Consider the following 57671-nt stretch of genomic DNA (forward strand, 5'->3'; position numbering starts at 1 on the left):
TCGCGATGACGAAGTACGCCCAGCGACGCTCCGAGCGCACGGAGACGGCATGACCGCTGTCTGGAGAATGGGAAGGTTGGGTCGACATGATCAGTGAATGACGCCGCGCGGCAGGAACACGAGAAAGTAGAAGCCGATCCATATCGCGAGGACGACCACGGCGGCGACGCCCGCGACCGCGATCGCGCCGTTCGGTCCTTGCGCGACGATGCGTTCGACTTCGTCGTCCGAAGCGTTGCCGTAGTGGTCGCCGGAGTGATCGTTAGGGTCCATCTGCGAAGTCTCCGAGGACAGGATTGGTGTCAGTGAAGCGGGATCAGCGCAGCGGCGCCTTGCGCAATTCGTTGACCTGTTTCGCCGTCACGGGCTGGCCGTGATTGCCCCAGGCCGTGCGGATGTAGGTGACGACAGCGGCGGCGTCGGCGTCGTTCAGTTCCTGCGCGAACGGCGGCATGCCGTAGGGCTCCGGGTTGCGTCGCGTGCCCGGCGGGAAGCCGCCGTTGAGCACGATGCGGATCGGATTGACGGCCGAATCCATTTCGATCGACTGGTTGCGGGCGAGCGGCGGGTAATGCTGGAGCTTGCCTTCGCCGTTGTCGCCGTGGCACATCGCGCACTTCGTCATGTAGATGTGCTGGCCGGATTCGAACACGGCGGGCTTGACCGTCGCCGATGGGCCCGTCTTGCGGCCCGGGTCGTTGTCGGGCAGCGTCTTCAGATAGACGGCCATCGCCTTCACGTCGTCGTCGGTCATGTATTGCAGGCTGTGGTACGTCACTTCCGCCATCGGGCCATAGACCGCGCCGCGATCGGAGATGCCAGCCTGCAGCAGATCGACGATGTCCTTGATGCTCCAGTCGCCGAGTCCGCCGTCCTTGTCGGACGTGAGCGACGGCGCGTACCAGTTCTGCACCGGGATCAGGCCGCCCGCGAACTGCTCGCTCTTCGACGAGCCGCCGAGCAGATTGATCTTCGTATGGCACATCGTGCAATGGCCGAGTCCTTCGACCAGATAAGCGCCGCGATTCCATTCGACGGAGCGCGTCGGGTTCGGCTGGAACACGCCTTCGCGGAAGTACAGCGAACGCCAGCCGATCAGCAGCTCGCGCTGGTTGAACGGGAAGCGCAGCTCATGCTTGCGGTTCGCCTGATGCACGGGCTCGACCGACTTCAGGTACGCGAAGATCGCATCGGAGTCTTCGCGCGTGACCTTCGTGTATTGCGCGATCGGCATCGCAGGATAGATCAGCTTGCCGTCCGGGCTCTTGCCCGTGCGCATCATCTTGAAGAAATCGTCGGCCGTCCAGTTGCCGATGCCGTACTCGCTGTCGGGGCTGATGTTCGGCGTGAAGAGCGTGCCGAACGGCGTTTCCATCGGGAGGCCACCGCCGAACGTCTTGCCGCGCGGCGCCGTATGACACGCGACGCAATCGCCCGCTCGCGCAAGATACTCGCCGCGCACGACCTGTTCGGGACGCGCTTCGGCGGCTGCGGGCGCGGCTGCACCCGCCGCATATGCAGCGGTGACGAATGGAGATTGCGCAGCGATGGCGGCGAGCGCAAGCGCGGTGCGTGCCAGCAATGACATCGTCGCGCGGCGCGTGAGGCTGGCGGCGCGTTGCATGCGATTCACGGAGCGAGAGGAGAGAGTCTTCATTCCGGTTGGCTCCCACATGCCAATGGCAGCTTGCCGGGCAGTCGCGGCACGGGACGCGGATCGGCGGGCCGTGGCTGGCGCGCGAGCCAGCTCGATACGGCAGTGATGTCCTTGTCGTTCAGTTTGACGGCGATCGAGTGCATGCAGTCGGGCGCGAGCGCGTGGCGCGTGCCTGAGCGCCACGTGCCCATCTGCCCCGCGATATAGCTCGCATGCAGACCGAGCAGTCCGGGGATGCCGGGCTGCTGTCCCGTCAGGCGTTCGCCGTGACACGCGGCGCACGCGGGAATGCCGCGCTTCGCGTCGCCTTGCATGACGAGTTGCTTGCCGTAGTCGAGCGTCGCTTGCGGCAGCGGATTGGTATCGGGATTCGGATACGGCGGCTGGCGATCGGCAAAGTACTGGCTGACCTTGCGCAGATAGTCGTCGGGCAGGAACGCGAGCAGATAGCCCATCGGCGGATACGTGCGGCCGCCGTCGCGGAATGCAGTGAGCTGGTTAAACAGATAGTCCGCAGGCTTGCCGGCGATGCGGGGGAAGTAATCGTTGTTGCGTCCCTGGCCCTGCACGCCGTGACAGGTCGTGCAGGCATGCATTTTTTCGTCCATGGTCGACGGCGGTGGTACGTCGTTCGAGGCCGCAATCGAAGGCCGCGCACTCAACGTGCAAATGGCGCAAATCAGCAACAGGATCGACGAGCCGACGGTTCTGCGATGCACGAGTGGCCTCGTAGGGAAATGGGTTTCTAGATTCGTTGTATGAACACCCTTTGAAGAGGCGGGTCGCTCTCTTCAATACTGCCTGGTCGCCTTGGTCACGTATGTGATCTATGTCAATCGAATGGCTGCTGCTCTTGTTCGTCCGACGCGCGGCGCCGACAGTGTATTCAGGTTCGCAAAAAGTCGCAGAATAGGGGGGCGGCTTTGCCAGGTTTTATGATGTTTTACTAAACGCTGCCTCGCGCGGTGTGAAGCGGCGTTCTCCGCGCATGAACAGGCTTGCCGCAGAACCGACACGCTAGAGCATCACGATGACGCTGACATTGCAACCATCATAGGAGGCAATCCGCGTGCTTTCAACGAATGCCTGAAAGAATGCCGCATGAAATGCGGTCATTGTCCCGATTGCAGACACGACCGTTGCGTTCATGCAAGCAGCCGTGTGAACGCTGCGCGCGCGTTGGCGACCAGTGCGCTCTCGCCGGGGCGCGCCGGCAACAGATGGAATTCGACTGAAGGCAGCGGAGGCAGGCCGATGGTCGCCGGGCACGGCACCATGCCCGAGCCGATCGACGATTCATTCAGACACGAGATGCCGAGACCTGCCTTCAGCGCGAGTTGAAGCCCGGCCATGCCCGACGCCGAATGCGAAACGAGGTAAGGCACGTTGCGTTCGTCGAGCAACCTGACGACGAAGCGCTGCAACTGGCATGTCGCGGGCAGCAGCACCAGATGAAAGGGGGCCGCGAGATGCTGTGGATCGGCATCGGCCGACATCGCCCACAGGAGTTTCTCGCGCCGCACGACGGTGCTCGACGCGCGCGCGTTACCACCCGTGGCGCGCTTCGCACCCGGCGCCATGATGCGCAGCGACAGGCCGATGTCGAACGTAGTGTCGTCTTCGATGCTGCTGTCGATCACCGCGCTCGGCAGCACAGTCACATGCAGACGCAATCGCGGATGCTGTTCGGAGAACATCTTCAGCACGCGCGCGACGTCGTGCGGGCGATAGTAGTCGGTGATCGCGATGCGCAATTCGCCGTCGAGCGAACGGCCCTGCAGGTCTTCGAACGCCGCTTCGCTCATCGCCAGAATGCGGCGTGCGTGGTCGAGCAGTTTCGCGCCCGCCGGCGTCGCGGTGACGCCTTGCTTGCCGCGCAGGAAGAGCGGCTGGCCGGTGCGCTCTTCGAGCTTCTTCAATTGCTCGCTCACTGACGATTGCGACAGGAACACGCGCTCTGCACCCGCCGAGACGCTGCCCGCCTCCGCCACGGCGACGAAGGTACGCAACTGCGCGAGGTCGAATGCACGTTGATTCATGTTTCGGATTCTCCGATGGAAGGCATCTTATTTTCCCGCTTTTCCGATTGGTCGTCCAATCCTACGATGGCCGTCAATGGAACTGATGCGGAGGCAATCGTGGGGCAAGTAGTCGATGCAACGGGGAGTTCAGGCGGCGCGCGCGCCAATCACCGATGGAAGGTGCTCGGCGTCGGCTTTGCGGCGAACGCGAGTTTTTCGGCTGCGTTCTCGGGCATTCCGACGACGGCGATTTTTCTGCGCCACGGCTATCACATCGGCAACGGCGGACTGGGTCTCGTGCTCGGCATGCTGGGTCTTGGGATCGCGGTCAGCGAACTGCCGTGGGGGCTGCTCACCGATCGCTGGGGCGACCGGCGCGTGTTGCTGCTCGGCCTGTTGACGACGGCGGCGGCGCTCGCCGCGATGGCGGGCTTCGTCGTGCCGCGCGGCGCCGATGCACCGGGCATCGTGCCGCTCGCGCTCGGACTGCTCGCCGTCGGGTTGCTCGGCGGAAGCGTCAACGGGTCGAGCGGACGCGCGGTGATGGCGTGGTTTCGCGAAGGCGAGCGCGGACTCGCGATGAGCATCCGGCAAACGGCCGTGCCCACAGGCGGGGGACTCGGCGCGATGATGCTGCCGTCGCTCGCTGCGCACGTTGGATTCGTCGCTGTGTATGGGGTGCTTGCTGCGTTGTGCGCCGTGACGGCGTGGTTCGCATGGCGGTGGCTGCATGAGCCTCCCGTCGCGGTCGCGCGCGCAGCGCATCAAGCGGCCATCGGCGATGAAGGCGCGGCTTCGCGGCCGCAGCCTGTTTCGCCGCTGCGCGACATCGGCGTGTGGCGCGTGGCGTTGGGGATCGGCGTGCTGTGCGTGCCGCAACTCGCCGTCGTCACCTTCGCGACGGTCTTTCTGCACGACTTCGGCCATGCCGGCGTGTTCGCGATAAGCGCGACGATGGCCGCCGTGCAGACGGGTGCGGCTGTCGCGCGCGTCTGGAGCGGCCGATGGACCGACCGGCACGGCAACCGGCGCCAGTACATGCGCGCTTGCAGTGTGCTGACCGCGCTGCTCTTCGCATCGCTTGCGCTGCTCGCAGCGGCTGTGGACGGCAGGCACGGATGGATGACCGTCGCGCTCGCGGTGATGATCGTGCTCGGTGGCGTGAGCGCCTCTGCCTGGCATGGCGTGGCCTATACCGAACTCGCGACGCTCGCGGGGACGCGCCGCGCGGGCACCGCTCTCGCGATGGGCAACACCTGCGCGTTCATGACGCTGTTCGTCACGCCGCTCGCGATTCCTCCGCTGCTCGCGGCGACCTCGTGGCCAGCCGTGTGGGCGATCGCGAGCGTTTGCGCATTGCTTGCGTTGCCGGTGTTTCCGCGCCCCTCGCGTGCTGCGCGATATGGTTCACGTGTCAGGGCATGATCGTCGGATCGCGTTTCTCGGATTTTGTTTTAGGCGTTCAGCCGCGTGCTGAACGCTTTTTTTGTTTTTGCGATTATCGGCTTTTGCGAGATCGATCGAATTAATCTGGTGACTGAAATCCCTTCCGTTGAGTCTGAATTGTCTGTCATGGAAGTCAGATTTATTTTAGAAGTTGGTTTTTATCATTCGCGCTTCTAGGGTCATTTCTCTTTCGGGCGTATATTTGGCGACCGTGAAGACGCGAGTTGCCTATTTTTGAATGTCGGATCCAAGGGCGCCTAGGCGGGACGTTATGAAAGAGGCGCACTAGGCCTTACGGCTCAGTGCGTTAGCTGTGTTCATGCTGCCACTTCCTAACTCCTGTTTTGAAATTTCGGAAAAGGTGCGCTGAAAAAGGATAAACGTAATCGACACGAAATCGTTTGAAGGCGGTAATTCTCAACGAAATTTTCAAAATATCTTTGAATCAGACATTGATTCGGAACTCTCTGATATTCCATTTTTCCAGCGGATGTTTTGATTCTGTTGGTCGGAACATGATTCGTTATATGTCGCAAACGTTGCCGTGAAGCGAGCCCGTTTCGACGTTACTTTGAAAGGGCGTTTCGGCGCTGACAGATATAAACCAATAACAAGGCAAGGCGGCAACAGTGAACCTTCGAATCATGCTGGCAGACGATCACCCGTTTGTTCTGCTCGGTATCCGGGCCACCCTGATGGCGCAAGGAGGCTTCACTGTCGTCGGTGAGGCGACGAGTCCTTCGTCACTCGTGCAATTGATGGAGAAGACGCCATGCGACGTGCTGGTAACGGACCTGACTATGCCCGATTCATCGGGCGAGTCCGACGACGGGCTGCGGCTCATTCGGCGCATTCGCACGCGCTGGCCGGAAGTGCGCATCGTCGTGCTGACGAGCCTGACCAACGCCGCCATCCTCCGCTCGATCATGTCGGACGGCGTGATCGGCATGCTCAACAAGAGCGAATCGATGGACGAACTCGCGTCGGCCATCCGCTCAGCCGGCATGAGTCGCTCGTACGTCAGCCGGTCGATCCTTCAAACCCTCGCGGATGCGAGCGGCGAGCCGCTCGGCATGTCGCCCATGCGCCATCTGTCGCCGCGTCAGGCGGAAGTCATTCGGATGTTCGTGCGCGGCAAGTCGATTTCGGAGATTGCTCGCGAACTCGGGCGCGATGTCAGGACGGTCAGCCGGCAGAAGCGCGACGCGATGGCGAAGCTCGGCGTCAGCAACGACCCTGGACTCTTCGCATTCGTACGTGCATACGGTCTTGTGCAGAGACGTATGACGGATTGCTAACTAATCATCCGGTTCGTCACTTTCAGAGAACGTCTGCGTGCAGTTGAATGTCTGATTCTCGCGGGCATAGCGCCCACCACATCGATACCAAGCCAGAGTACAGGAGGGACCCACGTCGTGAATATCAGAAAGGACGTGACACTGCCGATCCGCACCATCATCGCCGACGATCATCCGCTGGTCTTGCTCGCGATGGAGAACCTGATGTCGGGCTTTCCGAACATCGAGCTGGTTGGCAGAGCAACAGACTCATCCGAACTGTTCGCCGAGGCGCAGCGGGTCGAATGTGATCTCGTCGTCATGGATCTGTATATGCCGGGCGGCACGCATGGCGATGGTGTCGAAATGGTCCGTCAGTTCACGGAGCGTCATCCCGATGTGGTCGTCGTCGTGTTGACCATGGAGGTCGCGGCCGAGGTGCTGCAAAAAGTGATCGGGCTCGGCGTGGGTGCAGTGGTCAGCAAGCGCGATCGTATCGATCTCATTCATGTGGCGATCGTTACAGCGCTGGCGCGCGAATGCTACGTCGGTCCGGCGATTCGTGCGCTGCTGGCCGAAGCCACGCTGTCGCGCCGCATCGACTATGTACGACAGGTTCTATCGAGACGTGAACTCGAAGTGCTGACCCACTACGCGTCGGGACGCGGCGTCACTGAGATCGCGTTGAGGCTCGGGCGGAGCGTCAAGACAATCAGCGCGCAGAAATGCACGGCGATGCGCAAGCTGTCGCTGCAAAGCGATGCTGATCTGTTCAGGTTCGCAGTCGAGCATGGTCTCGTGCCTGGCGACCAGTCAGGCGCTGAAAGACGGATGGCCGCAAGAGCCTGACGCACTGGCATTGCGAACGTGGCAAAGCGACCGTCCGAGGGGAAGCGCGATATGCGACGGCGGTCGACTAACAAGAACACAAAAAGATGGAAGACAAGATTCGCGTCATCGTGGCCGATGACCACGCCTGTGTGCGCGATGGCATCCGGTTTTTGCTCAATCAGATTACGCATGTGTCGATCGTCGGCGAAGCGTCCGATACACAAGGACTCGCTGATTTGCTCGGTTCGCGCGCGTGTGACGTCGTCGTATCGGATATCGGCATGCCGGGTATCGATGGCGAGAGCAATGCGATCCAGTTTCTGAGGCGTCTGTTGTGTCACGCGCCGCAGTTGCCGGTCGTGGTGCTCACCATGATCCATCAGGCGTCTATCCTGGTGGGCTTGCTGCAGCATGGCGTTGCGGCCGTCGTCGACAAGCGCGACATCACATCGTCGCTCGTTCATGCAATCGATGCTGCACTGACTGGGCAGGGCTATCTGTCCGATCACGCCCGCACCGCGATCGCGCAGGCGGGCCCGCCTCAGCCCAGGGTGGGTGTCATAAGTGCGCGTGAGTGGAAAGTGTTCACGATGTACGTAAGCGGCATGACCATCGGCCAGATTGCCGTCAGGCTCAACCGAAGCGCCAAGACAATCAGCACGCAAAAGCGCAACGCGATGCGCAAGTTGGGGCTGGAGACGGAAGCCGACGTCATCGATTACGCCTGCCAAATCGGGCTCACGTGAGCGCATTTCGCGAGCCTTAGGCGGCCTTTGTGTGTTCCACAGATTTTCGGAGTTGTCTGATTCCGCCTTTTTCCGGCTAAGCAAACAATTCTCTGTTGTCCCCGATTCACGGGGGCGTTGCGCCATGCCATTGATTCGCCATGCAAATCAATCGACACCGAGCGCATCAATGAGACTAGCCCGTGCACTTATCGGGTGGCGCAGTTACGGGAGGATGCATGTCAGGGCTGGGGAAGCGGTTGATCGTCGAGGGTGCCGGAACGGCGTGGCTTGTATTCGTGGGTTGCGGCACGGCGGTGCTCAATGCGGGCGCGCAAGGCAGCAGCATGCTGGTCGTGCCGCTGGCATTTGGATTTGCGCTGGCTACGGCGACCTACGTGTTCGGGCGTTTTTCAGGCGCCCACTTCAATCCCGCCGTCACTGTCGGCTTCGTGACGGCCCAGCGTTTTCCCGTTCGCGATCTCGCCCCGTATATTGCCGCGCAGGTTCTCGGCGCGATCGCTGGCGCCGCGTTGCTCGCCTATATCGCGGGCGGCCGGCCCGGCTTCGCGCTTGCGGCTAGCGAGTTTGGCGCCAACGGATACGGCGATCATTCTCCCGCCGACTTTCAATTCCACTCCGCTTTGGCCGTCGAGCTGGCGATGTCTTTCGCGTTCGTCATGGCGCGCATGCTGACGTCAGACGGCAGGGCGGCGAGATTGCTTGGTCCGCTGGTAACAGGCCTGTGGCTGGCCTTGAGCTACATCGTCGCGACACCTGTGACCAACGCGTCGCTCAATCCCGCGCGCTCGACGGGGCCGGCGCTCTTCGTCGGCGATTGGGCGCTCGACCAGTTGTGGCTCTTTTGGGCGGCACCGCTCGCGGGCGGCGTACTCGCAGGCCTGCTGCACTCGTATCTGCTCCGCCATTCGCACGATACACTTGCGCCTTCTTCGCGCGGGGACCGGCACGGCGAGTCGGCGTGAGTGCGCGATCATGCTTTCGTCGTGCGTTTCCATCCGTTCGCTTCCCGGCATCGTATTCGGCGCAACGCTGATCCGTATCTGCCGAGCGCTTCTGAGCAGCCTCGCGTTGTTGTCGATGCTGTGCGGCCAACCGGCGTACGCGGCACCCGGACGCGATCCGCTTGCGTTCCCATCGATGCTGGTTGTCGGCGTGCTCGCAAACGGCTGGTCGCCATTCGAGATGTTTCAGGACGGCAAGCTCACCGGCCTGAGCGTCGACTATCTGAACGCGGTTGTCGGATCGGACACGAAGATCGAGACGAAGGCCTTTTCGGACATGGAGCAATTGCTCGCAGCGGCATGTTCGAACCGGGTCGACGTGGTGATGAGCATCGCTCGCACACCAGAGCGTGAGCATTGCCTGTCGTTCTCGGTGCCTTACTTTCGCGGTTCGACTTCCGCTGTGACGCTAGCCAGCAATGCGCTGGTGCTGTCCGGCCAGACACAGGTCCAAAACGCGCGTGTCGCCGTTGAACGCGGCTTTGCACTCAGCTCGGTGTTGCGTGAGCGATATCCGCACGCCCGGATCGATTCCTTCGCGGACACGTCATCGGCATTACGGGCGATCAAACAGGGCGGCGACGATGTCTACTTCGGCTTTACTCCCGCCGTGCGGCACTACCTTGCCGATCCTGAATTTCGCAGCCTGAGCGTTGCATTCGAGGAAACCGGCCAGTTCAGCGAGATGCGCTTCGCGGTGCCTGTCGCGAGGAGCGGTCTGAGAGACAAGCTGGACAGTGGACTGGCTGCGATGCAACCCGAAGACGAAGCCGCCATTCGGGCGCGCTGGCTCGGCGGCGGCTTCGACGCGCGGCCCGCCTCAACGGTGTCCAATCTCGTACTGAGCCGCGAAGAGCAGGTCTGGCTTCAGGCGCTGCCGCCGTTGTCGGTTGGCTTCGACGGCGACTGGGCCCCATTCAGCACGCTCGACGAAACGGGCAGACCGTCCGGCGTCGCCGCCGACTACCTCGACTATCTGGGCCGCGCGCTTGGCGTCACCTTTCATCGCGCGCCTGCGAAGGACTGGTTCGCGACACTTGCAGACTTCGGCCGCGGCAACGTCGCCGTGCTTGCCACCGCCACGCGCAACGATCCGCGGCTGTCGCGAGCGTCCTTTAGTCAGGCATACGAAACCTATCCGCTCGTCATCGTGGCGCGCGAAAACGAGCCGGCCGCGCGCAGTCTCAGCGATTTCTCGTCGCGCCGTGTGATCGTGTCGGCGCATACCCAGGGTTCGGTGCCGTTTCATCTGTACGGCGTGTCCGCGGCGCGCGTGACCGTTACTGCGAGGCTGGACGAGGCCTTGAAGGCGATTGCCTCAGGCCGCGCCGATGCGCTGGTCGGCAATGTCGCCGAAGTCGATGCCGCGCTCACGCAGCAATACGCTGGCGTGCTGAAGATCGTCGGCACGGTGCGCGAACCGGACGCGGTGGGCTTCGCAGTCCGTCCGGACCTCGCGCCGCTGGCCGGCCTGATAGACCGGGCATTGCTCGCGATGCCCGCCTCGGAACGGCAGCGTATCCGTCAGAAGTGGGTGACGGGCGACGTCCATGCGCAGGGTGCCTGGAGCGTGACTGCGCTGCGACTGTTGCCGGTGCTGATCGGTATCGGCGTCGTGCTGCTGGTGACGCTGCGGGCGTACGTAATGCTGCAGCGTGAAGTCACGCGGCGCGAACGCACGGAGCATGAACTCGAGTCGCAACTGAACTTCCAGCAAACGATGATGGAGATGATGCCGTATCCGTTTGTCGCGAAGGACTTGCGTGGGCGCTACATCGCCGTCAACCGTGCATACGAGGAAGCGACCGGGCTCGGACGCAACGCGGTGATGGCCCGCACGAGCGCCGATGTCCGCGCGTGGGGCGAGGACAACAGCGTGCGTCTCGAACAGCTGACGCATGACGCGCTGGCGAGTGGGATTCCCACGCAGATCGAACTCGAATTCGAAGACCCGGACGGCGATACGCGGCACGGCCTGTTCTGCGTGCGCGTCTGCAACGGAGCCGACGGTACGCCTTCCTGTGTGCTGGGCACGGTCGTCGACATCACCGACATTCGCCGCGCGGAAAGGCTTGCGAGCGAAACGCAGCGGCGTCTGGTCGACGTGACGGCGTCGCTGCCCGCCGTCGTGTTCCAGTTGCGTCGCGGGCTCGATGGCAAATACACGTTCCCCTATGTCGGCGGCGATACGAAGCATCTGCTCGGCTATGACAGCGTGGCCCTGATGCGCACGGGCGCACTCGATTTCGCCACCATCTGCGTGGACGACCGGCCGGTGGTCGTTTCCGAACTGGAACGCTCGGCCGAATTGTCGACGCCTGTGCACCTGGAATTCCGGATCGACGGGCCAACCGAGCAGCGCTGGGTCCGCGCTGAACTCGTGCCGCGCTTCGAGCCATCGGGCGCGACCGTCTGGAGCGGCTATTGGGTGGACGCGAGCATCGAGCGATTGCGAGCCGACGAACTGGCGCACGCGCGCGATTTGGCCGAAGCCGCCTCGCGCGCGAAGGACGACTTCCTCGCGATGATGAGCCACGAAATCCGCACGCCGATGAACGGCGTGCTCGGGCTTGTCGAAGTGCTGGAGCGCACGCGGCTCGAAGCCGATCAGGGCGAAATGCTCCGCATGATTCACGAGTCGGCGGGCGCATTGCTGCAAATTCTCGATGACCTGCTCGACTACTCGAAGATCGAAGCGGGACGGCTGACGATCGAATCGGAGCCGATCGACTTGCGCGATCTCGTCGACACGGCGGTTGGCCTGCTGGCAGGACGCGCGCATGAGAAGGGCCTGAAAGTGCGTGTCGACATCGAGCCTCAGGTGGCGGCGACGCTGCGCGGCGACAGCGTACGTCTGCGACAAATCCTGTTCAATCTGCTCGGGAACGCGATCAAATTCACGCCTCAAGGCGAGGTCGACGTGCGCGTTGTCGTGGCCGAGCAGAGCGAGGCAGGGCAAACAGTCGAGATCACTGTCGACGATACGGGTATCGGCATCGCGCCCGAGGTGCAGGCGCGGCTATTCGAGCCGTTCGTGCAGGCGGAGTCGTCGACGACGCGGCGCTTCGGCGGCACGGGTCTCGGCCTGACCATCTGCCGGAAACTGGTTGCGTTGATGGGCGGCACGCTCACGTTGTCCAGTACGCAGGGCAAAGGCACGCGCATGAAGCTGCGGCTGCTGATGCCGCTCGAAACGGAGCACTACACGGCGGGCGGGTTGCGCGGCAAGCGCGGGATCGTCGCGACTGCCGACGCGGGCGTCGAGCAGGCGCTGATCCACTTCGGCGCGGCGCTCGGTATCGATTTGCGTTGCGCAGATCCGGAGCGCGAGCAACTGAGCGATCCGCGAGCCCTGCAAGACGTGGATCTGATTTTCGTCGACGTTGGCGTCGAAGTGCCCGCAGCCGTCGAGCAGTCGGGCGCGAAGGTCGTCGTCTTGACTGAGAAGCCCAAGCCGACGGGGTATCGGATCGTCGACAACGCAGTGCGCGTGAGCATCAATCCGATCTCGTGGCGCGGCCTGAGCGCGGCGTGCGCCGCCGCGCTGACGGGGCTGTCGCCCGCGCCGGCGCGTGAGCCCGGCGATGCAGAGGCGGGCGTCGTTGCGCCGCCCGATCGGGAAAGCGCGATCGCAAGCGGCCGGCTTGTGCTCGTCGCTGAAGATCATCCCGTGAACCAGGAATTGATCCGCCATCAACTGGCGCTGCTCGGCTTTGCCTGCGATGTCGTCAACGATGGTGCCGAAGCCGTCGAAGCGCTCGGTTCGACACCGTACGGCTTTCTCATTACCGACTGTCACATGCCGCGGATGTCGGGCTACGAACTGGCACGGGCGGTTCGTGAGAAAGAGGCGCTGACGGGCGCGCGGATGCCGATTCTCGGTATCACCGCAAACACCGCGCCGGAAGATCTGCAGGCGTGCCGCGACGCCGGTATGGACGATTGCCTCATCAAGCCGACTCGTCTTGCCACGTTGCGCGACTATCTGAGCCGTTGGTTCGGCGCGGACAACGCGCGTACCGGCGCGCCCAGCGAGACGTCAGGCGTTCCGGTTGCCGACTCGCAACCTGAGAATGCCGACAGCATGACGTTTGTCCCCGTCGATCTCAGCCAGCTGACCCAGGTCTGGGGCAGCGAATCGACGGTGAAGTCGTTGCTCGATGCATTCGTGTCCGCGGTGCGCGACGACATGCGCGCGTTGCCGGCGCTGCTGCATGAGCCGGATGTCGCGAAACTGCGGCAATGGCATCATCGCGTCGCTGGCGCCGTTGGCGTGTTGCAGTATCCGCCGTTGCTTCGCGCGCTCGAACACTATCGTCGGCAGTTGACGATCGCGCCGCCCGAGACGCTGCGCAGCGAAGGCATCGCCCTCGCGCGGATGTGCAATGTGATACTCGACGGCATAGAAGTGCAGGCTGCGCTGCTCACATGACGTCTCATTTCCTCCCGCTTTGCAAGGCTCTACGCTGCAGCGTGTGAGTCATACGCGGTGCTCCGATTTGCACTAGTATGTGCTGGCGCTACGTGCGGCATCGGCGCATCGACAGCCACGCCGATGCGCCGATGCCGCGCGCAAAGACTCGGAGAAAACAATGACTGCAGTTCGAAAGCTGAGCTTGGTAGCTGTGCTGTTGGCGCTGGCGCCGGGGGTTGCGCTTGCGGATACGGTCGAATTGAAGGCTGACCTCGAACCGTCGAGCGAAGTGCCGCCGCGAGTGAGCCACGGCCACGGCGCACTGGACGCCACTTTCGATACGTCGACCAAGACGCTCAAATGGACGGCGACTTACGAGGGCTTGTCGGGTCCTGTGACGATGGCGCATTTCCATGGCCCTGCCCCAGTCGGTCAGAACGCGAAGGTGCAGGTGCCGATCGACAAGAGCGCGTTGGCCAGCCCGATCAAAGGTTCCACCACGCTGACCGAACAGCAGGTCACCGACCTCATGGCGGGCCAGTGGTATTTCAATGTCCACACCGCGCAGAATCCATCGGGTGAAATTCGCGGCCAGCTTCTGCCGGCGAACTGAGCGGACATATTTGCTGGAACCGTTCGCACGTTTCGGCATTCATGCTTTTCTCAAACGGCGCGCGCCCATTTGCGTCGCCCGATAGAACCCACGTCCGGGTTTCCTGCGACGGAAGCGACCCAAAAGCCACGTACCATGACGCTTAACCGTCGATGGAGACCATTCCGATGAGTTGGCAAAGCGCCTTGGCGTGCTGGTTTCTGCGCCGTCAGTTTCATCCACAGACGCGGCATTCGACGATCAGCGCCGAACGCGCGCGCAAGATGACAGCGAAGCGCGCCTATACGCCGCGCGTGCCGACCGGCTGGGCTCTGCACGAACGGTATCGCGAGCAGGACTGGCCTTTGCGCGGCGAATGGCTCACGCGCATCGGCGGGCAGCAGGCGGCGACGATCCTGTACCTGCATGGCGGCGGCTATTACTTCTGCTCGCCGCGGACGCATCGCGCCGCTTCCTTCGGTCTCGCCACGCGCAGCGACGCGCGCGTCTTCTCGCTCGACTACCGCCTCGCGCCGGAGCATCCGTTTCCCGCCGCGCTCGACGATGCGATCGCCGCCTATCGGCATCTGCTCGCAGAAGGGACGAAGCCGGAATCGATTGTGATTGCGGGCGATTCGGCGGGCGGCGGTCTCGCGCTCGCAACGCTGGTCGCGTTGCGCGATGCAGGCGATTCGCTGCCCGCTGGCGCGATCCTGTTTTCGCCGTGGACCGATCTGGCTGCGACAGGCGCGTCGCTGGAAGCCAACGACGGCATCGATCCAATGTTTCATGGTCCGTCCGTCGCGCGCGCAGCAACGCTTTATCTGGGCAGCACGCCCGCGACGCATCCGTACGCTTCGCCGCTCTACGCGGACCTGAGCGGCTTGCCGCCGCTCTTCATGCAGGTGAGCAGCACGGAAGTCCTGCTCGACGATTCACGCCGCGTCGCGGACAAGGCGCGCACGGCGGGCGTCGACGTCGACTTCGAGATCTGGCGCAAGATGCCGCACGTATGGCAGCTATGGGTGCCGTTCATCCCGGAGGCGGGCCGCTCGCTCGATCTCGCCGCCCGTTTCGTCCGGCGCGTGACGGCCGTGCCGGGCAACGTTCATCCGTCGAGCGAAACGTCGATTGCCTGATAGGCCGTCCGGACGGCATCCGGGCCGTACTGGCGCTCGAGCCTGCGCACGGTGAAGTGGCCGTGTGCCACCTGCTGGAAGTGGTCGATGAACACGGTGTTCACCATCGCGCCGAGCACCGCGCCGATCGCCGGAATCGACTTGGCCGCAATCTGTTCGCTGACCTGCACCGAGAAGCGCGACGCGATCGTGCTCATGAGGCGCAGCAGCGCCGCCGAGCCGTGCGTGGTGAATCCCTTCGTCGCGATTTCCGACGACGCCTTCGACACCGCCTGGGCCAGCGCGCCGCGCATGATGAAGTAGCCGTAGTCGGCGTCGTCGTCGGCTTTCGACGTGCCGCCCATGCCGAGCACCGTCAGACATTGCAACTGCGTATCGATCGACGTCAGATCCTCGCCCTCGCTGCGCGCGACATCGCAAATCGAGCGGAACATCAGCGTCGTCGTGACGGGCAGTTCGACAGGCAGCGCGAGCAGTCCGAATGCACCGCCCGCGGCACCCGTCGTCGCGACGGCGAACTTGTGCAGCAGATTGCTCGGCCGTTCGCTGACACCGAGCGGCGCGCCGCCGATCGGTCGCCCGAGCGTGCGCAGCGCGATTTGCAGACACTTGCGCAGTGCGAGTTGCGTCGCGTCGTTGACCTTGTCGCCGGCCATCGACGGCATGCGCGCGATCAGTTTTTCCAGCGGCGCCCCGACGATCCCCGCCAGTTTCATCGCCAGCGCGGGGCTTTCGAGTTCGTTCTTGGCGCGACGCAGAGCGGCGAGGTCGTCGGTGGAAAGCGGTGTGGCGGCAAGCGTGGCTGGATCCATGAATCTCCCTGACGTTGTCTTTGGCGATTTTTCTTGCGCATTCGGGCGGAAACGGCATGCCGGATGCACGCAGGATTAGAACCATTCGGCGTGGTATGATTCAGTATCGTTGACTCGTCAACAGTTGCACCATCAAAAATGGCCGTACACACTGCCGCCCACCATTCGAGCGGGCAAGTTTTACCGTTCCGGGAATCGCTGCTGGCGATGCTCGGCGTCTCTTTCGTGTCGATGCTCGTCGCGCTCGACCAGACCGTGGTCGGTACCGCGCTGCCAACGATCGTCGCCGATCTGAAAGGCTTCGAGCTTTATGCATGGGTCGCGACGTCCTATCTGCTGACGTCAGTGATCACCGTGCCGATTTTCGGCCGCCTCGGCGACTACTATGGGCGCAAGCCGTTCGTCATTGCGTCGATCGTCGTGTTCACGGCGGCCTCGGTGTTATGCGGCGCCGCGCACGACATGCTGTTCCTCGTGATCGCGCGTGGCCTGCAGGGCATCGGCGGTGGCATGCTGGTCGGCACGGCGTTCGCGTGCATTCCCGATCTGTTCCCCGATTCCGTGGTCCGCCTGCGCTGGCAGGTGCTGATGAGTTCGGCATTCGGCATCGCGAATGCCGTCGGCCCGTCGCTCGGCGGTTTTCTGACGCAGTACTACGGCTGGCGTTCGGTGTTCTATGTGAATCTACCCGTCGGCCTGCTGTCGCTGGTTTTCGTATGGCGGTATCTGCCGCATCTGCGGCACGTCGCGCATGAAGGCAAGATGCGGCTCGACTGGCCGGGTGCGCTGCTGATCGCGCTGTCGCTCGGCAGCTTGCAGCTTTTCGTCGAGCTTCTGCCGAAGCATGGCGTGACGGCTTCGGCCGTTGCGCTGCTGGCGGTCAGCGTCGCGAGCGCGATTGCGCTGTGGCAGTGGGAAAAGCGCTTCCCGCAAGCGATTCTTCCCATCGACATGTTCCGCAACCAGAGCCTTTCCGCGCTCTTCATTCTCGCGGTGCTGGGCGGCTTCGCGATGTTCTCGCTGCTGTTCTACGCGCCGCTGCTGTTTCAGGGCGGCTTCGGCATGATGCCGAACGAGGCGGGCCTCGTGATCACGCCGCTCGTCGTGTTCATCACGATTGGCAGCATCGCGAACGGGCGCGTCGTGTCGCGCATTCCCAATCCGAACGTGATGCTGTACATCGGCTTCGCGTTGTTCGCGGCGGCGTCGCTCGGCGTGGTGGTGGCCACGCGCTCGATGCCGCATTGGCTGCTGATGCTGTTCATGACGCTCGGCGGCCTCGGCCTCGGCTTCGTGCTGCCGAATCTTACGGTCTTCGCGCAGCAGACCGCGGGCCGCGAGCATCTCGGCATTGCGACGGCGCTGCTTCAATCGCTGCGGATGATCGGCGGCATGATCGGCACAGCGCTGACGGGCACGCTCGTCACGCATATGTACGCGAGCGGCGTGCGCAATGCACTCGATGCCGATCACGCGAGCCAGTGGTTCGCCAATCTCGGCGATCCACAGATTCTCGTCAATCGCGACGGACAGCACGCGCTTTTGAATGAACTTGCGCGCGCAGGGCACAATGGCGCGGTGCTGCTGGAGTCGGCGCGCGAATCGCTGGTCGGCGCGATCCATATGGGTCTGGCACTGGGCGCGCTGGTCGCCGTATTCGCGGTCTGGCAAAGCCGACGCGTTCCGCCCGTCAGGCTGCGCAAGAAGATCGAGCCGGTCGTCCACGTCGATTGACGGGTGTTTCAGCGCTTCGGAATCGTAGAAAGATCATGGAAGAACAGGACCGCGTCGCTATCCTTCAACAGTTCGGCCGCACGTATCGGGCGTTCATGTCCGCCTTCGAGACGCGCGTCGGCCATCCGCTGCCGCGCTGGCGCATTCTGCTCGCGCTGTACGAACAGGCGGGCGAATCGTCGCAGAAGAAGCTGGTCGAGCGCTTGCGCGTCGACCCGGGCGCGCTGACGCGTCAGTTGAAGTCGCTGGAAGCGATGGGCTGGATCGCGCGCAGCATGGACGAGCGCGATAACCGCATCACGAACGTCAAGCTCACCGATGAAGGCCGCGCCGCAATCGAAACGAGTCTGCCGAATCGCAATGCGTTCCTGCACGACACGATGGCCGCGTTGCCGGACGACGTACTGGCGGGATTGGGGAGCGCGCTGACGATGCTCGAAGCGCGCATCGGGGAAGTGGTGACGGCCGCGTCCGCTGATACGGAAGCCACGGCCGCGGGACGTTGAACGTTTGAACAGGAGCGGCGCGTGCCGCGACATGAAGCGAGTGTCGCGCGGCGCCGCTCCGCTCCAAGAAAAATCAGAAGAACGTTTCGATCACTTCCGTCACGCGATACGACGGATCGAGCACGAGCACCTGACGCCACTTGTCGAACGTCAGGCACGGATGCGAGATATCGAATGCGATCATGTCGCCGACCTTGAGATCGGCGCCTGCGGGAATCCGCAGATACGCGTGCTGATCCATCATGCCGAAAATTTCCCAGCCTTCGTCAGCGGTGATATCGCGCGGCGACTGCGTGCCCGGACGATAGTGCTTCGCGGGCTCCGGATAGCCGGCGTCGAATGCCGAGTCGCGCTTGCCGAGGCCGATGATCGCGCGGTCCGGTTCCGGAATCGACTGCACGTAGGCCCACAGATGCAGCGCGGGCAGCAAGCCTTCGCCCATGCGCTTCGCGACGGGATTACGTTTGAAGATGTCCGTCTGCGCCTTGCGATAGATGCCGACGTCGTGCGTCAGATAGCAGCCCGGACGCAGCACGATCTCGATGCGGTCCTTGCGTGAAGCCTTCGCGAACTCTTCCGCGACGACGTCGTACCACGCCGATCCGGCGCCCGACAGCACGGCCGGTGTGCGCGCAAAGCGGCCCTCATCGGATAGCGCGAGCGTGAGCTTGACGGCGCTGCGCAGAAAGTCGCGTACTTCCTGTTCTTCCTTCAGCACGCCTTCGTACAGTTCGACGCCCGCAAGCTTCAGCGAATCCGGATAACGCGCAATCGCGTCGAGCACCGCGTGGGCCTGCGCCTCGTCGCGCACGCCCGTGCGGCCGCCCGGCACGCCGAGTTCCACAAGCACCTGCAACTGCTTCTTCACCGAGCCGAAAAACTTGCCGAGCTGCTCGACGCCTTCGACGGAATCCACGAGACAGAAGAACTCGAAGTTGGGGTCGCTCAGCAACTCGGCGATCATCAGCATGTTGCGCTTGCCGACCAGCTGGTTCGCCATCAGCACACGCGAAATGCCGCCGTGATACGCAGCGCGCACCTGATGCGCGGTCGCGAGCGTGATGCCCCATGCGCCCGTTTCGATCTGGCGACGGAACAGTTGCGGCGCCATCGTTGTCTTGCCGTGCGGCGCGAGCTTCACGCCGTATTCGGCGACGAACTTCTGCATCCAGTTCAGGTTGTGCTCGATGCGGTCCGCGTACAGCACGGCGGCCGGCAGGCTCACGTCCTCGTCGAGCAGATTCCATTCGAGACGCGCCGCGTCGGCAAGCTGGATACTCGTGCCGGGCACATTGCCCAAGCCCTTGCTATAAGGATCGATCGTCGCTCCCTGATAGTTTGTAACTTTCATGTCACGCTGCTCCATCATCCAGTTAAATCGAACCGAAGTTGACTTTCATATGTTACCGAAAGTACGATGGCTGATGAAATGTTATTTAGTACCACGCATCCGGCAGCCGATGTTACCGGCGCGGCGTGGTGCGCGCGAGCCATGAATTCCACAGCCGAACCCGTTGCCTTCGACATCGTCGCGCGCATCGCCGAATGCGCGCCCGAGTTGCGCTCGGCGGAGCGCAAGGTGGCGGCGCTGATCCTCGACGATCTGACGGGCGCATCGCGCGCAAGCATCGGCGCGTTGGCCGAGCGGGCGGAAGTGAGCGTCGCGACGGTCACGCGTTTCGCGAAAGCGGTCGGCTGCCGGGACGTGCGCGAACTGAAGCTGCGGCTCGCGCAGGCGGCCGCCGTCGGCCAGCGCTTCCTGCAGCCGGGCGCGCAGGCGGACACGCCGGAGCCGCTCGCAACGCGCGTGTTCGACGAGTTGCAGACGGCGCTCGCGCACAACCATCACCTGCTGTGCCAGGCGCCCATTGCGCAAGCCGCTGCCGCGTTGCGCGAAGCGCGGATGATCTACGTGTTCGGCATGGGGGGCGGCTCGACGGCGCTTGCCGACGAAATGCGCTTTCGCCTCGTGCGTCTGGGCCGGCCGGTCGCGACGTATCAGGATGGCCTGTTGCAACGCATGGTGGCGTCGACGGTGTCGCGCGACACCGTCGTGATCGCGCTTTCGACGACGGGCCGCGTGCCTGAGATGGTCGACAGTTGCCGCATCGCGCGCAGCTACGGCGCGACGCTCGTCACAGTGACGGCGCCCGCGTCGCCGCTTGCGAAGCTCGCCGACTGGCTGATCCCCATCGTCGCGTTCGAAACCGATTTCATCTACAAGCCGTCGTCGTCGCGCTACGCGATGATGATGGCACTCGACGTGCTCGTCACCGAACTGGCCCTGAGTCTGGGCGACGAGAGCCGCGAACTGCTGCGCCGCATGAAGCATGCGCTCGATGCGCATCGCGGCGGCGGCGACCGACAACCGCTAGGAGACTGATCCATGCATTCGCACCCCGAAGCCGCCGATACGCTGATCGTCGGCGCGCAACTGTACGATGGCACGGGCGCGCCGCCTGTCGAGCGCGATGTGGCGACACGCAATGGGAAGGTCGTCGCGATCGGCAATCTGTCGAACTGGCTGGCCGAAGAAGTGATCGAGGCGAACGGCCGCGCGCTCGCGCCGGGTTTCATCGACGTTCACACGCACGACGACACGCATGTGATCCGCTCGCCGCAAATGCTGCCGAAGATCACGCAGGGCGTGACGACGGTTATCGTCGGCAACTGCGGGATCAGCGCGTCGCCCGTGTCGCTGAAGGGCGATCCGCCCGATCCGATGAACCTGCTCGGCGAGCGCGATGCGTTCCAGTATCCGACCTTCGCCGCATATGTCGACGCCGTCAACGCGGCGAAGCCGTCGGTGAACGTCAGCGCGCTGATCGGGCACACGGCGCTGCGCAACAATCATATGGACCGGCTCGATCGCGCGGCGACGCCGAAGGAAATCGACGGCATGCGCGCGCAGCTCGAAGAGGCGCTCGCGAACGGCGCGCTCGGCCTGAGCTCGGGGCTCGCGTATGGCTCCGCATTCGCCGCTCCGACTGAAGAAGTGATGGCGCTCGCCGAGCCGCTCGCGGCGTCGGGCGCGCTGTACACGACTCACATGCGCACCGAGTTCGACGCGATTCTCGATGCGATGGACGAGGCGTACCGGATCGGCAAGCACGCGCGCGTGCCCGTGGTCATTTCGCATCTGAAGTGCGCGGGGCCGTCGAACTGGGGGCGCAGCGTCGAGGTGCTCGGATCGCTCGAAGGCGCGCGCCGGTTGCATCCCGTCGGTTGCGACTGCTATCCGTACAATCGCAGTTCGTCGACGCTCGACCTCAAGCAGGTGACAGGCGATATCGACATCACGATCACGTGGTCGACGCCTCATCCCGAGATGGCGGGCAAGACCGTGAAGGACATCGCGGCCGAGTGGGGCGTGACGCAGCAGGAAGCCGCGAAGCGCTTGCAGCCCGCGGGCGCCGTGTATCACAACATGTCCGAGGACGATGTGCGGCGCATTCTTTCGCATCCGGCGACGATGGTCGGCTCCGATGGCTTGCCGAACGATCCGCTGCCGCATCCGCGTCTGTGGGGCGCGTTCCCGCGCGTGCTCGGACACTATGCGCGCGACCAGCAACTGATTCCGCTCGAAGAGGCGATCCGCAAGATGACGAGCCTGTCGGCGCGGCGTTTCGGCTTGCAGGATCGCGGTGAGGTGCATATCGGCTATCACGCCGATCTCGTGCTGTTCGATCCGGCGCGCGTGCGCGATGCGGCGACGTTCGACAAGCCGCAGCAGGCCGCCGATGGCATCGACGCCGTATGGGTGAATGGCGTGCTGTCGTATCTCGACGGCAAGCCGACGGGCGAGCGCGCGGGCAAGTTCGTCGCGCGTGGGGCGACAGCGGCATCGCGTGCCGCGTTGTCCGAAGCTTTTTGAATTTCGATCGATGCGTTCGCATTGGTGCGAGCGCGCTTACGACAGGAGTTGAACGATGAAGCGTTATGGCGTTGAAGGTGGCAAGGGCACGGGTGGTCAGGTGATGCCGTTTGCGCGTGCGGTCGAAGCGGATGGCTGGCTGTTCGTGTCGGGGCAGACGCCGATGGAGAACGGCGAAGTGATCAACGGTGGGATCGTCGAGCAGTCGCGCAAGGCGATTCAGAACGTGCTCGCCATTCTGACCGAGGCCGGGTATGGGCCTGAGCATGTGGTGCGTTGCGGTGTGTGGCTCGACGATGCGCGCGATTTTGCGTCCTTCAACAAGGTGTTCAAGGAATACTTTGGCGCGAATCCGCCCGCGCGTGCTTGTGTCGTTTCGTCGATGGTGATCGACTGCAAGGTCGAAGTCGATTGTGTTGCTTATAAGAAGCCTGCGGCTTGAGGGTTGGTTTTCTGCTGGATTGCTGGCCGTTTTCGCTGGCATCCTCGATTGCCTCGAACTTTTCAGCTTGCCGCTGGCATCCGCGATTGCGCCTCGCGGCGCGGGCGTTGCCACTGTGCGGGGCGGCACCTACTTTTCTTTGCCGCCGCAAAGAAAAGTAGGCAAAAGAAAGCGGGCTAACACCGCCCGCGCTTGACCTCTACCCACGGGCTCTCAGCGTCCCCATACTTCACGCGGCAATGCACCAGCTAATGTGCGTCGCTAACGCGCCGGCTAAACGCTTCACCCGCTTCAAGCACGCGTGGCATGGCTAAGGGCATCGAACGTTTCAGCGCCGCATGTCGGTAGTGAATGAGGTTGCTGTGTCGTACAGGGCAACGCCCTCGCTTGGGCGGCATCGCGTAGCGAGGGTGTCCTGTGCGGTGCGAATGCCTACACATAGTTAGCCGCAAATGGGCCGAGGGTATTCGATGTCGCGGGCCGCGACACGGGTGCATGAGCAGGTGAGGCGTTTGATCGGCGCGCTGGCAACGCGTATGAGATAGCACGCTGCCGCATGAAGCACGGGGACGTTGAGAGCCCGTGGGCATTGGCGGTGTGAGCCCGCTTTCTTTGCTTACTTTCTTTGCGGCGGCAAAGAAAGTGAGTGCCGCCCCGCACAGGGGCAACACCCGCGCCGCGAGGCGCATCGCGGATGCCAGCGGCACGCTAAAAAAACCACCAGCGTCGCAGACAAAAAAACTCACTGCCGCGCGGTGCGCAAATTATCCGGCATCGGCAGATTGAAGTTCGTGCGGAACGGATTGATATCCAGCCCGCCGCGCCGCGTATAGCGCGCGTACACGGCCAGTTTCACCGGCTGGCAAACCTTCAGCACATCGGTGAAGATCTTCTCGACGCACTGCTCGTGGAACCCCGTATGGTTCCGATAAGAAATGATGTACCGAAGCAGCGAAGCATGATCGATCTGCGGCCCGACGTAGTGAATCTGCACGGAGCCCCAATCGGGCTGACCCGTCACCGGGCAATTGGATTTCAGCAGATTGGAGAACAACGTTTCCTCGACAGGCGCTTCATCCAGCGCGGCCTTCAGCAAACTGGCATCCGGTTGATAAGTCTCGGCATCGAGATCGAGTCGGTCCAACGACGTCCCTTCGAACTCGTCGAGCCCGAGCTTCGCAAACTCCGCGGGCGGATAGAGATGCAACGACACGGAAGCGCCACACGCGGCGGACACATCGCGCTTGATGGCATCGCGCACGACGTCGATCGAATCGAATGAAGTCTGCGCAAAAGACCCCAGATACAGCTTGAACGACTTCGACTCGACGATATTCGGCGAATCCGCCGGGATATAGAACGTCGCGATCGCGATCTGCGGCTTGCCGCGCGCGTTGAGCCACGACAGCTCATACGCGTTCCAGATGTCCGTGCCGAAGAAAGGCAACGTCGCGCCGATGCCGATCTGGTCGCGCGCGTTTTTTCGCGCAATCGGGAAAAGCAGCGTTGCGTCGTACTGCTCGGTATAAGTGGCCGGCTTGCCCAGCGGAGATTGTTCGGGTGTCATGATGCGTTCACGATGCCACTCACGACATGCCCGATCGCTGTCACGTCACGGGCCGATTCGCAGTGGTGAATTTGGTCGTCGAAGAAAAAATCCGGCTCGAACTCGCGCAGAAAGGCGCTCTTGTCGAGCCCGCCAAGAAACATCGCTTCGTCGATTTCAATGTTCCAGGCCATCAGGGTGCGGATCGCCCGCTCGTGCGCGGGCGCCGAGCGCGCCGTCACCAGCGCCGTGCGAATGTGCATCGGCGCGGCTTCGTCGGCCAGCGTCTGCAAGCGATGCAGTGCTTGCAGCAAAGGCTTCAGCGGTCCGTCGGCGAGCGGCAAGTCCTTGTTGTCGATCTCATGACCGACGAATGCCCGCAAGCCATCGCTCTGAAACACGCGCTCCGCTTCGTCGGAAAAGAGCACGGCGTCGCCGTCGAACGCGATACGGATTTCGTCCGGATACTTGCTCGCCATTTTCGCCGATTCAGGCAAAACGCGCGCAGCGGGAAATCCTGCCGCCAGCGCATCGCGCACGTCGTTCTGATTCGCGGACAGAAACAGCGACGCGTTCAGCGGCTTCAGATACGCAAACGGCGCGCGGCCGCGCGTGAATACGCCGCGCTCGATCGCTAGCCCATGCTCGCGGCACGAACTGAACGCGCGCAAGCCGCTGATGGGATCGCTGCGCGACAGTATCACTACCTCCACGCGATGCGCGACTGCATTCAGCGCGAGCAACTTGCGAATCAGCGAAAACGCGACGCCGGGCTTGGCCGGCACGTTCAGCCGTTCGCGCTGCAGCCCTTCATAGGCGCACAGATCGCCGTCTTCATACACGCGATTCTCTTCCTCGAAATCGAACAGCGCGCGCGAGGAGATCGCCACCACCAGCTTGTCGTTCAGCGAAAAGGCCATGCGTTAAACATGCGTTAAAAGAAGTGCGTCAGGCGAGGAACAGTCGATACACCGGATTCGCCGTCTCTTCCCAGTACGGATAGCCGAGCGTCGCGAGGAAGCGCGCGAATTCCGTGTCTTCCGCCGACGGCACCTGAATGCCGACGAGGATCGAGCTATAGTCCGCGCCCTGGTTCCGGTAATGGAAGAGGCTGATGTTCCAGTTCGGCGCCATCGACGACAGGAACTTCATCAGCGCGCCCGGCCGCTCGGGAAACTCGAAGCGGAACAGGCGCTCGTCGTGCGCGAGCGGCGAGCGTCCGCCGACCATGTAGCGGATGTGCTGCTTCGACAATTCGTCGCCCGTCAGATCGACGGTCGCGAAGCCGTGCGCCTCGAATGCACCCGCGATCTGCGCCGATTCGCTGCGGTTGCGGATCTGCACGCCGACGAAGATATGGGCGGACTTCGCATCCGCAATACGGTAGTTGAATTCGGTGACGCTGCGCGTGCCCACCAGTTCGCAGAAGCGCTTGAAGCTGCCGCGCTCTTCGGGAATCGTCACGGCGAACACGGCCTCGCGCGCCTCGCCCACTTCCGCGCGTTCCGCGACGAAGCGCATGCGGTCGAAGTTCATGTTCGCGCCGGACGTGACGGCGATCAGCGTCTGGTTCTCGATGCCTTCGCGCTCCGCGTATTGCTTCGCGCCCGCGACGGCGAGCGAGCCCGCCGGCTCAAGCACGCTGCGCGTGTCCTGGAAGACGTCCTTGATTGCGGCGCACAGCGCGTCGGTGTTGACCGTCAGCACGTCGTCGAGATACGCCTGGCACAGGCGGAACGTCTCTTCGCCGACGAGTTTCACGGCCGTGCCGTCCGAGAACAGACCGACTTCGTTCAGCGTCACGCGCTCGCCCGCCTTCAGCGATTGCGCCATCGCGCACGAGTCGTCGGTCTGCACGCCGATCACCTTGATCTCCGGGCGCACCGATTTCACATACGCCGCGATTCCCGCCGCAAGACCGCCGCCGCCGATGGGAACGAAGATCGCGTGAATCGGCGCCTGATGCTGGCTCAGGATTTCCATCGCGACCGTGCCCTGGCCGGCAATCACGTACGGATCGTCGAACGGATGCACGAACGTCAGGCCATGCTGTTCCTGCAGTTTCACTGCATGCGCGTAGGCATCGCTATACGATTCGCCCGCCTGCACGACCTCGACGGTCGGTCCGCCGTGCGCGCGCACGGCATCGACCTTCACCTGCGGCGTCGTCACGGGCACGACGATGATCGCCTTCACGCCCATGCGGGCCGCCGACAGCGCGACGCCTTGCGCATGATTGCCCGCCGAAGCCGTGATCACGCCACGCGCGAGCGCGTCGGCGGGAATGTGCGCCATCTTGTTGTACGCGCCGCGCACCTTGAACGAGAAGACGGGCTGGTTGTCTTCGCGCTTCAGGTAAATCGGATTGCGCAGCCGTGCGGACAGATTCCGCGCATGTTCGAGTTCGGTCTCACGCGCGACGTCGTAGACGCGGGCGGTGAGGATTTTCTTCAGATAGTCGTGGGAAGCCATGCGGATCACGCGCGATGCGCTTTTACGGGACGGGAAAAGATCAATGATAGCGCCAACGGCCCGCCCCGACGCACCTGATCGGGCATTCGCCCGTGGGGTTTCGCCGTATGCATGCAGTCGGCCAGCCGACCGGACGGTCGGAAAATCAGGCGCGCTTCGATGCGGGCGACGACGCATTTCGGGCGCGTCGCCGTCTGGCAGTTTCGCGGCGAATTCTGGCAGGCTGACGCGCAAAGGCTTGTCGCGCGGACATCCGGGCGTCAACGCGCGCGAGGATGATGCGGTAGAATCGTGTTTTGGAAAAGGATCAGATGATGCATTGGCAGCCTCGGATCGCCCATTTGATGCCCGTCCCGCGTGAGGCTCGCCCCGCGGCGCAGCGGCATGTGCGGCATGCACGATCGTGTAGCTATATCTGAGCGCCGCGACGCGACCGGCCATCTACGTTCTCGCCATGTTCCCGGCGATCCCGGGCACAGGCCGCCGGTCGAGGCTTCGCACACTAGAAAGATTTCCAGCATTGCGCCCCACGCGCACCGTCAGCACGCCTTTTCGCCGAATGTTCGATGAGCGCGCGTCGCTGACCTACCGAGTCGTCCAAACATGAACGCACCTCAAGTTTTCGATCCGCACGGCGCCGCCGCTACCGTCGCCGCCGATACCGAACCGCGTCTGCGCGAAATCCCATACAACTACACGTCGTTCTCCGACCGCGAAATCGTCATTCGCCTGCTGGGCGACGAAGCCTGGGCCGCGCTCGACGAATTGCGAACGGAGCGCCGAACGGGCCGCTCGGCGCGCATGCTGTACGAAGTGCTCGGCGACATCTGGGTCGTGCGCCGCAATCCGTATCTGCAGGACGATCTGCTCGACAACCCGAAGCGCCGCACGCTGCTGATCGAGGCGCTGAATCACCGTCTCACTGAAATCGAAAAGCGCCGCCGCGCCGACCTGACCGAACATGGCGACGAAGCGGGCGTCGGTCGCGCCGCGCGTGTCGAAACGCTGGTCGCCGCCGCGCGCCGCGCCGTCGATGCGTTCGCTGGCGAGTTCGACAAGATGGCCGACCTGCGCCGCCGCGCGACGAAAGTGCTGGGCCGCCAGACGCAGAAGGACAACATCCGCTTCGACGGCCTCGCGCGGGTCTCGCATGTGACGGACGCGACCGACTGGCGCGTCGAATATCCGTTCGTCGTCCTCACGCCGGATACGGAAGCGGAGATTGCCGGCCTCATCAAGGCGTGCTTCGAACTCGGCTTGACGGTGATTCCGCGGGGCGGTGGCACCGGCTACACGGGCGGCGCGGTGCCGCTCACGCCGTTCTCCGCCGTTATCAACACCGAGAAGCTCGAACAACTCGGCGCCGTCGAACTGACGGAAATGCCCGGCGTCGCGCACAAGGTGCCGACCATTTTCTCCGGCGCAGGCGTCGTCACGCGCCGCGTGACGGAAGCGGCCGAGCAGGCGGGCTACGTGTTCGCCGTCGATCCGACTTCGCTCGACGCGTCATGCATCGGCGGCAACGTGGCGATGAACGCGGGCGGCAAGAAGGCCGTGCTGTGGGGCACGGCGCTCGACAATCTCGCGTGGTGGCGCATGGTCGACCCGGAAGGGAACTGGCTGGAAATCACGCGGCTCGACCACAACCTCGGCAAGATTCACGATATTCCCGTCGCGCGCTTCGAGCTGAAGTGGTTCGACGGCGAGCACGCGCCGGGCGAAAAGCTGTTGCGCACCGAACTGCTGGAGATCGAAGGACGGCGCTTTCGCAAGGAAGGGCTCGGCAAGGACGTCACCGATAAATTCCTCGCGGGTCTGCCGGGCATCCAGAAGGAAGGCTGCGATGGCCTGATCACGTCCGCGCGCTGGGTGCTGCACAAGATGCCCGCGCATACGCGCACCGTCTGCCTGGAGTTCTTCGGCCAGGCGCGCGAGGCGATTCCGAGCATCGTCGAAATCAAGGACTATCTGTTCGAAACGTCGAAGCAGGGCGGCGCGATTCTCGCGGGCCTCGAACACCTCGACGAGCGTTATCTGCGCGCCGTCGGCTACGCGACGAAGAGCAAGCGCAACGCGTTTCCGAAGATGGTGCTGATCGGCGATATCGTCGGTAATGATGCCGATGCCGTTGCTACCGCGACGTCGGAAGTGATCCGCATGGCCAACGGCAAGAGCGGCGAAGGCTTCGTCGCCGTGAGCGCCGAGGCCCGCAAGCGCTTCTGGCTCGACCGCAGCCGCACGGCCGCGATCGCGAAGCACACCAACGCGTTCAAGATCAACGAAGACGTCGTGATCCCGCTCAACCGGATGGGCGAGTACACGGACGGCATCGAGCGCATCAACATCGAGCTGTCGATCAAGAACAAGCTGCAACTGGTCGACGCGCTCGAAGTGTTCTTCAAGAGCGGCAAGCTGCCGCTCGGCAAGACCGACGATGCGAACGAAATCCCGAGCGCCGAATTGCTCGAAGACCGCGTGCATCAGGCGCTCGAACTGCTCGGCCGAGTGAAGAAGCGCTGGGAATTCCTGCGCGACAAGCTCGATCTGTCGTTGCGCGAGGCGCAGCACTATCTGGTGCAGCTCGGCTATGCGGGGCTGGCGGAAAAATTCGCGGATCGCGTCGACGACCAACCCGACGCAAACGTGTTTCACATCGTCCAGGACCGCACGGTGCGCGTGTCGTGGAAGCAGGAAATCCGCGCTGAGTTGCGGCAGATCTTCAACGGCGGCGAGTTCAAGCCGATCCTCGACGAAGCGCAGGCGATTCACAAGCAGGTGTTGCGCGGCCGCGTGTTCGTCGCGCTGCACATGCACGCGGGCGACGGCAACGTTCACACGAACATCCCCGTCAACTCCGATAACTACGAGATGCTGCAGGACGCGCACACTGCGGTGGCGCGCATCATGAAGCTTGCGCGTTCGCTCGATGGCGTGATCTCCGGCGAGCACGGCATCGGTATCACGAAGCTCGAATTCCTGACCGAAGACGAAATCGGCGAATTCCGCGCGTACAAGCAGCGCGTCGATCCGCAAGGGCGCTTCAACAAGGGCAAGCTGCTCGACGGCGCGGACCTGCGCAACGCGTACACGCCGTCGTTCGGGCTGATGGGCTACGAATCGCTGATCATGCAGCAGTCCGATATCGGCGCGATTGCCGATTCGGTGAAGGACTGCTTGCGCTGCGGCAAGTGCAAGCCCGTCTGTGCGACGCACGTGCCGCGCGCAAACTTGCTGTACAGCCCGCGCAACAAGATTCTCGCGACGTCGCTGCTGGTCGAGGCGTTCCTGTATGAAGAGCAGACGCGCCGCGGCGTGTCGATCAAGCATTGGGACGAGTTCAACGACGTCGCCGATCACTGCACCGTCTGCCACAAATGCGTGACGCCGTGCCCGGTGAAGATCGACTTCGGCGACGTATCGATGAACATGCGCAACCTGTTGCGCAAGATGGGCAAGAAGAAGTTCAACGCGGGCAACGCGGCGGGCATGTTCTTCCTGAACGCGACCAATCCGCAGACCATCAATCTCGCGCGCACCGCGATGATGGGCGTCGGCTACAAGGCGCAGCGCCTCGGCAACGAAGTGCTGAAGAAGATCGTCAGGAAGCAGACGGCCCGTCCGCCCGCGACGACTGGCAAGCCGCCTGTGGTGGAGCAGGTGATCCACTTCGTCAACAAGAAGATGCCGGGCAATCTGCCTAAGAAGACGGCGCGCGCGCTGCTCGACATCGAGGACAACAAGATCGTCCCGATCATCCGCAACCCGAAGACGACGTCCGTCGATTCGGAAGCGGTGTTCTACTTCCCCGGTTGCGGCTCGGAGCGTCTGTTCTCGCAGGTCGGTCTCGCGACTCAGGCGATGCTGTGGGAAGCGGGCGTGCAGACGGTGTTGCCGCCGGGCTATCTGTGCTGCGGCTATCCGCAGCGCGGCTCGGGCCAGTACGACAAGGCCGAGCAGATCGTCACCGACAACCGCGTGCTGTTCCATCGCGTCGCGAATACGCTGAACTATCTCGACATCAAGACGGTGGTCGTATCGTGCGGCACGTGCTACGACCAGCTTGCGGGCTACGAATTCGACAAGATTTTCCCGGGCTGCCGGATCATCGACATCCATGAGTTCCTGCTGGAGAAGGGCATCAAGCTCGACGGCGTGAAGGGCATGCGCTACATGTACCACGACCCGTGCCACACGCCGATCAAGACGATCGACCCGGTGAAGCTCGTCAACGAGCTGATGGGTTCGGAGAAGAACGACGGCTACCGGATCGAGAAGAACGATCGCTGCTGTGGCGAGTCGGGCACGCTGGCCGTCACGCGCCCGGATATTTCGACGCAGGTGCGCTTCCGCAAGGAAGAGGAAATCCGCAAGGGCGCGGCGAAGCTGCGCGGCATTCCCGTCGTGGCCGACGCGGGCGCGAACGCGATCAACATGGCGAACGCGGCGGCTGGCGCGGCTGGTGCTCAGCAAGGCTCGGTGCTGAAGGCGGGCGATGGTCCGCAGCCGAATGGCGCAACCGGTGCGAATGGCGCTGCGGACGTCAAGATTCTCACGAGCTGCCCGTCGTGCCTGCAAGGACTGTCGCGCTACAACGAGGACGCGAACATCGAAGCGGACTACATCGTTGTCGAAATCGCGCGGCACGTTCTCGGCGAGGACTGGATGGCCGACTACGTCCAGCGCGCGAACAATGGCGGAATCGAGCGCGTGCTGGTCTAATTGCACGATATGGCGTTTCGCTCGAGGTAGACGATGGACTGTATTTTCTGCCGTGAAGATGGCGGCGACGTGCTGTGGCAGGACGACGCGCTGCGTGTCGTCCTCGCCGACGAACACGACTATCCCGGCTTTTGCCGGGTGATCTGGAGCAGGCATGTCGCCGAATTCTCCGATCTCGGTCATGGGGAGCGCGACCACGTGATGCGTGTGGTCTACGCGGTCGAGCGCGCGATCCGGCGCATTCTGCAACCCGTCAAGGTGAATCTGGCGAGCCTCGGCAACCAGGTGCCGCATGTGCATTGGCACGTAATCCCGCGCTTCTCCAACGACGCGCATTTCCCGTTGCCCATCTGGGCGCCGCGCCAGCGGACGGTATCCGAAACGATGCTGTCGCAGCGCCGCGCACAGGCGACATTGCTGCGCGAAGCGGTACGCGGCGAAATCGAACAAGCTCTCGCCTGAGGTCATCATGAGTGGATTGAAATCCGATACGCCGGTGCCCACCGGCGTCGTCGTTCATGCCGTATCGCGGGTGCTCGAATTGCAATATGCGAACGGCAAGAGCTACCGCGTGCCGTTCGAGCTAATGCGCGTCTATTCGCCGTCGGCGGAAGTGCGCGGCCACGGCCCCGGCCAGGAGACGCTGCAGACGGGCAAGCGCGAAGTGACGATCACGGCGCTCGAAGGCGTCGGCAACTACGCGCTGCAGCCCACGTTCTCTGACGGCCACAACACGGGCATCTATTCGTGGGACCTGCTGTGGGACCTCGCGACCCGTCAGGACGAACTCTGGGCCGAGTATTTCGACAAACTTAAGGGCGCGGGTGTCGACCGGGACGCGCCGATGCCCGTATCCAGCCCAGCGCACGGCCACCGACACTGATACGATCCGCGGGGCGGCCGTCCGCGGTGCGGCGATCTGCTCTTCACGGCGCCGCCCGGACGCGGATGCGGCGAAACAATTTTCAGAACGAATACGCGAAAGGACGACGCGCGATGACCAATACCCACTTCGGCTATCAGACAGTCGATGAACAGGAAAAAGCGAGGAAAGTGGCGGGGGTGTTCCACTCGGTCGCTTCCAACTATGACCTGATGAACGATCTGATGTCGGGCGGGCTGCACCGCGCGTGGAAGGCGTTCACGATCGCGCAAGCCAATGTGCGGTCCGGCTACAAGGTGCTCGATATCGCGGGCGGCACGGGCGATCTGTCGAAAGCGTTCGCGAAGCAGGCGGGCGAGACGGGCGAAGTGTGGCATACCGACATCAACGAATCGATGTTGCGTGTCGGTCGCGATCGCCTGATCGACAAGGGCGTCATTACGCCCACGCTGCTATGCGACGCCGAAAAGATTCCGTTTCCGGACAACTACTTCGATGTCGTCACGGTGGCATTCGGCTTGCGTAACATGACGCACAAGGACGTGGCGCTCGCGGAAATGCGCCGTGTGCTGAAACCGGCCGGGCGGCTGCTCGTGCTGGAGTTCTCGAAAGTGTGGGACCCGCTGAAAAAGGCGTACGACGTCTATTCGTTCAAGGTGCTGCCGTGGCTCGGCGAGCGCTTCGCGAAGGACGCCGACAGCTACCGCTACCTGGCTGAATCGATCCGCATGCATCCGGACCAGGAAACTTTGAAGACGATGATGGAACAAGCTGGCCTCGACGCCGTCAAATATTACAATTTGTCAGCTGGCGTGGTAGCTTTACATATCGGGACCAAATACTAGCGTCCCTAACTTCTCGTTTTTAAAGGAAATTGCGAAAATGTCGGATTCGAATCTGTTATCTCGTTGTAATGTAAAGGGGTTGTGGGCGAGGAGAATCGGACTGATCGCAATGGTCGGTCTGATTACCGTCGGCACGCTGACTTCACTCGACGCCGAAGCGAAACGCATGGGCGGCAGCCGCAGTTTCGGGCGCCAGTCCAATATCACCCAGCCGCATCAGCAGACGGCGCCGTCGCCTTCTCCTTCGCAGTCACCAGGCGCGCCGGCGCAGGGGATGCAATCGCAGCGTCCGTCCACGCCGCCGCCCACGCCCGCGCCGCAGCCTAACCGCTCGCGCTGGCTGGGGCCGATCGCCGGTCTCGCGGCTGGTCTGGGCATCGCGGCGCTGCTGTCGCACTTCGGTCTTGGCGAAGCGTTCGCCGGCATGATGGCGAATCTGATCGTCGTCGCGCTGATCGCGTTCGTCGCGATCTGGCTGATCCGCAAGTTTTTCGGCCGCAAGCGCGATGCATCGGCGCCCGCTTATGCCGGCAATTCGCCGACGCTGAACGCAGGCGGCACGGGCTATTCACAGGAGCCGCGCTATACGGCGCCGCCGTCGGGCTCGTACCTCTCGCCGCAAGGCAACCCGCTGACGACGCCGGAAGTCGCCGCCGCGCCCGCCGTTCCTGCCGGCTTCGACGCCGAAGCGTTCCTGCGCAACGCGAAGGTCTACTTCGTGCGTCTGCAGGCAGCGTGGGACGCCGGCAACATGGACGACATCCGCGAGTTCACGACGCCCGAAATGTTCGCCGAAGTGAAGGTCGATCTGGCGTCGCGCGGCGCCGAAAAGAACCAGACGGACGTAGTGAAGCTGGACGCCGATCTGCTCGGCGTCGAAGATCGCGGCAGCGAATACTTCGCGAGCGTGCGCTTTTATGGCCTGATCCGCGAAACGATGGGCGGCACGGCCGAGCCGTTCGAGGAAATCTGGAACCTGTCGAAGTCGACCCGTACGGGCGAAGGCTGGCTGCTCGCGGGCATCCAGCAAGTGAATCATCACTGATATTGCGTCAAGGATTAGCCGTTCGGCAGAGCAAGGCGCGAAGCGAACGGACGTTACAATAGGAACCCGCGTCGGCAGTCGCCGGCGCGGGTTTTCTCTTTCCACTTCCGATGACCTTTGCCGCCAAGCCCTTCGCTGCTGCCGTCAACCATCTGCTCGCTCGCGAAACGTGGGCGCGCGAACGCCTCACCCCATATGCCGGGAAGACCGCGCGGCTCTCGTGTCCTCCCGTCACGCTGATCCTGCTGGTCCAGCCTGACGGCTATCTGAGCGCCGTCGACGAAAGCGAAGCGCACGCGTTCGACGTTACCGTTTCCGTGCCCGCCGACGCTGCGCCTGCGTTCCTGCAAGGTGGCCAGGCGGCCGTGATGAAGCACGTGAAAATCGAAGGCGATGCGGAGTTCGCGACGGTGATTGCCAAGCTCGCCGAGCATCTGCGCTGGGAGCCCGAAGAAGACCTGGCGAAGCTGATCGGCGACGGGCCCGCGTGGCGGATCGCGTCGGTGGCGCGCACGGTCGGCACTCACGCACTGCGCACGGGCCGCAACCTGCTCGAATCGGTGGCCGAATATCTGCTCGACGAGAACCCGCAGTTGGTGCGCCGCGCGGCGCTCGACGACTTCAACGCCGACCTGGCGCGCGCCCGCGATGCGCTCGCGCGCGTCGAGAAACGCATCGAGCGTCTCGAACAGAAGGTCGAAGTCCGCGGCGCCCATGCGCCGGGCGGCGCCGCCACGTCGCGCGGCACGCGCTAGTCATCGGGCCCAGTCATGCGTTTCCTGCGTTTCCTCAAGATATTCTTTACCGTCATCCGGTTCGGCCTCGACGAGATGATGCTGAGCCGCATCAACGACCGTCGCGTGCGATTGCTGCTGCGTATCACCACGATCGGCCGCAAGTTCGACCAGCCGCCCGGGCTGCGGCTGCGCCTCGCGCTCGAGAGCCTCGGGCCGATTTTCGTGAAGTTCGGCCAGGTGCTGTCGACGCGCCGCGATCTGCTGCGCCCCGACATCGCGAACGAACTCGCGAAGCTGCAAGACCAGGTGCCGCCGTTCGATTCGGACATCGCCATCGCGATCATCGAAAAGTCGCTGGGCGCGCCCGTCGATTCGATCTTCGACGACTTCGAGCGCGTGCCAGTGGCGAGCGCATCGATCGCGCAGGTTCACTTCGCGACCTTGAAGACGGGCGAGCACGCGGGCAAGCAGGTCGCCGTCAAGGTGCTGCGGCCGAACATGCTGCCCGTGATCGATTCCGACCTCGCGTTGCTGCGCGATCTCGCCGTGTGGGCCGAGCGCCTGTGGGCGGACGGCAAGCGCCTGAAGCCGCGCGAAGTGGTCGCGGAGTTCGACAAGTATCTGCACGACGAACTCGACCTGATGCGCGAGGCGGCGAACGGCAGCCAGTTGCGGCGCAATTTCGCGGGCCTCGATCTGCTGCTCGTGCCGGAGATGTACTGGGAATATTGCACGGCCAACGTGCTCGTGATGGAGCGCATGGTCGGCGTGCCGATCAGCCAGGTGGATACGCTGCGCGCGGCGGGCGTCGATATCCCGAAGCTCGCGCGTGAGGGCGTCGAGATCTTCTTCACGCAGGTTTTCCGCGACGGCTTCTTTCACGCGGACATGCACCCCGGCAACATTCAGGTGAGTCTCGATCCGGCGCATTTCGGCCGATATATCGCGCTGGATTTCGGCATCATCGGCGCGCTGTCGGACTTCGATAAGAACTATCTCGCGCAGAACTTTCTCGCGTTCTTCAAGCGCGACTATCACCGCGTAGCGACTCTGCACCTGGAATCCGGCTGGGTGCCGCCGACGACACGCGTCGAAGAACTGGAAAGCGCGATTCGCGCGGTCTGCGAGCCGTATTTCGACCGCGCGCTGAAGGACATCTCGCTCGGCCAGGTGCTGATGCGGCTCTTCTCCACGTCGCGTCGCTTCAACGTCGAAATCCAGCCGCAACTGGTGCTGTTGCAAAAGACGATGCTCAACGTCGAAGGGCTGGGCCGTTCACTCGACCCGGAACTCGACCTGTGGAAGACGGCGAAGCCGTATCTCGAGCGCTGGATGAACGAGCAGGTCGGCGTGCGCGGCTGGTACGAGCGGCTCAAGATCGAGGCGCCGCAATGGAGCAAGACGCTTCCGCAATTGCCGCGGCTGATTCATCACGTGCTGGCGCAGCGTCACGACGCGCAGCAGCGCGGCATCAACGACGAAACTATCCGCCAGATCCTGCTCGAGCAGAAGCGCACGAACCGCCTGCTGCAAGGGCTGTTGATGTTCGGCGTGGCCGTCGGTGTCGGTGCGGTGCTGGCTCGCGCGTGGCTCACCATCGCGTACGGCGGCTACTGAACTCCCCACTTCGAGGTGCGCTAATGAGCGACTCCAGGCCAACGGTTCCTTCCGGCACGCCGGATTTCGAAAACCGCGATCCGAATGCGCCCGGCTTCTGGGACGAGCGCTTCTCGCGCGGCTACACGCCGTGGGATCAGGCGGGCGTGCCTGCATCGGTCAAGGCGTTCGTCGAGCGGCACGCGCCGATGCCCGTGCTGATTCCCGGCTGCGGGAGCGCATACGAAGCGTGGTGGCTTGCCGAACGAGGCTGGCCGGTTCGCGCAATCGACTTCGCGCCTAATGCGGTCGATGCCGCGCGCGCTCATCTGGGCGCGCATGCCGACGTCGTGGAAGTTGCCGATTTCTTCACATATCAGCCGCCTTTCCAGCCGGGCTGGATCTACGAGCGGGCGTTCATGTGCGCGCTGCCTCCGTCGCGGCGCGGCGACTACGTGGCGCGCATGGCCGCGCTGTTGCCGGCAGGCGGATTGCTCGCCGGTTTCTTCTTCATCGGCGCGACGCCGAAGGGGCCGCCGTTCGGCATCGAGCGCGCCGAGCTCGACGCGCTGCTCACGCCCCATTTCGAGCTGACGGAAGACGAGCCCGTCAACGATTCGATTGCCGTCTTTGCCGGCCGGGAGCGCTGGCTGACGTGGCGTCGGCGCGGCGCAACAGGGGCTTGATTCGTAGCGACATCGCCCCCATCTGTCGAGGTCGTGACCATGCCGGCCGTTTCCCCTGGAATTCCGGGGCGGCCCATCGTTTGCGGCTATAATTCAAGGCTTTGCAAGCGTTCAAAAGATTTCTGTAGGGACAAGATCATGCCGATCTACGCTTATCGTTGCGAGTCATGCGGCTTCGGGAAGGATGTGCTTCAAAAAATGAGCGACGCCCCGTTGACGCAATGCCCCGAGTGCGGAGCCGATGCGTTCCGCAAGCAGGTCACTGCCGCCGGTTTCCAGTTGAAGGGCTCGGGCTGGTACGTCACGGACTTCCGCGGCGGCAATTCGGGCGGCGCTTCCAGCGCCAATGGCGGCTCAGGCGCAGCGGCTGGCAAGGCCGAGAGCAAGCCGGAGGCGGCTTCGACCGATTCGTCCGACAGCGCGGCTTCCACGAGCGCGCCGGCTGCGGCACCGGCGGCGCCCGCCGCGGCAAGCAGTTCGGGCGCTTAGCCGGCTCGCTGCTCCACGGTGAAGTAGACGCCGCGCAAGGGGTTCGTGCGGATTTCTGGCGATACACATGACGACGAAAAAGACGACGCTCAAATCGGTGTTCCTGACGGGCCTTCTGGTGCTGGTGCCTCTCGCCATCACGTTGTGGGTGCTCGGCCTGATCATCGGCACGATGGATCAGACGCTGCTGTTGCTTCCCCGTTCGTGGCAGCCCGAGCGTCTGCTCGGTTTCCGCCTGCCAGGGCTCGGCGCCGTGCTGACCCTCGCGTTCATTTTCGTCGTCGGTCTATTGACGCAGAACTTCGTTGGGCAGAAGCTGGTCGGCTGGTGGGAAGTGATCGTCGCGCGCATTCCTGTCGTCGGTCCGATCTACACCAGCGTCAAGCAGGTGTCCGATACGCTGCTATCGTCGAGCGGAAACGCCTTCCGCAAGGCGCTGCTCATCGAGTACCCGCGCAAAGGCTCCTACACCATCGGGTTTCTGACGGGCATCCCCGGCGGCGACGTCGTGAACCACCTGAAGGAAGATCACGTCAGCGTCTACGTGCCGACTACGCCGAACCCGACGTCCGGCTTCTTCCTGATGGTGCCGAAAAGCGAAGTGATCGAGCTCGACATGACCGTCGACGCCGCACTCAAATACATCGTCTCGATGGGCGTCGTCGCCCCGTCCTCGCCCACGCATCAGCCGTTGGCGGAGCGCCGCACGACTGTCGAGCCACCCATGTAATGCCGGCGCGCGCCACTCGCACATCCGTCTGGCGCGCGCCGTTCAACCCATGCAAAACGAAAGACAAACATCATGTCGATGAGATCTGAATACTGCGGTCTGGTGACCGAACACCTCCTGGGTCAAACTGTGTCGCTGTGCGGCTGGGTGAGCCGGCGCCGCGACCACGGCGGCGTTATCTTCATCGACCTGCGCGACCGCGAAGGCCTCGTTCAGGTCGTCTGCGACCCGGATCGCGCTGAGATGTTCAAGACGGCCGAAGGCGTGCGCAACGAATTCTGCGTCCAGGTGAAGGGCGTCGTGCGCAACCGTCCGGAAGGCACGACGAACGCTGGCCTGAAGAGCGGCAAGATCGAAGTGCTGTGCCACGAGCTGACCGTGCTGAACGCATCCGTCACGCCACCGTTCCAGCTCGACGACGACAACCTGTCGGAAACCACGCGCCTCACGCATCGCGTGCTCGACCTGCGCCGTCCGCAAATGCAGCACAACCTGCGTCTGCGTTATCGCGTCGCGATGGAAGTGCGCAAGTACCTCGATTCGCGCGGATTCATCGACATTGAAACGCCGATGCTGACCAAGAGCACGCCGGAAGGCGCGCGCGACTACCTGGTGCCGTCGCGTGTGAACGCGGGCCAGTTCTTCGCGCTGCCGCAGTCGCCGCAGCTCTTCAAGCAGCTGTTGATGGTCGCGAACTTCGACCGTTACTACCAGATCACCAAGTGCTTCCGTGACGAAGACCTGCGCGCCGACCGTCAGCCGGAATTCACGCAGATCGACTGCGAAACGTCGTTCCTGAACGAGCAGGAAATCCGCGATCTGTTCGAAGACATGACGCGCCATGTGTTCAAGGAAACGATCGGCGTCGAACTCGACGCGAAGTTCGCCGTGATGCCCTACTCGGAAGCGATGAGCCGCTTCGGTTCGGACAAGCCGGACCTGCGCGTGAAGCTCGAATTCACCGAGCTGACGGATGCGATGAAGGACGTCGACTTCAAGGTGTTCAGCGCGCCCGCGAACACGAAGGACGGCCGCGTCGCGGCACTGCGCGTGCCGAAGGGCGGCGAGCTGTCGCGTGGCGATATCGATAGCTACACGGAATTCGTGCGCATCTACGGCGCGAAGGGCCTCGCGTGGATCAAGGTCAACGAAGTGGCGAAGGGCCGTGACGGCCTGCAAAGCCCTATCGTGAAGAACCTGCACGACGCGGCTATCGCGGCCATCATCGAGCGCACGGGCGCGCAAGACGGCGACATCATCTTCTTCGCGGCGGATCGCGCGAAGGTCGTGAATGACAGCCTCGGCGCATTGCGCCTGAAGATCGGCCACTCGGAGTTTGGCAAGGCGAACGGCCTCGTCGAAGCGGGCTGGAAGCCGCTGTGGGTCGTCGACTTCCCGATGTTCGAGTACGACGAAGAGGAAAACCGCTACGTCGCCGCTCACCATCCGTTCACGAGCCCGAAGGACGAGCACCTCGAATATCTGGAAACGGACCCGGGCCGCTGCCTCGCGAAGGCATACGACATGGTGCTGAACGGCTGGGAAATCGGCGGCGGTTCGGTGCGTATCTTCCAGGAAGACGTGCAGAGCAAGGTGTTCCGCGCGCTGAAGATCGGTGCTGAAGAAGCACGCGCGAAGTTCGGCTTCCTGCTGGACGCGCTGCAATACGGCGCGCCCCCGCACGGTGGCATCGCATTCGGTCTGGACCGCATCGTCACGATGATGGCGGGCGCCGATTCGATCCGCGACGTGATCGCGTTCCCGAAGACGCAGCGCGCGCAGGATCTGCTCACGCAGGCCCCGAGCGAAGTCGACGAGCGCCAGCTGCGCGAGTTGCACATCCGTCTGCGTCAGCCCGAGCAGAAGGCGTAAATGTGACGTCTGGCGCGACGCGCCGTTAAAACAACGGCGGATGCGCGAAACAGCGAACGAAGAAGGCGCGTGATGCGCCTTTTTCGTTTTTTGCGTTAAAGTCACTGAAAGCTACGCCTTCCGACATGCGATCGCGCGACTCTCGCGCCGCTCTATCACCATGCCGAAACCGCCGAAGATTCCGGAATCCGTACTCGTCGTCATTCACACGCCCGAGCTCGACGTGCTGCTTATCGAACGAGCCGATCGGGAGGGGTTCTGGCAATCGGTGACGGGCTCGAAGGAGCGCATCGACGAGCCGATCGCGGAAACGGCCATCCGCGAAGTGGCGGAAGAGACGGGCATCGTGATCGGCAGCGACGTCGTGCCGCGCGAGGCGCTCGTCGACTGGCATCATCACATCGAGTTCGAGATTTTTTCGACGTGGCGCCATCGCTATGCGGAAGGTGTCACGCACAACATCGAGCACTGGTTCAGCTTGCAAGTGCCTGAGCGTCTCGAAGTGACGCTCGCGCCGCTCGAACATACCGCGCATTTGTGGCTGCCGTGGCAGGAGGCCGCCGAGCGCTGTTTCTCGTGGTCCAATCGCGACGCGATCCTGCAACTGCCGCAACGCGTGAAGGAGCGTTGCCGATGAGCGGCGGCGGTGGCCGCAGCTTTGCGCGACTGACCCAGCATCTGCCCGGTCGGCGGTACTGGTCCAGGTATCGCTTTTGCACGGGCAACGAGATTCGCCTGTTCACCGAGGGCGAGCCGTTCTTTGCGTCGCTCGTCGAGCGCATCGATGCCGCGCAAGTCGACGTCGCGCTGGAAACCTATATCTTTTGCGACGACGCCGCGGGCCGCCCCGTCTCCGACGCGCTGATACGGGCCGCGACGCGCGGCGTGCGCGTGCGCGTGATCACCGACGGCATCGGCACCGAGCGCCTCGCGATGTTCAACGACTGGACGCTCGCGGGCATCGAGCATCGTATCTACAACCCGAATCTGTTCGGCCGCTTCGGCTTTTCTCGCACGCACCGCAAGCTCGCCGTGGTCGACGACGCGTTCGCGTGGTGCGGCGGCATCAACATCGTCGACGACTACGATCAGAACGGCATGCGCCTGCCGTATCCGCGCTGGGATTTTGCCGTCGAGCTGCAAGGGCCCGTCGTGGCCGACGTGCGCGAAGCATTTGACGTGCAATGGGAGCGCATCCGCATCGGCCACCGGCCCGCGCTGACGCCTCCGCCCGTCGGCGCCGCGACGCCGCGCGCCGCGACCGCGCGCTTCGTGCGCGCGCGCCAGAGCATGAAGAGCGCACGCAATGCCGACATGCGTGCGATGGCCGAGCCGTGCGTCGCGTTCGTCGCGCGCGATAACTTCGTGAACCGGCGCGCGATCGAAAAGGCGTATCTGACGGCGATCGGCCAGGCGCGCTCCGAAGTGCTGCTCGCCAATCCTTACTTCATGCCTGGCCGCAAGCTGCGGCGCGCGCTGATCTTCGCGGCGCAGCGCGGCGTCGACGTGCGTCTCGTGATCGGCAGAAAAGAGTTTGCCGCGCTCGATTACGCGGTGCCGTTCCTGTACCGCTCGCTGCTGAAGGCGGGCGTGAAGATCGCCGAGTACGAAAGGACCATGCTCCACGGCAAGGTGGCCGTGGTCGACTCGAATTGGGGCACGGTCGGCTCGTCGAATCTCGACGCACTGAGCCTGATGCTGAACAACGAAGCCAATGTCGTGCTGGTGCTGCATCCCGAGATCGATCAGTTGCGCGATGCGATCCTCGCGGCGTTCGACGAATCGCGCCGCATCGACGAAAAGCACTACGAGTCGCGTCCCGCCGGCGAGCGGCTGCTCAACTGGCTCGCGTATAACACCTATCGGCTGGCGATGAAACTGCTGACGGTCGGCGGCTACGACTAAGCGAACGATCGGAAGGCGGGCTGGAAAGAACGAAAAAGCACAGAGAAAATGCGGTCCGCAGTGCGCAGAAAACACAAATTGGAGACAACTCAGACCGGTTCCGCTAAATGATTCTAAAAATTCCGCATCGTCCTATAGACGAATGACGGAAAATTGAAGCGTCGTTAGAAACCCGTTTCTAATAAATTCCTTGTTTCGCGGACGGTCACGCCCAATAATGGTACGACCGTTCGATTTTTCCCTTCGATCAAATCAGACGGTACACAGCTATGCGAAAAGGCGAACAAACGCGAGCCGCGATTCTCGATGCAGCACTCGATCTGGCAAGCCGCGACGGACTGGAAGGTCTGACGATCGGCCTGCTGGCCGAGCGCATGCAGATGAGCAAGAGCGGAGTGTTCGCGCATTTCGGGTCGCGCGAGGACTTGCAGGTCGAAGTCGTGCGCGAATATCACCGTCGTTTTGAAGACGAGGTGTTCTTCCCGAGTCTGCGCGAGCCCCGTGGCTTGCCCCGCTTGCGCGCAATGCTCTCGCGCTGGATCGAGAAGCGCGTCCAGGAGGTCACGACTGGGTGCATCTACATCAGCGGCGCGGTCGAGTATGACGATCGCGCGGACAGCGCGGTGCGCGAGCAGCTGGTGGCGAGCGTGCAGATGTGGCGCGCGGCGCTCACGCGAGCCATTTCGCAGGCGATCGAAGAGGGGCATCTGCGCGCGGATACCGACTCGCAACTGATGCTCTTCGAACTGTATAGCTTCACGCTCGGCCTGCATCACGACGCACGCTTTCTGCATCTGCCCGATGCCGTGCGCCTCACGTGGGCCGCGCTGGAAAAACTGATTGTTTCGCGTCAGAGCGAGAGCACGAGCCGCTAGCGGGGCTGGCTGGGTCCATCGGATCCAAACGGCGGCAGGCTGCTCGCGACGCGCCACACCTTTGGATTGACTGGAGAGACTCATGGGACAGTACGCCGCGCCGTTGCGCGACATGCAATTCGTATTGCACGAGCTGCTGAACGTCGAAGCCGAGATCAAGCAGATGCCTAGGCACGCGGATCTCGATGCCGACACGATCAATCAGGTGCTCGAAGAGGCCGGAAAATTCTGCTCGGAGGTGCTTTTCCCGCTGAACCAGAGCGGCGATCAGGAAGGCTGCAAGTACGAAGGCGATGGCGTCGTCACCACGCCGAAGGGTTTCAAGGAAGCATATCGACAGTACGTCGAGGCGGGCTGGCCCGCGCTCGGCTGCGATCCCGAGTACGGCGGCCAGGGCCTGCCCGCGTTCGTCAACAACGCGCTCTACGAGATGCTGAACTCGGCGAATCAGGCATGGACGATGTACCCCGGCCTGTCGCACGGCGCGTACGAGTGCCTGCACGCGCACGGCACGCCGGAATTGCAACAGGCGTATCTGCCGAAGCTCGTGTCGGGTCAATGGACGGGCACGATGTGCCTGACCGAGCCGCACTGCGGCACCGATCTCGGCATTCTGCGCACGAAGGCCGAGCCGAATGGCGACGGCTCGTACTCGATCAGCGGCACGAAGATCTTCATCTCCAGCGGTGAACACGATCTCGCCGACAACATCGTTCACCTCGTGCTCGCGCGTCTGCCCGATGCGCCGAACGGCACGAAGGGCATCTCGCTTTTCATCGTGCCGAAGTTCGTGCCCGATGCGAGCGGCAATCCCGGCGCGCGCAACGGCGTGAAGTGCGGCTCGATCGAGCACAAGATGGGCATTCACGGCAACGCGACGTGCGTGATCAATCTCGACGACGCGAAGGGCTGGATGGTCGGCGAGCCGAACAAGGGCCTCAACGCGATGTTCGTGATGATGAATGCAGCGCGCCTGGGCGTCGGCATGCAGAGCCTCGGCCTGACGGAAGTCGCGTATCAGAACTCGCTCGCGTATGCGAAGGAGCGTCTGCAGATGCGCTCGCTGACGGGCCCGAAGGCGCCTGAAAAGGCCGCCGACCCGATCATCGTTCACCCGGACGTGCGCCGCATGCTGCTCACGCAGAAAGCGTACGCGGAAGGCGCGCGCGCGTTCTCGTACTGGTCCGCGCTGCATATCGACAAGGAGCTGTCGCACGAAGACGAAGCGGTGCGCAAGGAAGCCGCCGATCTCGTCGCGCTGCTCACGCCGATCCTGAAAGCGTTCCTCTCGGACAACGCGTTCGAAGGCACGAACCTCGCGATGCAGGTGTTCGGCGGCCACGGTTATATCGCCGAATGGGGCATGGAGCAGTACGTGCGCGACGCGCGGATCAACATGATCTACGAAGGCACAAACACGGTTCAGTCGCTCGATCTGCTGGGCCGCAAGGTGCTCGGCGACATGGGTGCGAAGCTCAAGAAGTTCGGCAAGCTGGTGACGGATTTCGTCGAAGCGGAAGGGATCAAGCCGGAGATGCAGGAGTTCGTCAATCCGCTCGCGGACATCGGCGACAAGGTCCAGAAGCTGACGATGGAAATCGGCATGAAGGCGATGCAGAACCCGGACGAAGTGGGCGCGGCGGCCGTGCCGTATCTGCGTACCGTCGGCCATCTGGTGTTCTCGTACTTCTGGGCCCGCATGGCGCGCGTCGCGCTCGATAACGAAGCGTCCGGCGATCCGTTCTACAAGTCGAAGCTCGCCACCGCGCGCTTCTACTTCGCGAAGCTGCTGCCCGAAACGGCCTCGACGATCCGCGCCGCGCGCGCCGGCTCGAAGACGTTGATGGACATCGACGAAGCGCTGTTCTAACGCCATCGCAGGCGGCGTATCGATCGTCACGCCATGCGCCGCCGCTTCCCTTTCTCACATACGCCGCGTCAAGGAGGCTACGTGCGCCTTCACGCGGCAACTCGCGACACCGCATAACTCCCCGGAGGAACGACGTGAGCAATCTGATCATTCGCAAGGTCGCCGTGCTCGGCGCCGGCGTGATGGGCGCGCAGATCGCTGCGCACCTGATCAACGCCAGAGTGCCCGTGCTGCTGTTCGACCTGCCTGCAAAGGAAGGCCCGAAGAACGGCATCGCGCTGAAGGCGATCGAGAACCTGAAGAAGCTGTCGCCGGCGCCGTTCGGCGTGAAGGACGACGCGCAATACATCCAGCCCGCCAACTACGACGACGACATCGAGAAGCTCGCGGAATGCGACGTGGTGATCGAAGCGATCGCCGAGCGCATGGACTGGAAGCACGATCTCTACAAGAAAGTCTCGCCGCACATCGGCGCGAATGCGATCTTCGCGACGAACACGTCGGGCCTGTCGATCACGGAATTGTCGAAGGGCTTTTCCGACGAACTGAAGGCGCGCTTCTGCGGCGTGCACTTCTTCAATCCGCCGCGCTACATGCATCTGGTCGAGCTGATCCCGACGACGGCGACGCGTCCGGAAATCCTCGACCAACTCGAAACGTTCCTGACGAGCGTCGTCGGCAAGGGCGTCGTGCGCGCGAAGGACACGCCGAACTTCATCGCGAACCGTGTCGGCGTTTTTTCGATTCTCGCGGTGATCGCGGAGGCCGCGAAGTTCGGCCTGCGCTTCGATGAAGTCGACGATCTGACGGGCAGCCGCCTCGGCCGCGCGAAGTCGGCGACGTTCCGCACGGCGGACGTCGTCGGTCTCGACACAATGGCGCACGTCATCAAGACGATGCAGGACAACCTCGCGGACGATCCGTTCTTCCCGGTCTATGAAACGCCCGCCGTGCTCGCCGGACTGGTGAAGCAGGGCGCGCTCGGCCAGAAGTCGGGCGCGGGCTTCTACAAGAAAGAAGGCAAGGCGATCAAGGTGCTCGACGCGAAGACGGGCAGCTATGTCGACGGCGGCGCGAAGGCGGACGAACTGGTCGGCCGCATTCTGAAGCGCCCGCCCGCCGAGCGCCTGAAGCTCCTGCGCGAAACGCAGCATCCGCAGGCACAGTTCCTGTGGGCGATCTTCCGTGACGTGTTCCACTACATCGGCGTGCATCTGGAATCGATCGCCGACAACGCGCGCGACGTCGATCTCGCGGTCCGCTGGGGCTTCGGCTGGAACGAAGGCCCGTTCGAGGGCTGGCAGACGGCGGGATGGAAGCAGGTCGCCGGGTGGGTGCAGGAAGACATCGCGGCGGGCAAGGCGCTGTCGAACGCGCCGCTGCCCTCGTGGGTGCTCGAAGGCCCCGTCGCCGAAAAGGGCGGCGTGCATACGAACGAAGGCTCGTGGTCGCCGGCTGAACAGCGCTTCGTGCCGCGCTCGTCGCTGTCCGTGTACGACCGGCAGGTATTCCGCGCGCCGCTCGCCGGTGAGACGGGTGTCGATCCGAAAACTTACGGCAAGACCGTGTTCGAAACGGATGCGGTGCGCGCGTGGGTCGACGATCGCGCGGGTGAAAGCGATGTTTTGATCGTGTCGTTCAAGAGCAAGATGAACACGATCGGGCCATCGGTGATTGACGGCCTCGTGCAGGCCATCGACGTCGCCGAGCAGGACTACAAGGCCCTCGTGATCTGGCAACCGACTTCGCTGAAACTCGGCGCGCCGGGCGGTCCATTCTCGGCGGGCGCGAATCTCGAAGAAGCGATGCCCGCGTTCATGATGGGCGGCGCGAAGGGCATCGAGCCGTTCGTGAAAAAGTTTCAGCAGGGCATGCTGCGCGTGAAGTATTCGAACGTGCCCGTGGTCGCGGCCGTGTCGGGCATCGCGCTCGGCGGCGGTTGCGAGCTGGTGCTGCACAGCGCGAAGCGCGTCGCGCACATCGAGAGCTATGTCGGTCTCGTCGAAGTGGGTGTCGGCCTCGTGCCGGCGGGCGGCGGCCTGAAGGAAGCCGCGCTGCGCGCCGCCGAAGCCGCGACGCAGGCCGGCGCGACCAACGATCTGCTCAAGTTTCTGCAAAAGCCGTTCGAAAACGCGGCAATGGCGAAGGTCTCGGGCTCCGCGCTCGACGCCCGCGCGATGGGTTATCTGAAGCCGTCGGACACGATCGTCTTCAATGTATTCGAACTGCTCGACACCGCGAAGAAGGAAGCGCGCGCGCTGGCCGCTGCCGGCTATCGTCCGCCGTTGCGCGTGATGCAGGTGCCCGTCGCCGGGCGCTCGGCGATTTCGACGATCAAGGCGTCGCTCGTCAACATGCGCGACGGCCGCTTCATCAGCGATCACGATTACCTGATCGCGAGCCGCATCGCGGAAGCGGTGTGCGGTGGCGACGTCGAAGCGGGCAGCCTCGTCGACGAAGAATGGCTGCTGACGCTCGAGCGTCGCGCGTTCGTCGAGTTGCTCGGCACGCAGAAGACGCAGGAACGGATCATGGGCATGCTGCAAACGGGCAAGCCGGTGCGCAACTGAGGGAGTCTCAAATGACAAAGCAATTGCAGGACGCCTATATCGTCGCCGCGAGCCGCACGCCGATCGGCAAGGCGCCGCGCGGCATGTTCAAGAACACGCGCCCCGACGAACTGCTGGTGCACGCGATCCGATCGGCTGTCGCGCAGGTGCCCGGCCTCGATACGTCGCTGATCGAAGATGCGATCGTCGGTTGCGCGATTCCCGAAGCGGAGCAGGGGCTCAACGTCGCGCGGATGGGCGCGTTGCTGGCGGGTCTGCCGAGCACGGTGGGCGGCGTGACGGTGAACCGCTTCTGCGCGTCGGGCGTGACGGCGCTCGCGATGGCGGCGGACCGCATTCGCGTCGGCGAATCTGACGTGATGATCGCGGGCGGCTGCGAATCGATGAGCATGGTGCCGATGATGGGCAACAAGCCGTCGCTGTCGCCGCATATTTTCGACCGCAATGAGGACGTCGGCATTGCCTACGGCATGGGCCTGACTGCCGAGAAGGTCGCGGAGCGCTGGAAGGTGAGCCGCGAGCAGCAGGACCAGTTCTCCGTCGAATCGCACCGCAAGGCGATCGCCGCGCAGCAGTCCGGCGAATTCAACGACGAGATCGCGCCGTACACGCTGACCGAGCGCTTCCCCGACCTCGCGACGGGCGAAGTGAAGATGAAGACGCGTGAAGTGAATCTCGACGAAGGCCCGCGCGCCGATACGTCGATGGAAGGTCTCGCGAAGCTGCGCACCGTGTTCGCGAACAAGGGCACGGTGACGGCGGGCAACAGCTCGCAGACGTCGGACGGCGCGGGGGCGCTGATCGTCGTGTCGGAGAAGATCCTGAAGCGGTTCAACCTGACGCCGCTCGCGCGCTTCGTCAGCTTCGCCGTGCGCGGCGTGCCGCCGGAGATCATGGGCATCGGTCCGAAGGAAGCGATTCCCGCCGCGCTGAAGGCTGCGGGCCTGAAGCAGGACGATATCGACTGGATCGAGCTGAACGAGGCGTTTGCCGCGCAATCGCTCGCCGTGATCAACGACCTGGGCCTCGATCCGTCGAAGATCAATCCGCTCGGCGGCGCGATCGCGCTCGGCCATCCGCTCGGCGCGACGGGTGCGATCCGTGCTGCAACCGTCGTGCACGGGCTGCGCCGGCGCAATCTGAAGTACGGGATGGTGACGATGTGCGTCGGGACGGGCATGGGCGCGGCGGGGATCATCGAGCGGCTGTAGTTTCCCCTGTAGTTCTCTATCGCTTGCGGGCCGCTTCTTGCTGCAATTCAAGGGGCGGTCCGCTGGGCGCGCGCAACGCGAAATACACCGACGAAAGTCGAGGAGACACAAGATGGACATTCTGGTCGAACGCACAGCCGACGTGCTGACGATAGCCTTCAACCGTCCCGACAAGAAGAACGCGATCACAGCCGCGATGTATCAGACGATGGCCGACGCGCTGGTTCAGGCGCACGCCGACGCCTCGGTGCGTGCGATCGTGATTCGCGGCAGCGTGGGCATCTTCAGCGCGGGCAACGATCTCGAAGATTTCCTGAACAAGCCGGCCGTCAGCGAGGACGCGCCGGTGTCCCAGTTCCTGCGCGCGATCTCGACGGCTGAAAAGCCGGTGGTGGCGTCGGTGGCGGGCGCGGCCATCGGCGTGGGCACGACGCTGCTGCTGCATTGCGATCTCGTCTATGCGGCCGACACCGCCATGTTCTCGATGCCGTTCTCGCAACTGGGCCTCTGTCCGGAAGCGGCGTCGTCGCTGCTGCTGCAGCGGGTGGCGGGCTATCAGGCGGCCGCCGAAAAGCTGATGCTCGGCGAAGCGTTCGACGCAAAGGAAGCGCAGCGCATGGGCTTCGTGAACCGCGTGCTGCCCGCCGCCGAAGTGGACGCGTTCGCGATGAAGCAGGCGCAGAAGCTGGCGGCGCTGCCGGCATCATCGCTGCGCGTGACCAAGCAGTTGATGAAGCGCGCCACGCAGCACGAACTGCGCACGCAGATGACCGACGAGGCCGTGCACTTCGCGAAGATGCTGCTCGCGCCCGAGGCGAAGGAAGCATTCAAGGCGTTCTTCGAGAAGCGCAAGCCGGACTTCCGGCAGTTCGACTGAGCGCGGCGACGTCCGCGCGAGGCGTCGTCAGACGGTGTCGTAATCGACGTAACTCGACTCGCGGCAGAAGCTCACGAGCCGCACGCCCGCTTCGCGCGCAATCGTGATCGCGAGCGACGACGGCGCCGAAATGGTCGCGACCATCGGAATGTCGACGCGCGCGGCCTTGCGCACCAGCTCGTAGCTCGCTCGGCTCGACAGGAACACGAAGCCGTCCGTCGTATCGACGCGGTCCAGCACGAGCCGGCCGATCAGCTTGTCGAGCGCGTTGTGGCGGCCGACGTCCTCGAACGCGTAGCGGATCGCGCCCGTCGCGTCGCACCACGCGGCGGCGTGCAGGCCGCCCGTCATCTTCGTGAGCGCCTGATGCGCGGGCAGCTCCTTCGCGGCACGGGCGATCGCATCGGGCGCGAGCCGTTGCAGAAAACCGGTGTCGGGTATGCGTTCCGGCGTCAGGTCGAGCAGATCGATGCTCTCGATGCCGCACACGCCGCAGCCCGTTCTGCCCGACAGCGCGCGGCGTTTTTCCTTCAGCGCGACGAACGCCTGCTGCACGACGGTCAGCTGCACTTCCGCGTGAGGCAATTTGCCGTCGCGGAACTCGACCTCGATGTCCTGAATGTGCGCGCCGCGCTCGACGATTCCCTCCGAAATCGCAAATCCGACCGCGAACTCTTCCAGATCGCGCGGTGTGCACATCATCACCGCATGCGAGATGCCGTTGAAGACGAGCGCAACGGGCCATTCCTGGCCGACATGATCGGCGACAGTCTCGACGGTTTCGACCGCTCCGCCGCGGTGCCGGCGCACCGATTGCTCGATGACGCCCGGCTGTTCGCCCGTTTCCAGTTCGTTCACCTGCCTGCTCCTCTCGTGCCGTGCAAAGGTTTGCTGTGCGTTGGCGGCAGTCGACGGCGGGGCCGCCGCGCCGCGAATAAGGTTCTAAAATACCTCAGACCGGCTTAGCGCGTTGGCCGCCGAACAAGAGGAATCTGCTATGGGACTCAATGATGCGCCGCTGCTGTTCAACTTCGAGATCGAGTCTTCGGAGAATTTGAAATTTATCCCGATGGCCGTTCGCTTCAATCTCGACCGTTTCGGGCTGCGGATTTCGCTCGAACAATGGCAGATGCTGCCGCACGAAGACCGCACGCTGCTCGCGCGGTTTCCCGTCGACGAAGACACCGCGATCGAGCCGAACTTCGATCACGCGCTCTTCGAAATGATGCGCACGCACGCGAACGTCGAGCCCGAGTGGTTCACGCCCGAGGATAACCCGGCGTGGCGCGACACGGCGGCCGTGCCCGAGACCGTGCTGCATCAGGCGAATCTGGCGAACCTGAGCGCGCCGGGCGTCGACGACTGGGCGCGGCTCGATCCGTTCAAGCGTTATGTGCTTGCCAAACTGTCGCGCAAGAGCGCGAGCAACCACGATTTCCTGCCCGCGATGAAGGAATTCGGTCTCGCCGGCTGATCCCGGCGAAAGATTTTTTCGTTTTCACACTCAATCTCATCCGAACGCTGCCGTTATCCAAAGATGGCGCGTAAGAGCGCTGCGCCCGGCGACGTCTTTCGTCCGGGGCGCCCGCGCGCCGCCTGTGAACGGCTCCCTCGCGGGCATCGCCTGCAGGATCGAACGACGTTCGGAACCTATGATCTCTTTCCTATCGAAGCGGCTGCTGATCAACCTGGCGGTCGTCGCCGCGGCTGTCGGCGCGAACGCCTTTGTCGCGTACACGCAGATTCGCGGACAGCGCGACGCCGATGAGCGCACGGTTCGCTCGACGGCCATTCGCGAGAACCTCGAAGCGTATCGCGCGACGCTCGACCACGGCCTGTCCGTGCTCGGTCGCTACGAGGCGGCGGGCGTGCCGGCGCCCGCGAATGCGGGATCGGCGATGTCCGCGACGCTGGCGACGCTCGAAAAGACGCTGCGCGACCAGTTGGCGAGCGAACCGGCGATCGCCGCCGAGTTCGGCCGGCTCACGGCCGACGGCAGCCGTCTCCAGCACGACATCGCGCTCGCGCTCGACAGGACGATGGCGCCCGCAGAGGACGACACGCGCGCCTGGGCGGCGCAAGCCTATACGCGCCTGGGCATGGAATCCGACGGGATCGACGAGCGGATCGGCCGGTTGCGCGACGAGGAGGACCGCGCGCTGAAGGCGGCGCTCGACGAATCGATGCGCGATACGCAGTACGCGACGCTCGTTCTCATCCTGACGATGCTCGCGGGCAGCGGGCTGCTGATCTACACGTTCGGCGCGCGCGAAAACGTCGCGCGGGAAAAGCTGCGCATCGCGAAGGCGCTGCATCGCAACGACGAGCGTTTTCGCGGGCTGTTCGAAGAGCATCCCGTGCCGATGTACATCTTCGACCGCGAAACGCTGCGCTTTCTCGCCGTCAACGCGGCGGCCGTCCAGCAGTACGGCTACACGGAGAGCGACTTCCTGTCGATGACGATCCGCGACATCCGCCCGGGCTCCGAGGTCGCGCGGCTCGATTCGCATCTTCAGCGCAGCGACGCGACGCCGGGCGGCCCGCGCACGATGGCGGGCATCTGGCATCACCGCCGCAAGGACGGCTCGCTGATCAGCGCCGACATCTCGTATCACGCGATGACCTTCGTGGGCCGCCCCGCGCTCTTCGTGCTCGCCGACGACGTCACCGAACAGATCAACGCCGAAGCCGAAGCGCAGCGTTCGAACCAGATGCTCGAAACGGTGATCGACAATATCCCGCAGCGCATCTTCTGGAAGGGCAAGGACTTGCGCTATCTCGGCTGCAACATGGCGTTCGCGCGCGATGCGGGGCTCGCGTACCCGGAGCAGGTGATCGGCAAGCTCGACGAGGACATGCCGTGGCGCGCATTCGCCGACCAGCTGCATCGCCATGATCTCGAGGTGATGAACTCGGGCGTGCCGAAGATGAACTTCGAAGTCGACGTGGTGATCGACGGCGTGCATCGCACGACGATGACGAGCAAGCTGCCGTTCACCGACGGCGAGGGCCGCGTGATCGGCGTGCTCGGCTCGTACACGGACATCACGGAGCGCAAGCGCGCCGATCTCGCGCTGCGTCTGCAAAGCCGCGCGCTCGATGCGAGCGTCAACGCGATTCTGATCACCGCGCCTTCGAACGAGGGTAATCTGATCGAATACGTGAACCCGGCGTTCAAGCGCATCACGGGCTACGATCCGCAGGAAGTGATCGGCCAGGACTGCCGCCTGTTGCAGCGCGACGACCGCGATCAGGACGGCATTGCGGCGATCCGTCAGGCGCTCGCGGCGAATCGCGAAGTGAGCGCGGTGCTGCGCAATTACCGCAAGGATGGCGCGCTGTTCTGGAATCAGCTGTACATCGCGCCCGTGCCCGACGCCGACGGACAGACCACGCACCACATCGCCGTCATCAACGACGTGACGGCGCTGATCCGCTATCAGGAGCAGCTCGAATACCAGGCGAACTACGACAGCCTCACGCGGCTGCCGAACCGCAATCTGCTGCGCGACCGTCTGCAACACGCGCTGATCGTCGCTGAGCGGCATCACAAGGGCGTGGCCGTCGTGTTCATCGACCTCGACGGCTTCAAGAACGTCAACGACAGCTTGGGGCACAGTGTCGGCGACCGGCTGCTGTCGGTGGTCGCGGACCGTCTCGCGCGTTGCGCGCGGGCGAGCGATACGGTGGCGCGTCACGGCGGCGACGAGTTCGTGATCGTGATGACGGATACCGTCGACGAGCAGTCGCTGATCGCGTGGATGGAGCGCGTGCGCGCGTCGATCTCCGAGCCCGTTTGGCTCGACGGCACGGAGCTGTATGTCGGCTGCAGCATGGGCGCGAGCCTCTTCCCGCAAGACGGCGAAGACGCCGAAACGCTGATGAAGAAGGCCGATCTCGCGATGTATCGCGCGAAGGACATGGGCCGCAATACGTTCCAGTTCTATCAGCCGGAGATGAACGTGTCGGCGGGCGCGCGGCTCAACATGGAGCGCCGACTGCGCCGCGCGCTGCGCGACAACGAATTCCTGCTGCACTATCAGCCGCAGGTCGATATCGAAACGGGCCAGGTGGTCGGCATGGAAGCGCTCGTGCGCTGGCGCGATCCGGAAGTGGGTCTGATTCCGCCGTCGCAGTTCATTCCCGTCGCCGAGGAAAGCGGGCTGATCGGACCGCTGTCCGAATGGGTGTTGCGCGAAGCGTGCCGGCAGAACAAGGCCTGGCAGGACAACGGCCTGCCGCCGGCGCGCGTGTCGGTGAATCTGTCGGCGCGGCAGTTCCAGCAGCGCGATATCGCGAAGCTCGTGACGCAGGTGCTCGCGGAGACGGGTCTGGAGCCGCAGTATCTGGAGCTCGAACTGACCGAGAGCACCATCATGCGCAACGCGGAGGAAGCCGTGACGATGCTGACCGAACTGCACGCACTCGGCATTGGCCTCGCCATCGACGACTTCGGCACCGGCTATTCGAGCCTGAGCTATCTGAAGCGCTTCCCGGTGGATCGCTTGAAGATCGACAGATCGTTCGTGTCGGACATCGGCGAATCGTCGGACGATGAAACGATCACGTCGGCAATCATCGCGCTGGCGCACTCGCTGAACTTACAGGTGATCGCGGAAGGGGTGGAGACGTCGACGCAGCTCGACTTCCTCAAGGAGCGCGCGTGCGACGAGATGCAGGGCTACTTCTTTGCGAAGCCGCTGCCGCATGACGCGATACCCGACATGCTGCAACGAAGCCCGGACAATGCGGCGGAAAACAAGGACATGGTTCCGGCGGGCGTGTGATCGCTGTGCCGCCGGGCGTGAACGTGCCCGGCGGCGTCCCGATGTCCGAACCTCAGTCCAGCTGAGGCAGCGCGCGCGGACGGCGGTCGCTGTCCGTCGCGACATACGTGAGGGTCGCTTCCGTGACCTTCACCACTTCTTCCGCGAGGCTCATGCGCTGCGCGTAGACCTCGACGTCGACTGTGACCGACGTGTTGCCCGTCTTCACGATATCCGCGTAAAAGGTCAGCAGGTCGCCGACGAACACCGGCTGCTTGAACACGAATGAATTGACCGCGATTGTCGCGACGCGGCCATTCGCGCGGCGGCTCGCGGGAATCGAGCCGGCAATGTCGACTTGCGCCATGATCCAGCCGCCGAACACATCGCCGTGGACGTTCGCATCCGACGGTTGTGGAACGACGCGTAGCGCGCACGGTTTCTGCGGAAGTTGGAGAGTCTCGGTCATCGGGGTATCCATAAAAATCAGTTGGGCCGACAGCGGCAGCGGCGGATCTCACGACAACGGCACGACGGGAACGGCAAACGACGACGCTGGGTCAACGCTGCGAAAGCGGCGCCAGCCGGCTTCTGCGACAATATTGTCGAATCAGGAATTGTACGGGAAAGCGCATGCTGGGGCGTATCAGGCGCCACGGCGCTTCTGGACGTTTCAGGCGCGTCGCCCGTCACATTCCGCATCAGTCACGCGTCAACGCGTGCAGGCTCTCCCACAAAACAATCATGCGTCGCTATTCCGCTTCGTCCGAACCGCCGCCGATCTCGAACCAGCCGCGCAACGACTGGCAAACGATCGTCTCGCTGCTGCCGTACCTCGCGACGTACAAGTGGCGCGTCGTGCTGGCGCTCAGTTGCCTGATCGGCGCGAAGGTCGCGAACCTCGGCGTGCCCGTCGTGATGAAGCGCATCGTCGACAGTCTCGCGTCGGTGCAGCATCTGACGGCGCTCGGGCGCGCGGCGAATGCGCCGGGCGTCGTGCTGCTCGGCGGCGTCGGGCTGCTGGTGGTCGCTTATGCCGTCGTGCGGCTGTCGACGTCGCTCTTCACCGAACTGCGCGAAATTCTCTTCTCGAAGGTGACGGAAAGCGCGGTGCGCCAGCTTGCGCTGAAAGTGTTCCGGCATCTGCATTCGCTGTCGCTGCGTTTTCATCTGGAGCGGCAGACGGGTGGCATGTCGCGCGATATCGAACGCGGCACGCGTGGCATCACGCAACTGATTTCGTACTCGCTGTACAGCATTCTGCCGACGCTCGTCGAAGTCGGTCTCGTGCTGGGCTTTTTCGTCGTCAAGTACGAGGCCTATTACGCGATCGTCACGTTCGTCGCGCTGGCCGCGTACATCACGTACACCGTCAAGGTGACTGAGTGGCGCACGCATTTTCGCCGCACGATGAACGAACTCGATTCGAAGGCGAACTCGCGCGCGATCGATTCGCTGTTGAACTACGAGACGGTCAAGTACTTCAACAATGAAGAGTGGGAAGCGAAGCGTTACGACGAAAACCTGAAGCGCTATCGCGCGGCGGCGATCAAGTCGCAGAACTCGCTGTCGGCGCTGAACTTCGGCCAGCAGGCGATTATCGGCACCGGGCTCGTATTCATCCTGTGGCGCGCGACGCAGGGCGTGATGGCGGGGCGCCTCACGCTCGGCGATCTCGTGTTGATCAACACGTTCATGTTGCAGCTCTATATACCGCTGAATTTTCTCGGTGTCGTGTATCGCGAGTTGAAGCAGAGTCTCACGGACATGGACCGCATGTTCACGCTGCTCGGCGCGTCGCGCGAAGTGCCCGACGCGCCCGATGCGCCGCCGCTCGCCGTACGCGGCGCGCAGGTCAGCTTCGAGCACGTGAACTTTGCGTATGAGCCGTCGCGAGCCATTCTTCACGACGTGAGCTTCACGATTCCGGCTGGCACGACGACGGCCGTCGTGGGACATAGCGGCTCGGGCAAGTCGACGCTCGCGCGGCTGCTGTTCCGCTTCTACGATCTGGACCGCGCGACGGGTGGCGCGATCCGCATCGACGGACAGGATATTCGCGACGTGACGCAGGATTCGTTGCGCGCGTCAATTGGCATCGTGCCGCAGGACACCGTGCTCTTCAACGACACGATCTACTACAACATCGCGTATGGCCGTCCAACGGCGACGCGCGACGAAGTGATCGCGGCGGCGCGCGCAGCGCACATACACGAGTTCATCGAGAGCCTGCCGAAGGGCTATGAAACGCCTGTCGGCGAACGTGGATTGAAACTGTCGGGCGGCGAGAAGCAGCGCGTCGCGATCGCGCGCACGGTGCTGAAGAGTCCGCCCATTCTGCTCTTCGACGAAGCGACGTCCGCGCTCGACTCGCGCTCGGAGCGCGCGATCCAGCACGAACTCGATCAGATCGCGCGCGAACGCACGACGCTCATCATCGCGCACAGGCTATCGACGGTCGTGCACGCGCAGCAGATCATCGTGATGGACAAGGGGCGCATCGTCGAGCGCGGCACGTTCGCCGAATTGATTCAGATGGGCGGGCTATTCGCGCAGATGTGGGCGTTGCAGCAGGAGCGCGCGGCGCAGGGAGAGGAAGCGGTTGAAGAGCAGGGGAATGGCGAGGGGCGCTAAAGCGCCGCTTGCCTGCTCTTTCAAGAACACTCACACGTTCTGCCCCACCAACTGCCGGTCGAGCGCATCGAGCTGCGCCGGCGTCCCGACGTTCTCCCACAGCCCTTCATAAAGCTCGCCGCTCGCGCGTCTCTGCGCGATCGCCTCGCGATAGTACGGCGTGAGCGCGCGACGCGTGCCCGGCGCGAGATCGCGAAACATCCGCGTGTCGTAGAGCCCGATGTTGCCGAACGTGTAGCGCGGCGCGCCTTCCAGTGACAGCACACCGTCGCTGCCCAGCGCGAAATCGCCGTTCGGATGAAACGCGGGGTTGGGCACCATCACCAGATGCATGCCCGGATCAGCCGCTTCGGCGAGCCGCGCCGCATGCGCGTGCAACGCCGCGTAATCGAAGTCCGCGTACACGTCGCCGCTGACGGCCACGAATACCTCCGGCTTGCCCGCGTCTTCGAGCAGCGGCAGCGCCTGCGCAATGCCGCCCGCCGTTTCCAGCGCTTCGTGTTCGGCGGAAAAGCGCAGCGACAGACCATACAGCGAGCCGTCGCCGAGCGCCGCTTCGATCTGCGCGCCGAGCCACGCATGATTGATCACGATGGTCGTGAAGCCGGCGCGCGCGAGCCGTTCGATCTGCCACTCGATCAGCGCCTTGCCGCCGACCTTCAAAAGCGGCTTCGGGCAAGTGTCCGTTAGCGGGCGCATCCGTTCGCCGCGTCCGGCGGCGAAGATCATCGCTTTGTTCAAGTTGTTCACCCGTGCGTCAGAAGGTGTAGCCGACATCGACGGCGCGGCCTTCGAGATCATCGAGCAGTTTCGCGAACGGCGCGAGCGGCCGGTAGCGCTCGGCTACC

Annotated in this window: 48 protein-coding genes (2 of these 48 running past the window's edge); 34 read left to right on the top strand and 14 right to left on the bottom strand. The window is 63.6% G+C overall.

What is annotated here, in order from left to right; all coding sequences use genetic code 11:
* The 5 genes from AABE10_RS06095 to AABE10_RS06115 all read right to left on the bottom strand — a co-directional run.
* A protein-coding gene (locus AABE10_RS06095; RefSeq protein WP_342932406.1) for a cytochrome C oxidase subunit II crosses the window boundary here: on the bottom strand, window positions 1-88 show its 5' portion. The gene continues 485 nt to the left of window position 1, outside the view; only the first 88 of its 573 coding nucleotides appear in the window; the start codon lies at window positions 86-88; its stop codon lies off the left edge, out of view.
* 2 nt (window positions 89-90) lie between these two features.
* Window positions 91-273, bottom strand: coding sequence for a hypothetical protein (locus AABE10_RS06100; protein ID WP_087734115.1), 183 nt, complete (start codon window positions 271-273; stop codon window positions 91-93).
* A gap of 43 nt (window positions 274-316) precedes the next feature.
* Window positions 317-1657 (bottom strand): cytochrome c, encoded by a 1341-nt coding sequence (locus AABE10_RS06105; RefSeq protein WP_342932407.1) that lies wholly within the window; start codon window positions 1655-1657, stop codon window positions 317-319.
* Entirely contained in the window at window positions 1654-2376 is a 723-nt protein-coding gene (locus tag AABE10_RS06110) for a c-type cytochrome (RefSeq protein WP_342932408.1), read from the bottom strand. Before AABE10_RS06110 ends, AABE10_RS06105 begins: the two co-directional genes overlap by 4 nt.
* A 426-nt stretch (window positions 2377-2802) precedes the next feature.
* Window positions 2803-3696: a LysR family transcriptional regulator gene (locus AABE10_RS06115; protein ID WP_342932409.1), complete on the bottom strand. Its 894-nt coding sequence runs from the start codon at window positions 3694-3696 to the stop codon at window positions 2803-2805.
* A 66-nt stretch (window positions 3697-3762) separates the two neighbouring features.
* On the opposite strand from AABE10_RS06115, the gene AABE10_RS06120 reads away from it, so the two are divergent.
* The 8 genes from AABE10_RS06120 (at window position 3763) to AABE10_RS06155 (ending at window position 15127) form a co-directional block, all read left to right on the top strand.
* A complete protein-coding gene (locus tag AABE10_RS06120) occupies window positions 3763-5103 on the top strand; it encodes an MFS transporter (protein WP_428983286.1) in 1341 nt (446 codons plus the stop codon).
* Window positions 5104-5768: 665 nt separating this feature from the next.
* Complete coding sequence (locus tag AABE10_RS06125) at window positions 5769-6422, top strand: response regulator transcription factor (RefSeq protein WP_342933075.1); 654 nt, start codon at window positions 5769-5771, stop codon at window positions 6420-6422.
* 117 nt (window positions 6423-6539) lie between these two features.
* Complete coding sequence (locus AABE10_RS06130) at window positions 6540-7250, top strand: response regulator transcription factor (protein WP_342932411.1); 711 nt, start codon at window positions 6540-6542, stop codon at window positions 7248-7250.
* 86 nt (window positions 7251-7336) lie between these two features.
* On the top strand, window positions 7337-7978 hold the full coding sequence (locus AABE10_RS06135) for a response regulator transcription factor (RefSeq protein WP_342932412.1): 642 nt from the start codon (window positions 7337-7339) through the stop codon (window positions 7976-7978).
* Window positions 7979-8196: 218 nt separating this feature from the next.
* Window positions 8197-8943 carry an aquaporin gene (locus tag AABE10_RS06140; protein ID WP_342932413.1) on the top strand — a complete coding sequence of 249 codons (747 nt, stop codon included), beginning with the start codon at window positions 8197-8199 and terminating at the stop codon, window positions 8941-8943.
* A gap of 115 nt (window positions 8944-9058) precedes the next feature.
* Complete coding sequence (locus AABE10_RS06145) at window positions 9059-13414, top strand: ATP-binding protein (RefSeq protein ID WP_428983287.1); 4356 nt, start codon at window positions 9059-9061, stop codon at window positions 13412-13414.
* A 160-nt stretch (window positions 13415-13574) separates the two neighbouring features.
* Window positions 13575-14009 (top strand): CHRD domain-containing protein, encoded by a 435-nt coding sequence (locus AABE10_RS06150; RefSeq protein WP_342932415.1) that lies wholly within the window; start codon window positions 13575-13577, stop codon window positions 14007-14009.
* A gap of 167 nt (window positions 14010-14176) precedes the next feature.
* Window positions 14177-15127, top strand: coding sequence for an alpha/beta hydrolase (locus AABE10_RS06155; protein WP_342932416.1), 951 nt, complete (start codon window positions 14177-14179; stop codon window positions 15125-15127).
* On the opposite strand, the gene AABE10_RS06160 is transcribed toward AABE10_RS06155, so the two are convergent.
* Window positions 15097-15939 carry an EcsC family protein gene (locus tag AABE10_RS06160; protein WP_342932417.1) on the bottom strand — a complete coding sequence of 281 codons (843 nt, stop codon included), beginning with the start codon at window positions 15937-15939 and terminating at the stop codon, window positions 15097-15099. The two genes, AABE10_RS06155 and AABE10_RS06160, sit on opposite strands and share 31 nt — an antisense overlap.
* 138 nt (window positions 15940-16077) lie before the next feature.
* On the opposite strand from AABE10_RS06160, the gene AABE10_RS06165 reads away from it, so the two are divergent.
* Both AABE10_RS06165 and AABE10_RS06170 read left to right on the top strand, forming a co-directional pair.
* Window positions 16078-17673: an MFS transporter gene (locus AABE10_RS06165; RefSeq protein WP_342932418.1), complete on the top strand. Its 1596-nt coding sequence runs from the start codon at window positions 16078-16080 to the stop codon at window positions 17671-17673.
* Window positions 17674-17708: 35 nt separating this feature from the next.
* Window positions 17709-18179 carry a MarR family winged helix-turn-helix transcriptional regulator gene (locus tag AABE10_RS06170; RefSeq protein WP_342932419.1) on the top strand — a complete coding sequence of 157 codons (471 nt, stop codon included), beginning with the start codon at window positions 17709-17711 and terminating at the stop codon, window positions 18177-18179.
* Window positions 18180-18252: 73 nt separating this feature from the next.
* On the opposite strand, the gene AABE10_RS06175 is transcribed toward AABE10_RS06170, so the two are convergent.
* Window positions 18253-19530 carry an amino acid deaminase gene (locus tag AABE10_RS06175; protein ID WP_342932420.1) on the bottom strand — a complete coding sequence of 426 codons (1278 nt, stop codon included), beginning with the start codon at window positions 19528-19530 and terminating at the stop codon, window positions 18253-18255.
* Between the two features lie 141 nt (window positions 19531-19671).
* Here AABE10_RS06175 and AABE10_RS06180 point away from each other — a divergent pair, with 141 nt between their 5' ends.
* From AABE10_RS06180 to AABE10_RS06190, 3 genes are read left to right on the top strand one after another with little or no spacing between them, the layout of a single operon-like run.
* A complete protein-coding gene (locus AABE10_RS06180) occupies window positions 19672-20562 on the top strand; it encodes a MurR/RpiR family transcriptional regulator (RefSeq protein ID WP_342932421.1) in 891 nt (296 codons plus the stop codon).
* 3 nt (window positions 20563-20565) lie between these two features.
* Window positions 20566-22053, top strand: coding sequence for a D-aminoacylase (locus AABE10_RS06185; protein WP_342932422.1), 1488 nt, complete (start codon window positions 20566-20568; stop codon window positions 22051-22053).
* Window positions 22054-22108: 55 nt separating this feature from the next.
* Window positions 22109-22495, top strand: a complete 387-nt coding sequence (locus AABE10_RS06190; RefSeq protein ID WP_342932423.1) for a RidA family protein — start codon at window positions 22109-22111, stop codon at window positions 22493-22495.
* 742 nt (window positions 22496-23237) lie between these two features.
* Here AABE10_RS06190 and queF read toward each other — a convergent pair.
* Genes queF through ilvA form a run of 3 tightly spaced genes read right to left on the bottom strand, consistent with a single transcriptional unit; the run spans window position 23238 to window position 26513 of the window.
* Window positions 23238-24062 carry an NADPH-dependent 7-cyano-7-deazaguanine reductase QueF gene (queF, locus tag AABE10_RS06195; RefSeq protein ID WP_342932424.1) on the bottom strand — a complete coding sequence of 275 codons (825 nt, stop codon included), beginning with the start codon at window positions 24060-24062 and terminating at the stop codon, window positions 23238-23240.
* A complete protein-coding gene (locus tag AABE10_RS06200) occupies window positions 24059-24961 on the bottom strand; it encodes a 5'-nucleotidase (protein WP_342932425.1) in 903 nt (300 codons plus the stop codon). The genes queF and AABE10_RS06200 overlap by 4 nt, the downstream gene beginning before the upstream one ends.
* Window positions 24962-24989: 28 nt before the next feature.
* Window positions 24990-26513 (bottom strand): threonine ammonia-lyase, biosynthetic, encoded by a 1524-nt coding sequence (gene ilvA / locus AABE10_RS06205; protein WP_342932426.1) that lies wholly within the window; start codon window positions 26511-26513, stop codon window positions 24990-24992.
* 603 nt (window positions 26514-27116) lie between these two features.
* On the opposite strand from ilvA, the gene AABE10_RS06210 reads away from it, so the two are divergent.
* The 18 genes from AABE10_RS06210 (at window position 27117) to AABE10_RS06295 (ending at window position 49423) form a co-directional block, all read left to right on the top strand.
* Window positions 27117-31232, top strand: a complete 4116-nt coding sequence (locus AABE10_RS06210; protein ID WP_342932427.1) for an FAD/FMN-binding oxidoreductase — start codon at window positions 27117-27119, stop codon at window positions 31230-31232.
* A 33-nt stretch (window positions 31233-31265) separates the two neighbouring features.
* Window positions 31266-31694, top strand: coding sequence for an HIT family protein (locus AABE10_RS06215; protein ID WP_342932428.1), 429 nt, complete (start codon window positions 31266-31268; stop codon window positions 31692-31694).
* A gap of 7 nt (window positions 31695-31701) precedes the next feature.
* The gene (locus AABE10_RS06220; protein ID WP_342932429.1) at window positions 31702-32115 is read left to right on the top strand and encodes a DUF971 domain-containing protein; all 414 of its coding nucleotides are present in this window, start codon (window positions 31702-31704) and stop codon (window positions 32113-32115) included.
* A gap of 113 nt (window positions 32116-32228) precedes the next feature.
* Window positions 32229-32960: a bifunctional demethylmenaquinone methyltransferase/2-methoxy-6-polyprenyl-1,4-benzoquinol methylase UbiE gene (gene ubiE / locus AABE10_RS06225; RefSeq protein ID WP_342932430.1), complete on the top strand. Its 732-nt coding sequence runs from the start codon at window positions 32229-32231 to the stop codon at window positions 32958-32960.
* Between the two features lie 37 nt (window positions 32961-32997).
* The gene (locus tag AABE10_RS06230) at window positions 32998-34005 is read left to right on the top strand and encodes a Tim44 domain-containing protein (RefSeq protein ID WP_342932431.1); all 1008 of its coding nucleotides are present in this window, start codon (window positions 32998-33000) and stop codon (window positions 34003-34005) included.
* A 110-nt stretch (window positions 34006-34115) separates the two neighbouring features.
* Window positions 34116-34760: a ubiquinone biosynthesis accessory factor UbiJ gene (locus AABE10_RS06235; protein WP_342932432.1), complete on the top strand. Its 645-nt coding sequence runs from the start codon at window positions 34116-34118 to the stop codon at window positions 34758-34760.
* A gap of 15 nt (window positions 34761-34775) precedes the next feature.
* Window positions 34776-36359: a ubiquinone biosynthesis regulatory protein kinase UbiB gene (ubiB, locus tag AABE10_RS06240; protein WP_342932433.1), complete on the top strand. Its 1584-nt coding sequence runs from the start codon at window positions 34776-34778 to the stop codon at window positions 36357-36359.
* Between the two features lie 23 nt (window positions 36360-36382).
* Window positions 36383-37024 (top strand): thiopurine S-methyltransferase, encoded by a 642-nt coding sequence (locus AABE10_RS06245; protein ID WP_342932434.1) that lies wholly within the window; start codon window positions 36383-36385, stop codon window positions 37022-37024.
* A 138-nt stretch (window positions 37025-37162) separates the two neighbouring features.
* The gene (locus tag AABE10_RS06250; RefSeq protein WP_342932435.1) at window positions 37163-37513 is read left to right on the top strand and encodes an FmdB family zinc ribbon protein; all 351 of its coding nucleotides are present in this window, start codon (window positions 37163-37165) and stop codon (window positions 37511-37513) included.
* Window positions 37514-37580: 67 nt separating this feature from the next.
* Window positions 37581-38243 carry a DUF502 domain-containing protein gene (locus tag AABE10_RS06255; RefSeq protein ID WP_342932436.1) on the top strand — a complete coding sequence of 221 codons (663 nt, stop codon included), beginning with the start codon at window positions 37581-37583 and terminating at the stop codon, window positions 38241-38243.
* 72 nt (window positions 38244-38315) lie between these two features.
* Entirely contained in the window at window positions 38316-40115 is a 1800-nt protein-coding gene (gene aspS, locus AABE10_RS06260; RefSeq protein ID WP_342932437.1) for an aspartate--tRNA ligase, read from the top strand.
* Between the two features lie 160 nt (window positions 40116-40275).
* A complete protein-coding gene (gene nudB, locus AABE10_RS06265; protein WP_342932438.1) occupies window positions 40276-40752 on the top strand; it encodes a dihydroneopterin triphosphate diphosphatase in 477 nt (158 codons plus the stop codon).
* Complete coding sequence (gene clsB / locus AABE10_RS06270; RefSeq protein WP_342932439.1) at window positions 40749-42020, top strand: cardiolipin synthase ClsB; 1272 nt, start codon at window positions 40749-40751, stop codon at window positions 42018-42020. The genes nudB and clsB overlap by 4 nt, the downstream gene beginning before the upstream one ends.
* A 269-nt stretch (window positions 42021-42289) precedes the next feature.
* The gene (locus tag AABE10_RS06275) at window positions 42290-42895 is read left to right on the top strand and encodes a TetR/AcrR family transcriptional regulator (RefSeq protein ID WP_087734085.1); all 606 of its coding nucleotides are present in this window, start codon (window positions 42290-42292) and stop codon (window positions 42893-42895) included.
* Between the two features lie 82 nt (window positions 42896-42977).
* A complete protein-coding gene (locus AABE10_RS06280; RefSeq protein ID WP_342932440.1) occupies window positions 42978-44765 on the top strand; it encodes an acyl-CoA dehydrogenase C-terminal domain-containing protein in 1788 nt (595 codons plus the stop codon).
* A 134-nt stretch (window positions 44766-44899) separates the two neighbouring features.
* The gene (locus AABE10_RS06285; protein ID WP_342932441.1) at window positions 44900-47335 is read left to right on the top strand and encodes a 3-hydroxyacyl-CoA dehydrogenase/enoyl-CoA hydratase family protein; all 2436 of its coding nucleotides are present in this window, start codon (window positions 44900-44902) and stop codon (window positions 47333-47335) included.
* Between the two features lie 11 nt (window positions 47336-47346).
* On the top strand, window positions 47347-48546 hold the full coding sequence (locus tag AABE10_RS06290) for an acetyl-CoA C-acyltransferase (protein WP_342932442.1): 1200 nt from the start codon (window positions 47347-47349) through the stop codon (window positions 48544-48546).
* Between the two features lie 112 nt (window positions 48547-48658).
* Window positions 48659-49423: an enoyl-CoA hydratase gene (locus AABE10_RS06295; protein WP_342932443.1), complete on the top strand. Its 765-nt coding sequence runs from the start codon at window positions 48659-48661 to the stop codon at window positions 49421-49423.
* 27 nt (window positions 49424-49450) lie between these two features.
* Here AABE10_RS06295 and fdhD read toward each other — a convergent pair whose 3' ends face one another.
* Complete coding sequence (gene fdhD, locus AABE10_RS06300; protein ID WP_342932444.1) at window positions 49451-50281, bottom strand: formate dehydrogenase accessory sulfurtransferase FdhD; 831 nt, start codon at window positions 50279-50281, stop codon at window positions 49451-49453.
* A gap of 139 nt (window positions 50282-50420) precedes the next feature.
* Between fdhD and AABE10_RS06305 the strand changes: the two genes are divergently transcribed.
* Both AABE10_RS06305 and AABE10_RS06310 read left to right on the top strand, forming a co-directional pair.
* Entirely contained in the window at window positions 50421-50897 is a 477-nt protein-coding gene (locus tag AABE10_RS06305) for a nitrate reductase associated protein (protein WP_342932445.1), read from the top strand.
* Window positions 50898-51075: 178 nt separating this feature from the next.
* Window positions 51076-54210, top strand: coding sequence for a sensor domain-containing protein (locus AABE10_RS06310; RefSeq protein ID WP_342932446.1), 3135 nt, complete (start codon window positions 51076-51078; stop codon window positions 54208-54210).
* Window positions 54211-54262: 52 nt separating this feature from the next.
* Here AABE10_RS06310 and AABE10_RS06315 read toward each other — a convergent pair whose 3' ends face one another.
* Window positions 54263-54658 (bottom strand): acyl-CoA thioesterase, encoded by a 396-nt coding sequence (locus AABE10_RS06315; protein WP_342932447.1) that lies wholly within the window; start codon window positions 54656-54658, stop codon window positions 54263-54265.
* 275 nt (window positions 54659-54933) lie between these two features.
* Between AABE10_RS06315 and AABE10_RS06320 the strand changes: the two genes are divergently transcribed.
* Complete coding sequence (locus AABE10_RS06320) at window positions 54934-56823, top strand: ABC transporter ATP-binding protein/permease (RefSeq protein ID WP_342932448.1); 1890 nt, start codon at window positions 54934-54936, stop codon at window positions 56821-56823.
* A 30-nt stretch (window positions 56824-56853) separates the two neighbouring features.
* Here the strand turns inward: AABE10_RS06320 and murU are convergent, their stop codons facing one another.
* Complete coding sequence (gene murU / locus AABE10_RS06325; RefSeq protein WP_342933076.1) at window positions 56854-57600, bottom strand: N-acetylmuramate alpha-1-phosphate uridylyltransferase MurU; 747 nt, start codon at window positions 57598-57600, stop codon at window positions 56854-56856.
* Window positions 57581-57671, bottom strand: the final stretch of a protein-coding gene (locus AABE10_RS06330; RefSeq protein WP_342932449.1) for an aminoglycoside phosphotransferase family protein. The gene runs 1004 nt beyond the window's last position; the window shows 91 of its 1095 coding nt (coding positions 1005-1095); its start codon lies beyond the right edge, outside the window; it ends in the stop codon at window positions 57581-57583. The genes murU and AABE10_RS06330 overlap by 20 nt, the downstream gene beginning before the upstream one ends.

Source organism: Paraburkholderia diazotrophica (genome assembly GCF_038900755.1).
Taxonomy (GTDB): Bacteria; Pseudomonadota; Gammaproteobacteria; order Burkholderiales; family Burkholderiaceae; genus Paraburkholderia; species Paraburkholderia diazotrophica_A.

Excerpts from the sequence above, each read along its gene's own strand:
- AABE10_RS06125 (WP_342933075.1), top strand. The coding sequence starts at position 5,769 with ATGCTGGCAGACGATCACCCGTTTGTTCTGCTCGGTATCCGGGCCACC.
- clsB (WP_342932439.1), top strand. The coding sequence starts at position 40,749 with ATGAGCGGCGGCGGTGGCCGCAGCTTTGCGCGACTGACCCAGCATCTG.
- AABE10_RS06140 (WP_342932413.1), top strand. The coding sequence starts at position 8,197 with ATGTCAGGGCTGGGGAAGCGGTTGATCGTCGAGGGTGCCGGAACGGCG.
- AABE10_RS06235 (WP_342932432.1), top strand. The coding sequence starts at position 34,116 with ATGACCTTTGCCGCCAAGCCCTTCGCTGCTGCCGTCAACCATCTGCTC.
- AABE10_RS06295 (WP_342932443.1), top strand. The coding sequence starts at position 48,659 with ATGGACATTCTGGTCGAACGCACAGCCGACGTGCTGACGATAGCCTTC.
- AABE10_RS06280 (WP_342932440.1), top strand. The coding sequence starts at position 42,978 with ATGGGACAGTACGCCGCGCCGTTGCGCGACATGCAATTCGTATTGCAC.
- AABE10_RS06180 (WP_342932421.1), top strand. The coding sequence starts at position 19,672 with ATGAATTCCACAGCCGAACCCGTTGCCTTCGACATCGTCGCGCGCATC.
- AABE10_RS06190 (WP_342932423.1), top strand. The coding sequence starts at position 22,109 with ATGAAGCGTTATGGCGTTGAAGGTGGCAAGGGCACGGGTGGTCAGGTG.
- aspS (WP_342932437.1), top strand. The coding sequence starts at position 38,316 with ATGTCGATGAGATCTGAATACTGCGGTCTGGTGACCGAACACCTCCTG.
- AABE10_RS06200 (WP_342932425.1), bottom strand. The coding sequence starts at position 24,961 with ATGGCCTTTTCGCTGAACGACAAGCTGGTGGTGGCGATCTCCTCGCGC.
- AABE10_RS06230 (WP_342932431.1), top strand. The coding sequence starts at position 32,998 with ATGTCGGATTCGAATCTGTTATCTCGTTGTAATGTAAAGGGGTTGTGG.
- AABE10_RS06315 (WP_342932447.1), bottom strand. The coding sequence starts at position 54,658 with ATGACCGAGACTCTCCAACTTCCGCAGAAACCGTGCGCGCTACGCGTC.
- AABE10_RS06170 (WP_342932419.1), top strand. The coding sequence starts at position 17,709 with ATGGAAGAACAGGACCGCGTCGCTATCCTTCAACAGTTCGGCCGCACG.
- AABE10_RS06160 (WP_342932417.1), bottom strand. The coding sequence starts at position 15,939 with ATGGATCCAGCCACGCTTGCCGCCACACCGCTTTCCACCGACGACCTC.
- murU (WP_342933076.1), bottom strand. The coding sequence starts at position 57,600 with ATGTCGGCTACACCTTCTGACGCACGGGTGAACAACTTGAACAAAGCG.
- AABE10_RS06275 (WP_087734085.1), top strand. The coding sequence starts at position 42,290 with ATGCGAAAAGGCGAACAAACGCGAGCCGCGATTCTCGATGCAGCACTC.
- queF (WP_342932424.1), bottom strand. The coding sequence starts at position 24,062 with ATGACACCCGAACAATCTCCGCTGGGCAAGCCGGCCACTTATACCGAG.
- AABE10_RS06135 (WP_342932412.1), top strand. The coding sequence starts at position 7,337 with ATGGAAGACAAGATTCGCGTCATCGTGGCCGATGACCACGCCTGTGTG.
- AABE10_RS06290 (WP_342932442.1), top strand. The coding sequence starts at position 47,347 with ATGACAAAGCAATTGCAGGACGCCTATATCGTCGCCGCGAGCCGCACG.
- AABE10_RS06155 (WP_342932416.1), top strand. The coding sequence starts at position 14,177 with ATGAGTTGGCAAAGCGCCTTGGCGTGCTGGTTTCTGCGCCGTCAGTTT.
- AABE10_RS06310 (WP_342932446.1), top strand. The coding sequence starts at position 51,076 with ATGATCTCTTTCCTATCGAAGCGGCTGCTGATCAACCTGGCGGTCGTC.
- AABE10_RS06115 (WP_342932409.1), bottom strand. The coding sequence starts at position 3,696 with ATGAATCAACGTGCATTCGACCTCGCGCAGTTGCGTACCTTCGTCGCC.
- AABE10_RS06255 (WP_342932436.1), top strand. The coding sequence starts at position 37,581 with ATGACGACGAAAAAGACGACGCTCAAATCGGTGTTCCTGACGGGCCTT.
- AABE10_RS06105 (WP_342932407.1), bottom strand. The coding sequence starts at position 1,657 with ATGAAGACTCTCTCCTCTCGCTCCGTGAATCGCATGCAACGCGCCGCC.
- AABE10_RS06250 (WP_342932435.1), top strand. The coding sequence starts at position 37,163 with ATGCCGATCTACGCTTATCGTTGCGAGTCATGCGGCTTCGGGAAGGAT.
- AABE10_RS06210 (WP_342932427.1), top strand. The coding sequence starts at position 27,117 with ATGAACGCACCTCAAGTTTTCGATCCGCACGGCGCCGCCGCTACCGTC.
- AABE10_RS06145 (WP_428983287.1), top strand. The coding sequence starts at position 9,059 with ATGCTGTGCGGCCAACCGGCGTACGCGGCACCCGGACGCGATCCGCTT.
- AABE10_RS06305 (WP_342932445.1), top strand. The coding sequence starts at position 50,421 with ATGGGACTCAATGATGCGCCGCTGCTGTTCAACTTCGAGATCGAGTCT.
- ubiB (WP_342932433.1), top strand. The coding sequence starts at position 34,776 with ATGCGTTTCCTGCGTTTCCTCAAGATATTCTTTACCGTCATCCGGTTC.
- AABE10_RS06320 (WP_342932448.1), top strand. The coding sequence starts at position 54,934 with ATGCGTCGCTATTCCGCTTCGTCCGAACCGCCGCCGATCTCGAACCAG.
- AABE10_RS06120 (WP_428983286.1), top strand. The coding sequence starts at position 3,763 with ATGGCCGTCAATGGAACTGATGCGGAGGCAATCGTGGGGCAAGTAGTC.
- ubiE (WP_342932430.1), top strand. The coding sequence starts at position 32,229 with ATGACCAATACCCACTTCGGCTATCAGACAGTCGATGAACAGGAAAAA.
- AABE10_RS06220 (WP_342932429.1), top strand. The coding sequence starts at position 31,702 with ATGAGTGGATTGAAATCCGATACGCCGGTGCCCACCGGCGTCGTCGTT.
- nudB (WP_342932438.1), top strand. The coding sequence starts at position 40,276 with ATGCCGAAACCGCCGAAGATTCCGGAATCCGTACTCGTCGTCATTCAC.
- AABE10_RS06165 (WP_342932418.1), top strand. The coding sequence starts at position 16,078 with ATGGCCGTACACACTGCCGCCCACCATTCGAGCGGGCAAGTTTTACCG.
- AABE10_RS06185 (WP_342932422.1), top strand. The coding sequence starts at position 20,566 with ATGCATTCGCACCCCGAAGCCGCCGATACGCTGATCGTCGGCGCGCAA.
- AABE10_RS06245 (WP_342932434.1), top strand. The coding sequence starts at position 36,383 with ATGAGCGACTCCAGGCCAACGGTTCCTTCCGGCACGCCGGATTTCGAA.
- ilvA (WP_342932426.1), bottom strand. The coding sequence starts at position 26,513 with ATGGCTTCCCACGACTATCTGAAGAAAATCCTCACCGCCCGCGTCTAC.
- AABE10_RS06175 (WP_342932420.1), bottom strand. The coding sequence starts at position 19,530 with ATGAAAGTTACAAACTATCAGGGAGCGACGATCGATCCTTATAGCAAG.
- AABE10_RS06150 (WP_342932415.1), top strand. The coding sequence starts at position 13,575 with ATGACTGCAGTTCGAAAGCTGAGCTTGGTAGCTGTGCTGTTGGCGCTG.
- AABE10_RS06215 (WP_342932428.1), top strand. The coding sequence starts at position 31,266 with ATGGACTGTATTTTCTGCCGTGAAGATGGCGGCGACGTGCTGTGGCAG.
- AABE10_RS06100 (WP_087734115.1), bottom strand. The coding sequence starts at position 273 with ATGGACCCTAACGATCACTCCGGCGACCACTACGGCAACGCTTCGGAC.